This window comes from Mesorhizobium sp. WSM1386, assembly GCF_055901595.1.
This window is the reverse complement of sequence record NZ_CM148373.1, coordinates 3,159,273-3,216,587: the sequence shown is the minus strand read 5'-3', so window position 1 is coordinate 3,216,587 and position 57,315 is coordinate 3,159,273. Positions and strand designations below refer to the sequence as shown.

Below are 57,315 nucleotides of genomic sequence, written 5' to 3'. Positions count from 1 at the left end.
CCGCATCGGCGCTTCCGTGACCATGGCGGCGATCGCCCGCCACCCTGAACTAGGCCCGCTCGCCAAGGCCGCGCGCGCCGTCGGTGGTCCGGCGGTCCGCAACATGGCAACCGTCGGCGGCAATCTGTTCGCGCCCTCACCCTATGGCGATTTCGCGGTTGCCTTGCTGGCGCTCGATGCCACGGTCGGCACCGATGATGGCGAATTGCCCATCGAAAGCTTCCTGGCCGGGCGGGACAACAGCCGCATCATCGTCACCTCGGTCAGCTTTGCGCTTCCAGTTGCCGACAGCTTCCGCTTCCTGAAAGTGTCGCGGATCAAGCCCAAGGGCGTCTCCGTGCTCAGCATCGCCGGCGTTGTGGAGCTGACTCGCGACGGCACCGTCTCCTCGGCACGGATCGCGCTCGGTTGCATGGCCGATCGCCCGATGCGCGCCAGGGCGGCGGAAAAGGCGCTGCTCGGCCGAAGCCTGACCAAGGACGGCATCGCCCCGGCGCTGGCTGCCGCAAGCGAAGGCATCTCGCCGATCACCGATCCGATCGCCAGTGCCTGGTATCGCGCTGAAGTCCTGCCGGTCCATCTCGGCCGGCTATTGCTTGGTTAAACATCCGTCGGGGGGCGCGCGTCTGTCCGATTGCTCGGGCAGGCGCGCAAGGAGGAAACATGGCGAAAGTCCCGGTTCAATTCACGCTCAACGGCTCCGAAAAAGCCGAATTCATCGAAGGCGGCACAACGCTGCTCAACGCCCTGCGCGACAAGATCGGCGATACCTCGCCGAAGGGCGGCTGCCATCAGGGCACTTGCGGCGCCTGCACCGTCATCATCGACGGCGAGCTCCGGCTCTCCTGCCTGACTCTGGCCGAGACCTGCGATGGCGCCGCCATCACCACCACGTCCGGCCTCGCCGAGGGTGGCGTGCTGCATCCGCTGCAGCGCGCGTTCCTCGACACATTCGCCACGCAATGCGGCTTCTGCACGCCAGGCATGATCATGGCCGCCAAGGTGCTGCTCGATCACACGCCCAACCCCAGCCGCGATGAGGTGATCGAGGCGCTGTCGGGCAACATCTGCCGCTGCACCGGCTACGAGCCGATCATCCAGGCGGTGCTGACCGCCGCGCGCGCCAATTCGCAGAACGCCGCCTAGAGCCGGATGATTTCAGGTCGAATCGACCTGAAATCTGAATCCAGCTCTAAATCAAAGAGATAGAGCATGATGTCGTCCGAAAACCGCTTCACACTTTTCGGCATCATGCTCTGAGGGGACCAAAAGCATGGAACTGCGCAAGAGCTACTTCGCCGATGTCCGCAAGGACGACCTGCACGAGATCGGCCAGCCCAGGCCACGCTCGGATTCGCCCGGCCACGTCACCGGCAAGACCGCCTACTTCGCCGACCGTAATTTTCCCGGCATGCTGCACCTGAAGATGGTGCGCAGCCCGCACCACCACGCCCGCATCCGCTCGATCGACATTTCGGAGGCCGAAAAGCATCCGGGCGTGGTCAAGGTGCTGACCGCCAAGGACGTGCCCCACAACGTCTACACCATCCTGATACTGATCCAGATCGGGCCCGAGGACGAGACGGTGCTGGCCGACGGCAAGGTGCGCTGGAAGGGCGAGGCCGTGGTGGCGGTGCTGGCCGAGACCGAGCGCGCCGCGCAAGAGGCCGCCGCCACGGTCAAGGTCGACTACGAGGTGCTGCCGGCCGTCTTCGACATGGAGGAAGCGCTGAAGCCCGGCGCGCCCATCGTCAACGAATATCACGGCCAGAACTATTATCTCTACGACAGCGGCGAGTGCCGCAAGGTGCGTTTCGGCGATGTCGAGGCCGGCTTTGCCGGCGCCGACCACATACTGGAGCAGAGCTACCAGTCTTCGCCGATTGAGCATGCGCCGACCGAGACCACCGGCTGCGTGGTGATACCCGAGGGCAATGACCGCTTCACCTGCTACACCAACACACAGGCGATGTTCTTCACCCTCGACAACACCTCGATCATCCTGCAGATGCCAGGCAGCAAGCTGCACTTCGTCGGCGGCACCGTCGGCGGCGGCTTTGGCGGCAAGGTCGACGTCATCGTCGAGCCGATCGCCATCCTCGGCGCAAAATTAACCGGTCGACCAGTCTGTTTTATCTACAGCCGCGAGGAGGAGATGCAGATCTCCTCGCCCCGCGCCGCCGAAAAGGTCGTCATCAAGGACGGCGTCATGAAGGACGGCCGCATCGTCGCGCGCAAGGTGACCGGCTACACCGATGCAGGTGCCTATTCGCGTCACTCGCCCTATGGTGCCCAGAAGGGCGCGGGGCACTATCCCGGCCCCTACACGGTCCCCAATGTCTGGATCGACACTTACTGCGTCTACACCAACCGCACGCCGTCGTCGGCCATGCGCGGCTTCGGCGTCACCATCGGCGACTTCGCGCTGGAAGTGCAGATGGACAAGCTGGCGCGGCTGATCGGCATGGACCCACTCGAATTCCGCTTCATCAACGCCTATCGCGACGGCGACATGAAGGCGCATCGACAGCCGACCGAGGGGGCGGCCCTGATCGAATGCATGCAGGAGGCCTCGCGCGCCGCCAACTGGCCCGTGGCGGAGAAATACATGGCGATGTCCTCCTACGCGAAGGGAGCTTGAGATGGCGATCAGGCGCGGACGCGGCGTTGCCGCCATCAATTATCCCACCGGCATGAACCTTGGCGGCGACCCGACCCAGGCGCTGGTCCATTCGACACCAACCGGCAATTTCATGGTGACTTTGTCATCAGTCGATCTCGGCCAGGGCATGAAGCAGATCATGGCGCAGATCTGCGCCGAGACCATCGGCGTGCCGACGGACCGTGTCGTCGTCGACACCGCCGACACCGACACCGGCCCGCATTGCATGGGCACCTTCGCCTCACGCGGCACCCACCGCGCCGGCAATGCCGTCATCCAGGCCGCCAAGGAAGCCCGCCAGGTGATGCTGGAAGTGGCGGCGGAAGAGCTGGAAGTCAATGCGTCGGACCTCGAGACCGACGGCCAGGGCAACATACTGGTCAAGGGCGCGCCGCAGAAATCGATCTCGATCTTCGACGTCGCCCTGTCGGCGCATTTCAAGCGCGGCCGCTCGATCTCGGGCCGCGGCATGTTCCTGATCCCGCGCTCCTATCCGGAGAAAGAGACCGGCGCGATGAAGCCATCGACCTGCTATGCGCACGCCTGCACGGTGGCAGAGGTCGAGGTCGACGACGAAACCGGCGAAGTGACCGTGCTGACGGTGAAGAACGTGTTCGAGATCGGCCGCGCGCTTAACCCCAAAATGGTCGAGCAGCAGCTCGTCGGCGGTTCATGGATGGGCATCAGCCACGCGCTCTACGAGACGACCGAGCCCTATTATCCCAACCGCGACCATGGCGGTACCGACTTCAACCAGTATCTGATGCCAGGCCCCGGCGACCTTGCCGAGACCGAGATCATCGTGCTGGAACGGCCCTCGGCCGACGGGCCTTACGGTGCCAAGGGGCCTGGCGAAATGTGCGCCAACCCGCAGATACCGGCGGTCGCCAATGCCGTTTTCGACGCCGTCGGCGTACGCATCGACACGCTGCCGATCACGCCGGAGCGCATCTTGCGCGCGCTCAAGGCGCAAGCGGCGAACTGAGGCCCGAAATGTCCGGGACAAACGCCGAAACGGTCGCGACCTCGCCGGAGGCGGTGGCCGAGCATCTCGCCGCCTCGCGCTATCTGGCCGACGACAGCCTTGCGACCGCGATCTTCCTGGCGATCCGGCTGGGCAAACCGCTGCTGCTCGAAGGCGCGCCGGGCGTCGGCAAGACGGAAGCGGCGAAAGCCATCGCCGAACTGCTCGGCCGTGATCTGGTGCGGCTGCAATGCTATGAAGGCATCGACGCCGCGCACGCGCTCTACGAGTGGAACTACCAGCGCCAGCTGCTCGCCATCCGCCATGCCGGGGAGCATGAGATCGACATCTACGACGATCGCTTCCTGATCGCGCGGCCGCTGCTGCAGGTGCTGAAGGCACCGGACCAGCGCGTGCTGCTGGTCGACGAGATCGACCGTTCCGATCATGAGTTCGAAGCGCTGCTGCTGGAATTCCTCTCCGACTTCCAGATCAGCATTCCCGAGCGCGGCACCATCCGCGCCACCGCTCAGCCGATCGTCATCCTGACCTCGAACCGCACCCGCGAATTGGCGGAAGCGCTGCGCCGGCGCTGCGTCTACCATTGGATCGGCTATCCCGACGCCGAGCGCGAAGCCGCCATTATCATGCTGCGTGCCGGCAATGTCGCTGAAGGCACGGCGCGCGCCGTGGCGACCGCCGTGCAGACCATCCGTGCCCGGCCGCTGGCCAAGCCGCCGGGCATAGCCGAAGCGGTCGAATGGGCCAATGCCGCCACCATCCTCGAAAAAGGTGGCAGCCCATGGCCGGAAGCCTTCCGCCGCGCCATCGGCGTGCTGATCAAGGACGAGGAGGATTTGTCCTATATCGCACCGGAGCTCGGCCGCATCGTCGAGGAGGCGCTGGCGTGAGCCGAGACCTCATTCCGCAACGCTGGCGGGACAGTGCCCCCCTCTGTCCTGCCGGACATCTCCCCCTCCAGGGGGGAGATCAGCCGCCATCGCGGCTTTCGCCAATCTCCAGCATCGCAAAGCTGAGCGAAGCATCAAAGCTGCCAATCTCCCCCCTTGAGGGGGAGATGTCCGGCAGGACAGAGGGGGGCGACACAGAATGATGCGGGCAACAAGCCTGCCCCGCGCCGCCGTGCCCCTCTTCGGCTTCGCCCGCCTGCTGCGCCGCCACGGCTTCGCCATCGCACCCGAGCAAGTCTCCGGCTTCATGCAGGCGGTGACGCTGCTCGGCCCACGCTCGATGGCCGACATACGCGAGGCCGCCCTTGCCACGCTGGCGCCACCGCCGGACCGCCGTGACCAATTCGAGGCGCATTTCCAGAGCCATTTCTATGGCAATGCATCCGCGGTGGTCGAAGCCGATGCCGACGAGAAAACCCGCATCAAGGATGATGGCGGCGCCGACGACGAGCGGATCGAAGCAGAGCAGCAAGAAGAGGGCGGCGAGCTGTCCTCGGTGCTCGAGCAATTGAGCACGCGCGATTTCCAACGCGACGACGACAGGCTGGCCGCCTTTCGCCGAAGACTGTCGGCCGCCCTGCCCGCCCGCCGCTCCTTCCGCACCGTGCGCACCCATTCGCGCGGCAAGCTCGATTTGCGCCGCTCGCTCAGGGAAATCGTCAGTGCCGATGGCGATGTCCCCTCGCCGCTGCTGCGCCGGCGGCAGACCGTACCACGCAAGCTGCTGCTGCTGATCGATGTCTCCGGCTCGATGAAGCTTCACACAGCGGACTATCTCAAGCTGGCACACGCCGCCGTGCAGGGCGCTGACCGCACCGAAATCTTCACCTTCGGCACACGGCTGACCCCCATCACCGCGGCATTGCGCATCCGCGATCGGGATCAGGCGCTGGCCCGTGCGGCAGCCCAGGTCGACGACTGGGACGGTGGCACCCGCATGGGGCCGACGCTGCTCGCCTTCCTCTCCGTGCCGCGCTTCTCATCCTTCGCGCGCGGTGCCGCGATCGTCATCCTCTCCGACGCGCTGGAGCGCGGCGACCATGCCGAACTGGAAACAGCCATGCGCCGGCTGAGCGCCCGCGCCTTCCGGCTGTCGCTCGCCACACCTTTGGCCGGTGACCCGCGCTTCCAGCCGGAGACGGCGGCGCTCCGCGCCATCCTGCCGGTCCTCGACGATCTGGTCGACGGCTCCTCGCTCGCCGGCCTCACCGATTTCATCCTGTCGCTCGCCCGCCCCGCCCCGGCGGCCGAGGCCATCTGGAAAAGGGTATCGTGATGCAGAAAGCCATCGACGCGCATTTCCACATCTGGCGCCAGCAGGATCAGCCCTGGCTGGTCGGTCCAATGGTGCCACGCATCTTCGGACCCTACGAGCCGATCCGCCGGGATTACCCGATCGAGGAATTCCTGGCCGACCAAAAGGGTTCCGGCGTCGAGAAGGCCGTTTATGTCCAGACCAACTGGGCCAAGGAAGACTTCGAGAAAGAGGTCGCCTTCCTGCAGAAGACAGCTGACGAGACCGACTGGCCGCACGCCATTGTCGGCTATGCCGACATGACCGTCGATGATGTCAGGCCGCAGATCGATCGGCTGATGAAATACAAATTGCTGCGCGGCGTGCGCATGCAACTGCACTGGCACGAGACGCCGGCCTTCCGCTTCGCCACCTCAGCCGACCAGGTCATCGACCCCAAGGTACGCACCAATGTCGCCAGGCTTAAAGACTACGGCCTGTCCTTCGACCTGCAGCTTTTTCCCGCCCAGATGAAGGACGGGCTGACGCTGGTCGGCGAAAATCCGCAAACCAATTTCATCCTCACCCATGCCGGCATGCTGACCGGCATGGACCCGGAGACGACAGAGGCCTGGAAAGCCGGCCTGCGCACGCTGTCGGCTGCCCCCAATTTCTATGCCAAGCTGTCCGGCCTCGGCACTTTCATCCACCGCAACGACCCGGCCCTGATCGCCTACATCGTCGACAACGCAATCGAGATTTTGGGTGCCGACCACCTGATGTTCGGCTCGAATTTCCCGATCGAGAAGCTCTGGACCAGCCACGCCGAGCTGATCAAGGCGCACCGCGCTGCAGTGGCAAAACACGGCGCGGCCGCCGAGGCCGATATCTTCTGGAACACGGCGGAAAAGGTGTACCGGCCGGTGTAGCGCGGGTGTTTCCCCTCACTTCACCTCGAACTGCGGATCGACCGGAATCTGCATCGCCGTCACCAGATGGTTGGTCTGGCCGGCGAGCCCGATGATCGACACCAGTTCGCCATGCTGAGCGTCGGTCATGCCCTTGGCCCGTGCCGCCGCGGTGTGCGAGTGGACGCAGTAGGAACAGCCATTGGCGGTCGAGACGGCGATGTAGATCATCTCCTTGGTCAGCGGATCGATGGCGCTGTCCGCCACCATCACCACTTTCAGCTGCTCCCAGATCCGCTTCAGCGCTGGGGGATCATTGGCCAGCCCGCGCCAGAAATTGTTGACGAAATCCGATTTCCGTATCGCGCGGATGTCGTCGAACACGGCCTTCACATCAGGGATTTTTTCGACCTCGGCATCGCTCAGGAGTTTAGTGGTGGCCATGGCATTTTCCTTTCGTGTGATTTGAATCAGGTCATGAGCAAAGATGGCTAGTCGGCTCTTCTGATTCAGTTTTCGTGCGTATCGAAACACGATCTTGACGATTGGCCGAAGCTTTCACCTTCGTCATCCTTGGGCGAAGCAGGAGCGAAGCTCCGTCGCGGAGACCCGAGGATCCATTCCGTGACGTCTATCGAAGTGTGCAGCGGAGCAGAATTCCGCACCGTGGCAGCGCTTCCGAGTCCCGGCATGGATCCTCGGGTCTGCGCTGCGTCGCCACGCTCCTTGCTCCGCCGGTGGATGACGAAATGACGGATGCCTCGGCTAATTTCCGGTGTTCGATCCAACGGTGCGATCATCCGCCTGGCCCGCCACCTAATGCACCGCCGCATACATGATCTTCTCCTCCGTCGCCTCCGCCGGCGAAAACTCCTCGACGATGCGGCCTTGCCGGCACACGAGAATCCGATCCGACAGGTTCATGATCTCCGGCAGGTAGGACGAGATGACGACCACGGCGAGGCCCTCGTCGGCCAGCCGGTTGATGATCTGGTGGATCTCGGCGATGGCGCCGACGTCAACGCCGCGCGTCGGCTCATCGAAGATGACGATGCGCGGCTGCTGCACCAGTCCCTTGCCGATCACCACCTTCTGCTGGTTGCCGCCGGAGAGCTCGACCACCCGCGCATTGTCGTTGATCGTCTTGATGTTCAGCGTCTTCGTCCATCCGGCCGAAAGCTGCCGCATCTCCTGCTGGTTGATCACCCAGGCCTTTTCGCGGCCTGCCGCCAGCAGGCCGCCAAACAGGTTCTCGGCGATGCCCATGGTCTCGAAAATGCCTTCGCTCTTGCGGTCCTCGGTGACGTAGACGATGCCGTCGGCCACGGCTTCGCTCGGCACGAGATAGCGCACCGGCCTGTCGTCCAGTTCGATCGTGCCGCCGCGCAGGAAATCGCGCTTGTAGATGCCGGAGACGATCTTGAACGTCTCCGTGCGGCCGGAGCCGATCAGCCCGAATACGCCGGTTATCTGGCCCTCGAAGATCGAGAAGGAATTGTTGCGCACGACATTGCTCATCGAGATGTCCTGCACCGAGAGCACCTTCTTGCCGGCTTTGCGCAGCTTGGTCTCGTCGCGCTGACGATAGATCTGTCCCGACAAGGTGCGGCCGACCATGGCGGCGACAATTCTGTCGCGGTCGAAGGCGGATGTGTCGTCGGTGATGACCAGTTCGCCGTCGCGCAGGATGGTGATGCGGTCGGCAATGGCAAGCGCCTCCTCCAGCGCATGGCTGATGAAGACGATCGACACGCCACTCGCCTTCAGCCGCCGGATCAGGGCGAAGAAGTGCCGCTTCTCCTCCGGCGTCAGCGTCGCTGTCGGCTCGTCGAAGATGATGATCTCCGCATTGTGGTGCACCGCGCGCGCGATCTCGACCATCTGCCGCTTGGCCGCCCCAAGCGTTGCCACCATGGCATTCGGGTCGACCGGAAAATTCAGCGACTGCAGGAATTGCTGTGCTGAAATATACGTGCCGCGCAGCCGGTTGAGGAATTTTTCAGTACCGAGATAGAGGTTCTGCGCCACTGTCATCGACGGCACCAGGCTGGTCTCCTGGAACACCATGGCAATGCCGGCTTCAAGTGCGGCATGCGGCGAAGCGTAGGCGATCTCCCGACCCTTGTGGAACATCTTGCCCGAAGTGGCATCGACGACGCCGGCGATGATCTTGGTCAGTGTCGATTTGCCGGCGCCGTTCTCGCCCAGCAGCGCGTGGATCTCGCCCTTGCGCAGTTCGAAGCTGACTTGTCTGACCGCCGGCACGCCGCGATAATTCTTGGTGACGTTCTCCAGGCGAACGATCGGTTCCATCAGAAACCTCCCGCGTCGACAGCCAGCACACAATCACCGCCCCTGGAGGCTATGAACAACCGGCCATCTTTTTCCGCCACGCTGCAGATGCCGTGGCGTGTGCCATTGGCGCGGCTGTGCAGACTGAACTGCGGCTGCATCCTCTGGTCGAGCCTGACCACCAGTCCGTAGGAGCGGCTCGGCGACCACGGCTTGTGGATGCCCATGGTACGGATGCCGCCGCACTGCAGCGGCTCAAGGAAGCTGCGGCTGGAGGCCAGCGCCGGCGCGATCCAGTATGCCGGCGGCACCTGGTCGATCATGTCCTGCCGGTAGTGCGTTTCCTGCAGCACGAACTCGATCAGCCGGTTGCGTGGCGCAAACAGTGTCAGCCATGCCCCGCCATCCGCGGATGGCGACAGGCGAGCAGGATAACCAGGCAGATGCGTCAGTACCGTCGCGCGGCTGCCGGTCGCGCCGTCAAGGCGGACGAGCTGATGGCGCCAGCTTTCGCTGACCAGAACGTCCCCGCCGACGGGATGGAGACCGTAGGGGAAAGCGAGATCGCCGGCCACTTTGCGGAAGTCCCCGCCGGCCGGGTCTCGCTTCCAAAGCGAACCGGACGCGCCCTTCTTCATCAGATCGGCGGCCCATTGCGATGGCGTATGGTCGAGCGAGCCGTTGGCCATCCACAGCGTGCCGTCCTCTGCATAGGCAAGCGCGGTGATGCAGCGGACACCGGCCGGCAGCGAAATCTCCTGACCGCCAATCAGCAGCTTGCCGCTTTCCAGCCCGACGGTCAGTTCACCCGATGACGATAGAGCCAACGCCGTGATGCGGGACGCAAAGGTCTCGACCACCTTGGGCTCGGTTTCGGCGGCAAGCGAATAGACGGCGTTGCCACTGGAGGCGAGAAGCCGGTCACCGGAGACCAGAAGATTATCCGGCTCGGTCAGTTCGGCAAAGGCCGGCGCATCGTCCAGCCGCGTGTTAGGCCGGAAGGCACCATCCAGCGGCGGGATGGTCACCGCCTTGCCGCGAAACATATCCAGGATCGGATCGAGGATCATGATGCTGCTCCCCAATAGGAAGCCGGGCTGGTCCAGTTCGGGTCGGCGCCTGAAATCTTGTAGCGGCCGATGCGGTTGTTGAGGATACCGCCGACGAACAGAGAGCCCTTGTGCTCGCGCATCGAAGTGACCATCGGATGCGCGCCGCCGGTGAGGTCGCCCATCGCCTCGACGATGCTGCCCTTCTCCGTGAATTTCACCACGCCGCCGGTGTTGATGTTGGGAAACAGCCATTCATCCTGCGGCAGCCGGCGGGTCATGCGCTTGCGCATGTCGGGATGGCGCAGCGACAGGTCGAAGCTCGGCGTGCGCATGCCGAGCCACGCCATCCAGTAATTGCCGTCCGAGGCGCGGTTGATGTTGTCGGGATATCCAGGCATGTCGCGAATGAGGCATTCGGCGGTGCCGGCCTTCGGCCCCTCCAGCCAGTAGCGATGCACGCGACAGGCCCAGCTTTCGGCGAAGAACAACGACTTGCCGTCATGCGCAATGCACACACCGTTGGTATAGCGATAGCCGTCGAGCAGCGTCTTGGTCGACCCGTCCTTCGGGTCGTAGACCAGCAATCGCCCCGTAGCGCGGTTCTCGATCGAGTCCAGCGCCCAGTCATGGGCGTCGTATCGCTTCGTCGAATCCGTAAAATAGATGCGGCCGTCAGGTGCGATATCGCAGTCGTTGGGATCACGCAGCCGCGCGTCGTCGACGATCGAGGTCCACGAACGCGATGTCTCGGCCGACAGGCGTTTCACCTCGCGGTCCGGCGAGACGGAATAGAGCCCCATTGCGCCGACGCAACTGATCAAATTGCCCGATTTGTCGAAGGCGAGGCCGAGCGGAAAGCCGCCGATATGGGCAAACACTTCCGACTTGACGTAATCGGGCGCGAAAAAGCGGACGATCTCACCATGACGCGTGCCGCAGTAGAGATTGTCGTCGCGGTCGAGGATGACGTCCTCCGGCCCTTCCAACTCGTCAAGCCCGATATGGTCGGCCGCCGACAGCCGGTTGTCGAGTTCATAAGGCGTGCCGGAGCCTGGTGCTGCGGACTGCGTCTCGCCCATCTTGAGATAGACCGGCGCGACATAGACTTCGTTCAGCACCTTGTGCCGGTTCTTCAGCCAGCGGATGTCGATGGTCACCGCCACCGCCAGCATGATGCCGAGCACCATCTGGTTGGTGCCGGTGCCGTAGCCCAGCCGGATCAGACCGTTGGTCATCGTCAAGACGATGATCGCGCCCATCAGGCCCTTGATCACCGAACCACGCCCGCCGCCGAGGCTGACGCCGCCGACCACCGCAGCCGTCAGCGCCATGATCTCGAGATTGAGGCCGGTGCCCGGCCCTGCCCCGCTCAACCGGCAGGCGATGAGGAAACCGCCGATCGAGGCACAGAAACCGGAGAAGACATAGGTCATGAACACGGTGCGGCGCACGCGGATGCCGGCATTGTGCGCCGAGCGCCTGCTGCCGCCGACCGCCAGCACGTGCCAGCCCGGCCGCGAGCGCGTCAGCGCGATATGGGTGACGATGGCCAGGATGATGGCCAGCCACACCGACACGGAGAGCCCCCAGAAGGTGCTGTCGCCGATGAAATCCAGCACATCCGAGGTCGCCGTCGAAAGCTGGACGTCGGCGGCGTAAGTGGTGACCAGGATGTCGAACAGCGCCCGTCCGAAAATGAAGGTGACCAGCGTGGTGAGGAAGGCCCGCAGGCGCAGGTAGCCGACGAGATAGCCGTTGATGGCGCCGAAGACGAGGCCAGTGGCGAGCGATGCGGCCAGCGCCAGCCAGATCGACTGTTCGAGGATGAAGAAGACATAGACGGCAGAGAAGCACGACAGCGCGAAGATCGAGCCGACCGACAGATCGATGCCGCCGCCCAGCATCACCACGGTCATGCCGGTCACCACCATCGAGAACTCGCCGAGCTGGCGGGTCGATTCCTGCAGCGAGGTCAGCTTGAAGAAGCCCGGAATGATCGAGCCGAAGGCCGCCAATGTCACCGCCAGCGCCAGGAACGGAATGGCGTTGTCGGTCCAGCGTTTGGTCAGGATCTCGCCGATCAGATGGTCGGGCACGAGATTGTAGCGCCAGGACTGGAGGCGTTCGCGAAAGGACATCGGCTCACTGCGGCAAGAGAAAGAGGTGGCCGGGCAATCCGGCCACCTCACTGACTGGTGTTTGTAAGGATCGGCTTACTTCGCCGCCGCTTCGGCCTGCAGCGCCTTCAGGTCCCAGCAGCTGTCGGGCTTCAGGTCCGCCTTGGTCGTCGCCTTCTCCAGCGTGTAGATGTAGGTGTGCGAGGTGCCGGCCGGCTGGCCGCTCTGCAGCAGGAACTTGATGATGGCGTTCATGTCACCTGATTGGCGGGCAAGGTCGGTCATCACCACGGCACCATAGGTGCCGTCGGCCAGCTTGTCGCAATCGGCCGCCTTCTCGCCGCCGCCGGTGGTGACCAAAAACACCTTGCCGTCGAGCTTGGCGTCGCGGATCGCGGCGGAAGCGCCGGTGGCGTCACCATCCCAGAAATCGATGATCGAGCAGATGTCCGGATTCTGCTGCAGCATCGTCGTCGTCACGTTGCGCGAGGTCGTCGCGTCCCAATTGGAGTCGGGCTTGGCCACCACCTTGAAGTCGGGATGCTTGTCCAGCACCTTCATGATCCCGGCATATTGATAGAGGCTCGACGAGTTCGCCTGGTCGCCTTGCACCAGTCCGATCTTCTTGGAAGAATTTTCGCCGCAACCCTTGATCGCCGCTTCGGCCTCGAGCTGGCCAAGCCGGTCCCAGTCGCTGCCGACAAAGGCGTCAGCCGGGAAGTTGGCGGGATTGTCGACCAGAATTACATAGGTGCCGGCGGCCTGCGCCTTCTTCATCAGCTTGGAGTAGGAGTTGAGGTCGGGGGCATGGATGATCAGCACGTCGGGCCTGGTGTCCGACGAAATGGCGTCGGTGATCGCCTGCGCGCCGGCGTCGACGACCCAGTTCGGATCGCGCGTTTCGAACACGCCGCCCCAGGCCTCGACTTCGGTTTTCAAATAGTGCGACCAGCCTTGCGCCAGATCGAAGCCCATCGCCAGCGGCACCAGCATGACGCGCTTGCCCTTGAGCGCCCGCGAATAGGCAGCCGGACCCGGATCCTCGGCGGCAAAGGTCGGCGCCACGAAGGCGGTAACGGCAAGCGCCGTGGCGGCGGCCATCAGTGTTCTGATCAGTTTCATGTCGTCACATCCTCTGTTCGGTTTTCATTGCCGGCCGATCGTCGCGATCGCGCCGGGTACCCCTAAATGTCGCCCTGCTGGGCGGTCTGCTCGTCACGTGGATTGATGATGCCGTCGACGATGATGGCGCCGAGCAGGATCGCCGCCTTGATCAGGTTCTGGTAGAGCAGCGGAATGTCGATGATGGTCATGGCGTTCAAGAGGATCCCGATCAGCGCCGCACCGACCAACACATTGCGCACCCCGCCCCGTCCGCCGGACAGGCCGATGCCGCCGATCACCGCCACCAGCACGATGTCGTAGAGCAATGTGGAATTGACGATTCGGGTGTTGATCGAATGCAGGCTGGCCGCCGTCAGCAGGCCGGCGATCAACGCCACGAATGCGGACAGCACGTAGCGCAGCACCAGCATCGGCCGCACTGGAATGCCGATGTTGCGCGCGGCCACCGGATTGTCGCCGGCGAAATAGATGTAGCGGCCCCATTTGGTGTAGCGCAGGAACAGGAAGAACAGGAAGGCCAGCCCCGCGAAGACGAACACCTCGATCGGAATGTCGAGGAAGCGCAGGCCGCCCAGCAATTCGACCCAATGGCCCTGCGGCACCGGCACGGCATCCTGCGTGATCAGCTGCGAGCGCACATAACCAAAGACGAAGGAGCCTGTCGCCAGCGTGACGAAGATCGCCGGCACATCGGCATAGGCGACGAGAAAACCATTGAGCAGTCCGATCGCCAGCACGCCGGCCAGCACATAGGCGAAGGCCAGCCCGTCCGAGGTCCCGGTGTTGAGCAGTTGCAGGTACCAGGCGACCGACATCGCCATGATCGCCACCGCGGAGAGGTCGATACCGCGACCGATGATAACGACCGCCATGCCGAGCGCGAGGATCCCCAGCACCGATACAGAGCGGACGATGGCGACGAGATTGTTGGGATCGATGAAGCCCGGCAGGCCGATCGCCGCGACAACGAACAGCACCACCGCTATGGCAAAGACAATGCCTTCCTGATTCAGGCTCCTGAAGTTCGGCCAGCCGGTCGTGTTCATGTCTGCATTCGCCCCGATGGCAGCGCTGCCATCCCGAAAACAAAAGCTAATCGGCTCAGCGCTGGTTCGTCAAATGAATCCGCGTCCGGAACGAGGCCCCATGTCGATATTCGCCGAGTGGACGCATCGATTGCCTAAGCTGGCGCAATGCATGGAAAAGCCTGCATTTTTGGCAATTGATTGCGCCGTGTCAGCTGTTCGCGAAAGTGCTGGATCAAGGCGAAAGGACAAGACGGAATTTATCTCCGCGCCGGGCGGAAAAATTCGATTTTCAGTTCGTCGGCGTGTGGCCGGAAACCTCGGCGCCGGCGCCGGGCGGCAGCACCAGAAATCGCAGCGCGGCCACCAGCCCGATGACGCCGATCGCCAGGAAGGCGATTCGGAAATCGACGAGGTCGAGCGCCGGCTGTGCCCTGGCGATCTGCGACAGATTGAGGATCGCGGCCGCAATCGCGACGCCGAACAGCATCGCCACCTGCTGCAGCATGGACGACAGCGTCGCCGCCGAACTGCGCTGCGCCGCTTCGATATCGGCGAAGGCCAGCGTGTTGAGCGCCGTGAACTGCATCGAACGCGACAGGCCGGCGACCAGCATCAGCGCCACCACCAGTGCCTGTGGTGTCTGCGGCGAAATCGCCCCGCAGGCCATGATCGAGGCCGATGCGATCAGGCCGTTGACGACCATCACCGATCGGAAGCCGAAACGCCGCAAAGTCGGCGTCGTCACTGTCTTCATGCCGAGATTGCCGAGGAAATAGGCCAGGATCATCATGCCGGCATCGACGGGGCTGAGGCCGAAGCCGACCTGGAACAAAAGCGGCAGCAGGAATGGCGTGGCGTTGATTGCCACCCGGAAAATGGTGCCAGCGGCGAGCGTCGAGATAGCGAAAGTCAGTACCTTGAACGAGGAGAGATCGAGTAGCGGATGCGGCGCGCGCCGGAGATGCCGCGCCGCCAGCCAGCTGATGACGATGCCCGCTGCGATCAAAAGCGCCGTCGGCAGCACGCCGTCCTCGGGATGCGCGATGCGCTCGAGGCCGTAGAGCAGCAGCGCGAGCCCGAACGAGGTCAGGAAAAACCCCGGCCAGTCCAAAGGCTTCGGGTCGGCCTCGCGGTCGCCGGGAATGAAGCGCGCGACCAGCGCCAGCCCGATCGCGCCCAGCGGTATGTTGATGAAGAAATTCCAGTGCCAGGACAGATAGGTGGTGATGAAACCGCCGAGCACCGGCCCGACCACCGGCGCGAACAGCGCCGGCCAGGTGATCAGCGCCGTGGCATTGAGCAGCTCGGATTTCGACGCATTGCGCAGGACGAGAATGCGCCCGACCGGCGTCATCAGCGCGCTGCCCAGCCCCTGCACCGCGCGGGCGGCGACAAACTCGGTCAGGTTTTGCGAGAAGCCGCAGGCGAGCGATGCCAAAGTGAACAGCGCGATCGCCACCAGGAAGATGTTGCGCGCGCCGAAGCGGTCGGCGAGCCAGCCCGACAATGGCACGAACACCGCCATGGTCAGCATGTAGATGGTGATGCCGATGCTCATCGCCACTGCCGGCACACCGAAGGAGGCCCCCATCTGCGGCAGCGACGTCGAGATGATCGTCGAATCCAGCAGTTGCATGAAGAACGCGATGGCAACGATCAGCGCCACGCGCCGCGCATTCGTGGCCGTTTCGGACAAGGCTTCAGTGTCGGGAATGGCAGTCATGACGGATCGGTTTGAACAGCATTTGGCAAGCTGCGTCCATAGATAGCGCAACAAACTTTCGTGTCGCGCCGTGGCCTGCTATGGGATGAGCGGGGCAATCGAGGAAAGTGCACGCATCGACATGAAGGCGATCTATATCGACTACCTCAATGCCCTCGACATCGATGCGCTTGCCATGACCGATGGCGAAATCATTGCCGCCGTCGAGGCCGGCCTTGTCGCCCAGGGCAAGGGCCAGACGGTGATCGAACCGCGTGTCCATCTCGAACCGGATCCATCCTTCCACGGCCATTTCAATGTCTTGCGCGGCTACGTCGCGCCACTCGATACAGCGGGTGTGAAAATCGTCGGCGACTACGTCGACAACTACCTGCACGGCCTGCCCTCGGAATTCGGCATCCTCAATTTGTTCGATCCGCGCACCGGTATGCCGCGCGCCATTCTCGACGCCACCGTCATCACCGACATGCGCACCGGCGCCGTCACCGCCATCGGCGCCAAACATCTGGCGCGCAAGAATTCCAAGGTGCTGGCCCATATCGGCGCACGCGGCACCGCCTACTGGAACGTACGCCTGCTCGATCATCTCTTCGACTTTGACGAAATCCGCGTCCATTCGCGCCGCCCGGAGAGCCGCGACGGCTTTGCCGCCAAGCTCTCAGCCGATCTCGGCAAGAAGGTCATTGCCATGGCCGACTGGAAGAGTTGTATCGAAGGCGCCGACATCGTCGTCGAGGCTTCGCGCCTGCCTGAGCCGCAACCGCTGCTCAAGACCGAATGGATCAAGCCCGGCGCTCTGGTCGTGCCCTACGGCACGATGAGCGCGGTCGAGCTGTCGCTGACCGATATCATGCAGAAGATGGTCGTCGACGATTGGGGCCAGTGCAAGGGCGGCAAGTTCGGCTCGCTGCGCGCCCATGTCGAAACCGGCCGGCTGAGCGAGACGACGCTGCATGCCGAGCTCGGCCAGATCGCCGCCGGCCTCAAGCCCGGGCGCCAGAGCGACGACGAAACCATCCTGTTCTGGCATCGCGGCCTCTCGCTTTCAGACATCGCGCTGGGCAAGGCGATGCTGGCCAAGGCAGGGGAAAAAGGCATCGGCCAGAGGCTGCGCTTCGCATGAGCGCGTTCGTCCTTACCGGAACTGGTGTCAGCGTCGGCGATGTCGCCACCGTCGCTCGCGAGACGCGCAAGGTAGAGATCGGACCCGATGTCATCGGCAGGCTGGAGAAAGCGCGAAAGGTGCTCGACCAGGCGGCCGCCTCCGGCCAGCAGATCTATGGCCTGAACACCGGGCTCGGCGCCAATCTCGGCACGACAGTCCAGGGTGATGCCAGTGCCTTCCAGCGCCAGTTGCTGGAAGGGCGCAGCGCCGCGGTCGGCGAAGCGCTGCCGGTCGAAGCCGTGCGGGCAACCATGGTCGCCCGCGTGGCGATGCTGTCCACCGGCGGCTCCGGCCTTTCGCCCGCCGTGTTTGTCGCCCTGGTCGACGCACTCAATGCCGGTGTCCATCCGATGATGCCGTCGCTCGGCTCGATCGGTGCCGGCGACCTTGTGCTGATGACGGCACTCGCCCGTCTCCTGATCGGCGAAGGCGAGGCCGACTATCAGGGCCGTCGCATGCCGGCCGCCAAGGCGCTGATGATGGCGCGTCTCGGGCCGATCAGCCTGGCGCCCAAGGACGGACTGTCGCTGATCAACGCCTCGGCGGTTTCGGCCGGCAGCGGCGCGCTTGCAGTGACCGATGCGCTGTCGGCGCTGGCCCAGCAGCAGCACGCCGGCGCGCTGACCATGGAAGGGTTTGGCGCCAACCGCACCATCCTCGATCCGCGCCTGCACATGGCCCGCCCCGCAGCCGGACAGCAGGAAGCCGCCAAGGCGCTGCACGATCTGCTCGCCCGTGACGAGGCACCAGCCCCGACCACCATACAGGACCCGCTGTCGATCCGCTGCATGCCGTCGATCCATGGCGCGCTGATCGAGGCGATCGGTCAGGCAAAGCGTGCCGTCGAGATCGAACTCAACGCCGCCGCCGACAACCCGCTGGTGCTCGGTGACGACGAACTGGTGTTGTCGACCGGCAATTTCCACACCGCCGCGCTTTCGCTCGCCTTCGAGACGCTTGGCCTGGCGATCGCGCAAAGTGCGGCCGCCTGCGCGGCCCGCTTCATCCAGCTCACCGGCCCGGGCCGCAACGGCTTGCCGAAATATCTGTCGCCGGTCGGCGGCGCCTCGGCCGGCTTCGTGCCGCTGCAGAAGACGGCGACATCGATCCTGGCCAGCATCCGCCACAAGGCCAATCCGGTGATGCTCGATTTCCTGCCCGTGTCGGAAGGCGTCGAGGACCATGCCACGCAGACGCCGCTGGCGGTTTCGAAATGCGCCGCCATGATCGCGCTGTGGCGGCGGCTGATCGCCTTCGAGCTGATGGCCGCCGCCCAGGCCGTCGACCTGCGCGAAGGGTTGACGCTGGCGCCGCGCACGGACGCGATCCATGCGGCGGTGCGCTCGCTGGTCCCTGCCCTCAGGGAAGACCGGCCGCTCGGCGTCGAGGCCGAAGCGCTCCATGCGGCGCTTGCCGGCGGGAATTGGACCTTAACCCCGGCCGACCTTGTCCAGGAACAGGCGTAGCTCGGCCGGGTCCATGTGCACAATGTGCCTGTCCTCGGGATAGGCGCCGCTGTTGACGTCGGCGACGTATTCGGAAAATGCCGCCACCCGCTCCGCCTGCAGCCGGTCATATTCGGCGGCGAAATTGCGATAGACCTTGGAGTGGCGGGGCATGTGGCCCCGGTTCTGGCCAAGAATGTCGTCGGCGAACAGATATTGCGCGTCACAACCGGTGCCCGCCCCCATCGACAGCATGATCAGCGAGGTGCGTTCCGAGATCGCCTTGGCCACCTCGACCGGCACCACTTCGATCTCGGCTCCGATGGCGCCGGCCGCCTCCAACCGCTTCACCGCCTCGAACACCTGGATGGCGGTCTCGGCGGTCTTGCCGACCGCCTTGAAGCCGCCGGTCCAGGTCGCGCGGGAAGGAATGAGGCCGACATGGCCGATGACAGGGATAGCGTCATCAGCCATCCGCTTGATGGTGGCATAGCCGGCGCTGCAATAGACCGCGTCGGCACTTGCCTTGTAGAGCCTGAAGGCCCAGCGGACGAAGTCATCCGCCGTGCCGATCTCGAAGAAATTCTCGCCCGGCATGGTGAACAGGCTGGGTGCTGCATCGCGGTATTGAGGGTTGAGCACCAGTTCGGGTGGCACCGAGACGATGTCGACCCCTGCCCGCTCGGCGGCCTCCGCCTCGTCCAGGTTGAGCACGCGCAGCATGGTCAGCTGGCGCTTGCCCTTCATGGCGCGCAGGTCGGCGACGGTCGGTCTCTTTCGGCTCATTTAGATGTCCCCTCTGTGATGCTGGATCGGTTGCCACACGTCAAATCTGGATCATCACCTTACCGGCCTCGATCTTCACCGGATAGGTCGCGAGATTGACGCAGACCGGCGCGCCCTTGGCCTGGCCGGTCTTGTAGTTGAACCGGCCATTGTGCTTGGGGCATTCGATGATGTCGTCCATCACCAGTCCGTCCGCCAGATGCGCCTTCTCATGCGTACAATAGCCGTCGGTGGCGAAGAACTCGTCATCCGGCGAGCGGTAGACCGCAAAGGTGCGGCCACCATGATCGAAGCGGATGACGTCCTCTTCCTCGACATCATCAACCGCGCACGCTTCAACCCAATCGGCCATCTCGGTCTCCTCAGCTATTCGGCCGCCGCCGACATATCGACCTCGTGGAATTCGCCGCGATAGGGCCTCGCCGTCGGCGGCAATTCGCGCTTGAGGTAATAATCCTCATATTTCAGCTGCCTGAGCAGGACCGGCCAGACCTCGCGATAGGCATGCCACATCGAAGGGTTCGGTTCGGGCAGGTCGTGCTTGATCAGCTCATGCAGCCTGGGCAGCGCGTGATAGGGCACCATCGGGAACATGTGATGCTCCACGTGGTAATTCATGTTCCAGTAGATGAACCGGCTGATCGGGTTCATGTAGACCGTGCGGGTGTTGAGCCGGTGGTCGACGACATTGTCGGCAAGCCCGATATGCTGCAGCAGGCCGGTCGTCACCATGTGCCAGGTGCCATAGAGGCGCGGCAGGCCGATCAGCACCAGCGGCAGCCATGATCCCAGCGCGATCGCCAAAGCGATCGTCGCAACGTATACGGCCACATGCCAGCGGGCGACGACCACGGCCTTGTGCTGCTCCATCTCGGGGATGTAGCTCTTCTCGTCGTCAGACAGCGTGCCGAATGCCTGGCGCACCAGGGTCGGCAGCGAATAACGGAAATCAAGGATGCCGGTGAACGCCAGCGCCGCCTTCAGCAGGTCCGGCGGGCGCATGACGGCGATCTCGGCGTCACGGCCGACAATGATGGTGTCGGTGTGGTGGCGGGCATGGCTCCAGCGCCATTGCACCGGATTGCGCATCAGCATGAAGGAAGCGATGTGGTAGACGACATCGTTCATCCAGCGCGTGCGGAAAGCCGTGCCGTGGCCGCATTCATGCCAGCGCGAGTCGCTCGACGAGCCGTAGAGCACGCCGTAGACGAACAGGAACGGCACCACCCACCACGAGCCCCAGAACCAGACAATGCCGGCGGCGGAGCCCAGTATGACGGCGAGCCAGATCACCGTGTCGCGGATCGCCGGACCGTCGGAGCGCTGCATCAGCTCCTTCATCGCCTTGCGCGGCACGTCGGTGTGGTACCACTCGGCCGAGGCCAGGCCGGTCTCGATCGCAAGCCGCGTGCTTTCGCCGACCAGGCTGTAGTCGCGTTTTTTGCCCATCACACCGGCCTCCGGTTTCTGGCCCGCCAGCCGGAGCATTCATGTCGCATCATGCCCTCAATCTCGCAAAATTTCCCGACGGTTGCGGATAATCCTGCCGGGGCTGCCTGGCGATAGAGGTAATCCTGCTTTCTGCCGCGGCAATCTCGCCGGCGCCATCGAGGACGCGAAACACCGCATCGTAGGCCCGGCTTTCGCCATGCTCCAGCCAGATCATCTCGCCGCGTTCGCGCGCGGCGAGATCGCCGAGCACATGATGGGTCGAGGGCTCTATGCCCAGCGCATACTGCCCGGCCTGGAAATTCTGCCATTGATAGGCGCAAGGCAATTGGTCCTTGCGCGTCACCACTTCGAAGCCGAGACCGAGCCGGTCGTTGACCACCGCCACCGGCACCTCGCCATTGGCATCGGCTGTCATCTCGTGTTGCCAGACCTGTTCGCTGAAACCGAGCTGCGGTCCCGGCACCGTGCGGTAGCCGACCTTCTGCGCCTCGTAGTGTTCGCCGGCATGGCCGGCCCAGACAATTTCGCGGATCGGCGCCAGATAGCGCGACCCTTCGTCGAGCAAGGGATGGCTGACATTGACGTGGTAGAAATACATATGCGGCGTGCGGTTGAAGCCGTGATTGACGACACGGTCGGACAGCCGGATCTCGCTGCCGCCGACATCGGCCTCGATGCGACGGATCAGATGCAAATCCTCGCCGAACACCGCCGATTGCTGGACGACACCTTCGGCCCACAGCACGCAGCGGTCACCCTCCCAGCGCTCGCCATAACCGGTCAGCCGCGCCGGGATCGTGCCGACACGACCATGCAGCGAATGGACCGCGGTCTTCTTGCCGGGGTAGTTGTAGGTGTCAACAGGTACTTCTTCGCGGCCCAATATGTGGTCGAGCCCGCAGGTGACGAGCAGGCCTGAAAAGGAGCGCGCCCAGGCGAGCCCCCCTTCCCCCTCATAATCGTGCAGGCCCGGATGGCGAAAACCGCTCGGCGAATGCCAGCCGATCGCCTGGCCCCTATATTCGCAGTCGGCGATGTCGAGCGCGCGATCGACCAGCGCTGTGAAGCGCAGGCCGGAGCCGGTGCGGAACTCCAGCATGCGGATGCCGCGTTCCACCCCGTCGCCAAGCGTCATCAGCCGCACGCCGGCGAATTGCGACAGCATGCCCGACCGCTCGGCGACTTGCCTTCGCGACAGCGTCTTGCCGTAAAGCTCTACCATGCGACGTCCTTCACTTTGCCCTCGCCTCCTTGAGCAAGGCCGACATGTCGGCGCCGGTGATTATGCTTTCCACGGTCAAGAGGTCGGTGTCGGCGACCGTCTGTTCGGCGACGATCTCGCCACGCCGCATGACGATGATGCGATCGGCGACCTGGAACACGTGGTGGATGTTGTGGGTGATGAGCAGCACCGAATGGCCGGCGTCGCGCACCTCCTTGACGAAGCGCAGCACGCCATGGGTTTCCTCGACGCCGAGATTGTTGGTCGGCTCGTCGAGGATGATCACCTTGGCGGCGAACTGCATGGCGCGCGAAATGGCGATCGACTGCCGTTCGCCGCCCGACAGTGTCGAGACCAGCGCATCGGCGTCCAGCTTCTTCGAGATGCCGACGCGCTTGAGCAGTTCGGAAGCGGCCTTGCGCAGCTTGGCCAGATCGAGCGGCGCAAAGACGCCGAGCCAGCCGAATTTGACCGGCTCGCGCCCAAGGAAAAGGTTGCGCGCGATACTGAGATCCGGCGCCAGCGACGTGTCCTGGTGGATGGTTTCGATGCCCAAGTCCATCGCATCGCGGGTCGAGCGGATCGAGACCTTCTCACCGCGCACGAAGATGTCGCCACGGTCGACGGGAAACACGCCCGAGATCGCCTTGATCAGCGTCGATTTGCCGGCGCCATTGTCGCCGAGCAGCGCCACCACCTCGCCCTCCCGTAATGACAGCGAGGCATTCTTCAGCGCGCGCACGCTGCCGAAGGATTTTTGCAGGTTCTGCAGCCGAAGCACTTCCATCGTCAGCCCCTTGCGGCGTTCTTCTGCAGCAGAGCGTGCAGGATGAGCATGGCGAGGATGATGAGGCCGACGAAAATATTGTAGGCAAGCCCCGGCACCCCGATCAGCACGATGCCGTTGCGGATGGCACGCAGCATCAGCGCGCCGACGATGGTGCCGAGGATGGTGCCGCGCCCGCCGGTCAGCGCCGTGCCGCCGACCACCACCATGGCGATCACTTCCAGCTCGTAGCCGGTGCCGGCCACCGGCGAGGCGGCCGAGATGCGAAAGGCGCTGATCATGCCGGCAAGACCGGCCAGCACCGAGGTCGCGATGAACAGCCAGATCTTGACGGCATCGGCCGGCACGCCGCGCGCCACCGCCGCGTTGCGGTTCGAACCGATGGCACTGATCCAGTTGCCGAGCTTGGCGTAGCGCAGGATGTAGATCGCCAGCAGCGACAGGCCGATGAACCACCACAGCGACGTGTAGAAGCGGAACGAGCCGATGTTGAAGCTGCCGGCGAGCAGCGTCACGAAGAAGCCGGGCTGGTCCCAGGATTTCAGCGGAAAGCCTTGCGTGATGTAGAGCGCCGCCCCGCGCACGACGAGCAGCATCGACAGCGTCACCAGGAAGGACGAGATGCCGATCTTGGTGACGATCAGTCCGTTGATCGCGCCGATCGCGATGCACAGGAGAAGCCCGGCCAGTAGGGCGACGCCGATATCCACCCCGCCATTCTGCACCAGAAGCATGACCACCACCGGCGCCAGCCCGAACACGGCGCCGACCGACAGGTCGAACTCGCCCGCCGTCAGGAGCAGCGTCATGCCGAGCGCGATGATGCCGAGTTCGGGTAGGAACGCCATCATGTTGGAGATGTTGAGCGGCGACAAGAAATTGGCGTCCGCGATGGCGAACGCCACCAGCAGGACGACGAGGATGACGAAGGAGGAGAATTGCGGCGAGCGCAGCAGGCTCGATCTGCCCTTCGCTCCCGGCGCGTCATCTTCTGCGGCGATTGTCATGACTGCTTGGACCATGCTTTGGAAGACGCCCGCCGCTTTTCCGGCGGGCGCCGGTTTCTCACTTCTTGTCGTAGAGCTTCAGGATCGGGTCGACGCTGGAGGCGTCGTAGAGACCGAAGGTGTGGATGTCGTAGCCGATCGGTTCGCCCGAGGCGGCGAGCCCGAGCAGCGCCACCGGCATGAAGCCTTGCGCCGACGGGTACTGCCAGGCGGCGGCGTTGACGAAGCCGTCCTTGACCGCCTGCGCCGTCTCCTTGGAATTGCCCCAGCCGACGACCGGGATCTTGCCGGCCGGAACGCCCGCGCCGTCGAACACACGCTTGACGCTGGCCGCTACGGAATCGCCGAGCGCGATGATCGCCGGCGGATTGTTGGCCACCATGTAGTCGGTCATCTTGGCGATGATGCCGGCAGGATCGGTGCCGCAATCGACCACATCGTATTTGATCCCCAGCGGATCGAACACGCTGGCAATGCCTTCGGTTTCAAGCTGCTGGTAGCTGGCTCCGGGCACTTCCACTGGCAGGAACACCTTGTCGCCCTGCTTCACCATCTTGTGGTCGACGAGATATTTGGCCCAGATCGCGCCTGCTTCCTTGAGGTCGGCCCCGACATAGGCCTGGCGCCCCGTCGCCGGATCGTCGGTGTTGAAGAACACGATCGGGATGCCGGCCGCCTTGGCCGCCTTGACCTCCTCGGTCCACAGGCCCGGCTGCGCCGAGGTCGTGGCGATGCCGTCTGGCTTGGCCGCCAATGCCGAATTGAAAGCCTCCTTCTGCGCCGCCATGTCGCCGCCGCTGAAGGAGATCTTGCAGGTCACCTTGAGCTGGTTGCAGGCCTTGGTCGCGCCGGCATTCCAGTCGATCCAGAACGCGTCCGACGGGCCGCCATGCGACAGGAGATAAAACGTCTTCTGCCCGTCCTGCGCCTGCGCCGTCGATCCGAACGCGACGCCGGCAAGCACTGTCGCGGCGGCCGCCAATTTCAAAGCGAATTTCAACATTCTTTCCTCCCTTGTTGGAGCCGCGCCGCCATGCACCGGCGGCGCGGCTGGCCATCACAGGCCGTTGGCGCGGAACTTCCCGTCCAGGAATGTCTTGGCGCGCGGCACGTCGTCTTCCGACAGATGCTCGATGATCACCGGGATGTTCGGGTGCTTTTCCGCCAGCCGCTTGAGATAGAGGTCGTAGTTCAGCGAGCCGAGCCCGGGCGCCGGCAGCTCGATCTCGCCGACGCCGCGGAACGTATGGCTTTCCATCGCATCGGCGTCGCCGATATCGGCGTGCTTCTCCGACTTGTCGTCGCCCGAACGCTTGACGTCCTTGGCGTGCGCGATCCTGATCTTGTCGGTCAGCGTATCGAATACCTGGTTCAGGATCTGGTCCATCCGGTCGATGTTGTGCGTCTCGAAATAGTTGGTCGGATCCATCAGCAGGCCAAGGCCGGGATGGTCGACCTGCGCGAACATCCTGACCGTCTCCTCGACCGAGCCGACGACGTTGTTGACGTAGGTTTCGAGCAGGAAGACCGCGCCATGGTCATAGGCTGTCTGGGCGAGGTCCGCGATCACCTTGCGGCATTCCTCGAAACCCTCCTCGGTCTTGTTCTTGGGGTGATGCACCCAGTCGGATTCGGTGTTGTAGGTACCGGTTTCCGAGATCACGTAAGGCGAGCCGAAATGGCGGGCGTTGCGGATGATCTCCTTGAGGTAGCCGACGCGCTTGTCACGCTCGGCCTTGTCCGGATGGATGATGTTGGTGTAGCCCGACACGCAGCAGACAGGCAGATTGTGGTCGCGGAAGACGTCGCGCACCTTCTTCGCCTTGTCCTTGGTGATCTGGCCTGCCGACAGGTCGACATCCCTGAAATGCAGGTCGAGCTGCACCGTGTTGAAACCGAGCCCGCGGATCTTCTTCGCCGTCTCTTCGAGGCCGTACGGGAAATAACCCGTGAAAATACCTGCCTGCATCATGATCTTGAATTCCTCCCTGTAAGCGATTCAGTTGTCTGGTGTTTCAGTTGCGGTGATCAGATAGCGATCTCGGAAAGCTTGACCGTTCGGCCCTCGTCGATCGAACGGTAGCCCGCTTCGACCAGCGCCATGGTCTTGACGTTGTCGGCGACCGACAGCGCCGGTGGCGTGCCTGTCTTCACCGCGTGCTGCAGCTGTTCCATCACCCCGATGAAGGCATGGGGGAACCACATCGTGTCCCAGCTTGGGCTCACCCATTCGCCACCGGTGGCCTCGGTCGAGGCATAGGTCAGGGTCGAGGCAGCGCCCGTCGGCCAGCCGATCGTGCCCTTGGCCACGCCCTTGGTGCCGTCGACGCGCCAGTTGATATGCTGGTCGTCCTTGTAGCCTTCCTGGCGCGGGCCGGACCAGACATCCTCCAGCGACACGGCGAGCACCCCGGACGGGAAGCGCAGTGTCGACACGGTGATGCCGTCGGAGTGATCGAACTTCGTGCGCGGATCCTTGCGCGTCAGCGTGGTGATCTCATCGGGATCGCCGAACAGGAAACGCAGCACATCGAGATGATGCACGCTCATATTGGCGAGCGTCAGCCGGTCGTAATCCTCGAGGAATGTCTGCCAGTGCGGGATGGCGTGCATGTCGATCTGGGCGAACACGATGTCGCCGAGCGCGCCGCTGTCCATGATCTGCTTCAGCACGCGCATCGACTGGTCGTAGCGCATGTTCTGGTTGACCGAGAGGATCTTGCCGGCCTTCGCCGCCTCGTCGCGCAGCTTTACCGCCTCCTCGACAGACAGCGCCAACGGCTTCTGCGCCAGGATTGCCTTGATGTGCTTCTGCTTCAGCGCATGGCGGATCAGTGCCGGCTGCTGGTCCGGCGGAAAGGCAAGGTCGATGATCTCGACGTTTGCGTCCTCGATCAACCGCTCCGGCGTATCGTGGACGGTCGGGATGTCCCAGCGTTTCGCCACCTTCTCGGCACTTGCCTTGGTGCGTGAAGCGATCGCCACCACCGGAAACCCGGCCTCCTTGTAGGCAGCCAGATGGCACTCGGCCATGATCATGCCGGCGCCGACGCAGCCGATCTTGTATTCTTTCGTGCGGACCCTCACGTCCGGCTCGAAATCCTTGCCTGCCATATTTTCCTCCCGAAATTCTCTCTTCGCAGCGGCAATCATCTCGCCAACGCGCCTCCGCTCTGTCCGAAATAATGCACGCGGGCCGGCTCGCAGGATATCGCTACCATCGCATCGGGCCTGATGTTGGGCTGGCCGCGCAAGAGTGCCTTCAGCCGCGCCTGCCCGGCAGCGAGCGTCACCACGGTATAGCCGCCCAGCGGCTCGACCTCGAACACTCGTGCCGGGCGGCCTGGGCCCCCATCCGCCCACGGTCGAACCTTAATATCTTCCGGCCTGAGCCCAATCTCGACAACATCAATCGGAACAGCCTTGTCGACAATCTCGATCGTGCCTTCAGCCGCCTCGATGCCGCCCTCGCCGCGCGCCGCTTTCAGGATGTTCATGACAGGCGAGCCGAGCAGCCGCGCCACATAGGTGCTGGCCGGGCGATCATAGATCTCGGCCGGTGCCCCGATCTGCCTGATCCTGCCATTCTCCAGTATGGCGATGCGGTCGGCGATCGACATCGCCTCTTCCTGGTCGTGGGTGACATAGATCAGCGTCTTGCCTAGCTCGCGCTGGATGCGCTTCAGCTCGACGCGCGTCTCCTCGCGCAGCCTGGCATCGAGCGCCGAGATCGGGTCGTCCATCAGATAGGCGTTGGGGTCGCGCACCAGCGCGCGCGCGATCGCCACGCGCTGCCGCTCGCCGCCCGACAGCTGCGCCGGCGGCTTGTGCAGGATGTGGCCGATATGCAGCTTGGCGGCGACATCGGCGACGCGTTTTTCGATCTGGGTCTCGGCGACCCGGCGCTCGACCAGCGGGAAGCGCACATTGTCCAGCGCGCTCATATGCGGGAACAGCGCCAGGTTCTGGAACACCATCGCGACATTGCGCTCGGCCGGCGATACTGCGTTGACCGGTCTGCCGCCGATCAGGATTTCGCCGGCATCGGGCGTCTCAAGCCCGAGCACCAGGCGCAGGATCGTCGACTTGCCCGACAGCGGCGGCCCGAAGAAGCAGAAGAACTCGTTGTCGTTGACGGTGAATGAGGCGTCGTCGACGGCGATCGTACCACCATAGCGCTTCGTGACATTGCGAAAGATGATGTCGGCCATGGCTCAGCCCGCCCCCATCGCAAGGCCGCTGGCGGCGTCGAAGACACGTACCGACGAAGCCGCGGGCGCGACGACAGCCGTCTGCCCGATCGACAGCCCGACATCATTGTCGAACACCGCCTTCACGGCGCCCTCACCTTCGCCGAGATGGACGATGGTGCGCGCGCCGATCCGCTCGACGAAGGTGACAGGCATGGCGAGCCCGCGCCCGTCCTGCGCCAACGCCACCTCCTCCGGCCGAAAACCGTAGAGCACGTCGCCGCGCGCGCCGCGCAAGGTGGCTGCCAGATCGTCCGGCAGCGGCGGCGTGACGCCCAGCAATCCGAGATCGACGACAAGGCCCCTGTCGCTTTCCGCCGGCTTGCCTTTGAGCAGGTTCATGCCCGGTGCGCCGATGAAACGAGCGACGAAGACATTGGCCGGATTGTTGTAGACCTCGAGCGGCGTGCCGACCTGCTGCAGCACGCCATGGTCCATCACGGCAATGCGGTCGGCCATGGTCATGGCCTCGAGCTGGTCATGGGTGACGTAGACCATGGTCTGCCTGAACTGGCGCTGCAGTTGCTTGAGCTCGGTGCGCATTACCGCCCGGAAGGCGGCATCGACATTGGACAGTGGCTCGTCGAGCAGGAAGATGGCCGGCTCCATGATCGCCGAGCGGCCGATAGCGACGCGCTGCAAGATGTTGACCGACAGCCGGTCGGCCTTGCGGTCGAGCAGCGGCGCCAGTTGCAGCAGCTCGGCAATGGCGCCGACGCGGCGGTCGATCTCGGCTTTGTCCGCGCCGCGCATCCTCGGGCCATAGGCAAGGTTCTGGCGAACCGTCATATGGGTGAAGATGGCGTAGTTCTGGAACACGAAGCCGACGCCGCGCCGGCCCATCGGCACGCCGGCCATGTCGCGCTCGCCAAACAGGATCTTGCCGCTGGTCGGTTCTTCCATGCCGGCGATCATGTTCATCGTCGTCGACTTGCCGCAGCCCGAGGGTCCGAGCAGCGCCATGAACTCGCCATCTGATATTTCGAGATCCATGGTCTTCAGCGCGATGAAATCGCCGAATGTCTTGGTGAGGTTGCGCAGCTGGATCGCGCTCATGCCGGCACCTGCCTTGCTCGCGCCATCCGCTTCATGGCGAACACGGCAACGATGGAAAGCACGATCAGGATGGCGAGCGCGATCGCCGCCACATAACCCCAGATCAGATCCTGCGTGGTGACCTTGTAGATGTAGACGGAGATCGTTTCCGTGGCGACGCCGGGGCCGCCGCCGGTCATGATGTAGAGCGTGTCGAAGATCTTGAAGTTCTCGATCACTCGGATTGCCAGCGCAATGATGATGATCGTTTTCATTTTCGGCAGCACGATGGTGACGAAACGTTGCCACGGATTGGCGCCGAGCAGTGTCGCCGCCTTGATCTGGTCCTCCGGCACGCCGACCAGGCCGGCAAGCAGGATGAGGAACATCAGTGGCGTCCACTGCCAGATATCGGCGATCATCACCGCGATCAGCGCCAGCGTCGGGTCCGACAGCCAGGCGATGGTGACGCGTGTACCCGTGATGGTGGACAGGATATCGTTCACCGGGCCGCCCGACTGGAACAGCATGAAGAACATGTAGCCGGCCACCGCCGGCACCACCATCATCGGCATCAGCAGGATCGAATAGAAGATGCGCTTGCCCGGAAAGTCGTCGGCGAACAGCGTCGCCAATGCGAGACCCAACAGGAACTCGGCCGGCACGCAGACGACCATGACGATCGCCGTGCGCCTCAGCGCGCTCCAGAAGCGCGCGTCGGCGGCAAGGTCGGTGTAGTTGGCAAAACTGTTCCACATCTCCCAGGCATTCCACCAGCCGATGCCCGAGAGCGGCGACCAGTCGGTGACGCTGATGTAGAGCTGCATCAAGAGCGGAAAGACGGAGATGAACAGCACCAGGATCTGCGCCGGCAAGGTCAGCCGGAATCCCAGCCGCGCGCCCTCGTCCCGCAGGGCCGGCTTCGCACGCGCGGCGCCCATTTCGTCCTCCGAAACAGTCACTGTCACCGCGCTCATTGCTTGAGCGCCCCAAAAGTCAGCCCACGCACCAGATGGCGCTGGATGGCGATGCCCATGATGACGGGCGGCACGGCGGCGATGAGGCCAAGCGCTGCCTTGGCGCCATAGAGCTGGCCGGTCATCGAGGACGACAGCGAGGCCATGTAGACGGGGATCGTCACCCATTCGCGCGTCGTCAAAAGCAGCGCGATCAGATAGTCCGACCAGTTGAGGATGAAGACGAACAATGCCGCACTTGCAAGTGGCGCGCGCATCATCGGCAGCGTGATGCGGGTGAAGACGCGCAGCCGCGAACAGCCCTCGACCAGGGCGGCCTCCTCGATCTCGCGCGGCATGTCGTCGAAGAAGGTCTTCATCAGCCAGAAGGCGAACGGCAAGGTGACGATGCCGTAGATCAGCGCCAGGCCCCACCAGCTGTCGGTGAAATTCAGGAACGCCCACATGATCATCACCGGGATCATCACCGCCATCGGCGGAAACAGCCTGAGCTGGATCAGCGCCAGCGGCAGGTTCTGTCCCGAGCCGAAGCGCGACAGCCCATAGGCCGCCGCCGTGCCCGCCGACATGGCGATCGCGGTGCCGAACACGGCCGACAGAAGCGACGACAGGATCGGCTTCAGCGCGGTGCGGTCGAGCGCCACGATGAGGCTGTTGGTGGACTCGCCGAACACGAACTGGAAATTGCTGAGCGTCGGGTTCTTCGGCCACCATGTCAGGTCGGCACCTGTCGCCGACCATTCGGCGATCGGCTTGAAGGCCATCGACACCATCCACAGGATCGGCACCAGCGTCACCGCCATCGCCGCCAGGATCGCGGCGTAGCGGAATATCTCGAAAGGAACGGAACGCTTCATCTGGCTGCTTTTGCTGGTGGCGTTGATTGCGGAGGGGATGAGCTTTCGCCCTTCCCCTCCGGTCTGATCCAGGGAGACGGATCAGCTGATCGGATCGAGAACGGTAGGCCAGGCCTCCTTGTTGGTTCTGATGGCTTCGAGAAGTTTGTCCTCGCCGATGCGCCGGGCGATCTTCTTCCACTCGGCTTCGGTATCGGCCATCGCCTGCTCTGCGGTCTTGGCCTTGGTCAGCGAGGCCATGAGGTTTTCGTCCAGTGCGTTGTGGAAGGCGGTGGCGCCGGGATAGTTGATGGTCGGCACCGTGCGGGCGACCGTCTCGCGCACCACATCCATGTGGTAGGCGTGATAGGTCTGGCGCACCAGCGGATCGGAGAAATCCGAAAGCCGGAATGGATCGAGATAGCCGCCGGGGTTGGCGCTCATCCAGGCGTAGATGCGGGCCGAGCCCAGCCATTGCAGCAGGAGATAGGCGACTTCCTGGTTCTTCGACTGCGACGAGACCATGCCGGTCAGCGAGAACCACAGCACGGAGCGGCTGATCAGCTTGCCGTCGATCTCGCGGCCGGGCGGCAGCATCGAGCCGATCTTGCCGGTGACGGCCGAATCCTTGTTGCCGGCATTGTCGAGGAATTTCGGCAGGTTGGAGAAGGCGCAGGTCATCGCCGCGCCGCCCTTGGCGAAATTGCCATACTGCTCCGGCCAGCCCCACGAGATCGCATCCGGCGAGTGATGGGCGAGCGATTCGACATATTCGTTGGTGGCGGCGATGCCATGCTCGGAATTGATCAGCGGCTTGCCGTCGTCGCCGAACAGGAACTGGTTGGGCGAGGCCATCGAGACATAGCGCTGGTACCAGTTGGTGTAGCCCCAGCCCTGGTTGCGCAGGTCGGTCGAGCCGAACAGGCCCTTGTCCGGACGCTGGAAGAAGGCGGCGATATCGCCGTGCTGCTTCCAGGTTTTCGGCGGCGCCAGATCGTAGCCGTATTTGTCCTTGAACGCCTTCTGCTCTGCGGCGTCGCCGAACAGGTCGGTGCGATAGACCCAGGTCTGGAAGTCGCCGTCCAGCGACACGCCATAGTTCGAGCCACGGTATTTGTTGAGCAGCGACACACCCTTGGCGCCATCGACATAGCCGGTCTTGGGGTCGTCCCATTCGGGCTTGTACTGGGCGACGAAGTCGTCGAGCTTGGCGATGCCGCCGGTCTCGGCGAGATCGCCGAGGCGGTTCCATTCGGTGGAATAGATGTCATAGGCCCCACCCTTGGTGGAGATGTCCTGCATCGTCTTGGTGAATTCCTGGCCGTTCGGCAGGCCGACGATCTCGATCGGAATGCCGGTTTCCTTTTCCCACAGCTCCTTGATCGACGGCGCGCCGGCCGGGAAAGGCTGCGTAAGCTGGCCGATGGAGCCGTCCGACAGGCCGAGCACGATCTTGGCCGGCGCCTTGCCGGCGCCCTTCAGCGCCTTGGCCGCCTCGATGGCACGGCCTTCCGGCGTGTCGGCGCCATACTGGTAGCGCTCGGCGCCCTCGAAACCGGTCGGGCCGCCGATCATGCCCGGTGCCAGCGCGTCCGCCGCATAGGCACGGCCGGGGCGGATGAATTGGGGTGCGATACCTGCCGCGGCTACGAACACCGCCGCCTTTCCTCCGGACGCCAGCAATCGGCGTCGCGACATGCGGATCAGATCAGACATTGGAATTCCTCCCTCGGGCCCAATGTTTCCTCCACGAGCCCATGAGGGATATTGACGGCAGGATCGGAAGGCTGTCAACATCATAAATAATCAAAATACCTCACAACATCGCAATGGGGCGAGGAAATGCGTCACACGAAGGTCCTTACAACGCTCTCCATGCCTCGATTTGATGGGAAATATATCTTCCCGCCCCGGTATGGCCGTGCCGGGCGACTTGATTTAGCGCGACGACTTGCGCATCGGCCAAGGCCGGATACATCATTTCCCATCAGAATCGCGGATAGCGAGGAGCCGTTGCCATCAGGCCGGCCGCGGACAATGCGTGATCCTGATGCGTCGAGGAGATGAAAGACGGTGCGTTCCACCCTGACTGACATAGCCCGGGAAGCCGGCGTCTCCGCGGCCACCGTCGACCGCGTGCTCAACAATCGGCCCGGCGTGCGGGCGCGCACCCGCGAAATCGTGCTCGAAATGGCGCAACGCCTAGGCTACATCGCCGAAGGCCCAAACGGGGCAGCGCCACGCCCCTCGCCGGGCGAGATCATCCGGCTCGACTTCGCGCTGCCGGCCGGCACCAATTCCTTCATCAAGATGCTGCACCGCCACATCGAGGCGCAGGCCCTGGCGCGACCCGATCTCGACGTCCACATCGCCACCATAGAGGGCTTCAATCCCGATCGGCTCGCCCGTCTGCTGCAGGATCTGCGCGGACAGACGCAAGGCGTCGGCGTCATCGCGCTCGACCATCCGACGGTGCGCGAGGCGATCCGCTCGCTGTCGGCCAACGACGTCAAGGTGGTGACCATCGCCTCCGACATCCTGCATGTGCCAAGGGTCGCCTATATCGGCATCGACAACCGAGCCGCCGGCCGGCTGGCCGGCTATCTGCTCAACCGCTTCATGGGGTCGGAACGTCCCGGCAAGGTGGCACTGTTCGCCGGCTCGCTCTCCTATCGCGGCCATGAGGAACGCGAGATGGGATTCCGGCACATATTGACCGAGGAGTCTCCCAATCTCGAGATCGTCGAAATGCGTGAAATGCTGGACGATCGCGAAAAGGCCTATTCGGAAGCATCAGCGCTTCTGGAACGGCACCCCGACCTTGCCGCGATCTACAATGTCGGCGCCGGCAACACCGGCATCGCGCGCGCGCTCAAGGAGCGCGGCCGCGCGCAATCCATGGTCTTCCTTGGCCATGAGGTGACGGACGGCACCAAGGAGCTGCTGCTCGACGGCACGCTCGACGCGGTCATCGACCAAAACCCGCGCGTCGAGGCCCGCGAGGCGCTCAACACCTTGACCCATGCGGTCCGGGGACTGGCCTACGAATTGCACCAGCCGAGGCTGCAGGTGATCTTCAAGGAAAACATCCCGGAGATTTGAGCTAGCTTTCCGTCTTAATCCCTATGATCGCCCGGCCGTCCGCGCCAGCGCCGATCACTATCCTGTCGCCGGCGACGATGCCGTCAATGTCACACACCACCAACGGCATGTGTATCCCATAGAGAAACTCGGCGACGATGGCGCCCACCGCCAGGATCGGGTCCGGCCGCTCCAGAAGAATGCCGGCCGGCGCCGTGCCCTTGCGGATCGCCTCGGCCAGCACCGAGGACGAGGACGACGAGCCGCGCCCGCTCGGCATGACCAGGATCTTGCCGGCGACATTCTGGCCGAGCCCCGGATGCGAATGGTCTGTTATGTCGCCGGTCTCCGCATCGATCCCGCCCCAGAAACTGAGCGGCTGCGAAAACACCAGCGCCCGACCTTCGGCCCCACCGGCCAGCTGAAAGATGCCTGCTCTTTCAAACGCTTCCACCGGTTGTGTCATGTGCTGCTCCGCACGACATGGCCGACCGCGGCGGAACGGATGCAATCCTTCATGTCGGCGAAGGCGACGGTCACGCCGATATTGCCCGGCGCGTAATGCGCCCATTTGCCGGAATTGGTCATCACCACGCCGTCGAGCCGTTCCATGATCGAGGTGACATAGGTGCAGGTGTCGGCAACCGGAACCAGGCCGAACGCCTCCATCCCAGCCAAGGCTCCCTCTTCCTGCAATCGTGTCAGTGTCGCGCGGCCTGTGTTGACATAGATCGGGATGCCCCGGCTAGGCGCTGCCTCACGCAGCAGCGGCAACAGGCGCATCCATTCCTCATGCGAGAAATGCGGCGTACCCAACGAGACGGCGGCGAGCCGCGAGCCATCCGGCACCGTCGATAGCCTGGCCAGCGTCTGATCGATGTCGGAACGGGTAATGCGGATCGTCTCCTCCGGCGCCTCGCCATGAAACGCCTCGTCGAGCGTTCCGGCTTCCGGCGTGATGCCGACCGCATGGAACAGCGCCACAGCACCCGTCGTTGCCGCCGCAGCACCGAGTGCCTTCAACTGGTCCTCGTCGCGCGGCTGCGGCAGGCCGGCAATCACCGGAATTCGATCGCCGCTGGCTTGTCCGATGATCAGCCCGACGCCGACGAACAGGCTGTCGCTTGGCTCGGGATCAGGAACGTCCAATTCGAACAGGATGCGGCCGCGACGGTTCTCGCTCAGATGCAGGCCCCAGGCCGGCGCGCGCCCGGTCATGGCGCAGCACAGGTCGATGAAATCGCCATAGCGGTTGGTGCGCGCCCCGATCACCGAATTGGCGAAGACGATGGCATTGGATTCGCCCCAGGCGATCTGCTGGCCGAATTCAGGCCGGAACCGGGTCTGGTAGGGCGCGCAGGTGAACGTCGCCTGGCAGCCAAGTTCCATATGCGCCTGCATCAGCCGCCGCGCCGGCACCTCGTCCGCTGCCGGCATCTTCACCATGCCCGGATGGATGAGGTCGAACGAGCCGACATTGAGCGTCGTCGGCACCTTGACGCGACCACCGCCTTCGGCGAGCCGTTCGACGAAATCGAGGCCGGCCTTGCCATGATAGAGGCAGCCATCGATATGGGCGCCTGATATGTCGAGCAGGCTGTGCGCGCCGATGGCTCGGGAGAAGGCGACGAGGATTTTCATCGCGGCGGCCGCAGATGGGCCTTGCCCGCCGTCGAGCATGGATTGGTCGCGCGCGGTTAGTTTCAAAGTCATCGGTACTCCAGCCGCTTGCTCGATCGTATGGCGGGACAGCGCCCCCCTCTGCCCTACCGGGCATCTCCCCCACGAGGGGGGAGATTGGCAGCTTCAGCCTTGGCGCCCTTTTTGCATTGTCTGAGATTTGCGAAACCGGCGATGACAGTCAATCTCCCCCCTCGTGGGGGAGATGTCCGGCAGGACAGAGGGGGGCGCCAGGGAACGCGGCATTTCGCAGCTATCGAGCGACCCCACCTACCCCGCCGCGATCAACACCGTACTCTCCGGCGACCAGCGCAGCACCACATCTTGCCCTTCCGCCAACCTGTCCGCGCCGGTGTTCTGCACGATAACTTTCAACGTCTGGCCGGCGCGCTCGACGAAGTAGGTGCAGTTGTTGCCGGCGAAAATACGCTTGGAGACCCGGCCCTTCAGGCTATTGGCATCGCCGTCCGAAATGCCTGCATCCGTGGCAATCCGAATGCGCTCGGGCCGAACGGCGCAGCTGGCCTTGGCGCCGGCTGCAAGCGTCGCGCCCACGCCGGCGGCGATCGCCGTGCCATCCGGCAGCCGGATGCCGTTGCCGGTCGAATCGCCGCGGAAAATGTTGGCGTCGCCGAGGAAGGTGGCGGCGAATTCGCTTTTCGGCCGGTCGTATATCTCCTCTGGCGGCCCTTCCTGCACCAGCCTGCCGTCGCGCAAGATGCCGATCCGGTCGCTCATCGTCAGCGCTTCTTCCTGGTCGTGGGTGACGAAGATGGTGGTGATGCCGATCTCGCGCTGGATGCGCTTCAGTTCGATCTGCATGTCGACGCGCAGCGCCTTGTCGAGCGCGCCGAGCGGCTCGTCGAGCAAAAGCACGCGCGGCTTGGTGACGATGGCGCGCGCAAGCGCCACGCGCTGGCGCTGGCCGCCGGAGAGCTGATGCGGCCGGCGGCCGCCAAGCTTGCCCAATTGCACGAGATCGAGCGCGCGCTGCACTTCGGTGGCAATCACAGCCTTGGCCTCGCCGCGCACCGACAGGCCGAAGGCGACGTTGTCGGCGACGCTCATATTGGGAAACAGCGCGTAGTTCTGGAACACCATGCCGATGCGCCGCTTTTCGACCGGCACACGCTCGACGCTCTCGCCACCAATGGTGATGCGGCCGGAGTCGGGAAAATCGAAGCCGGCGATCTGGCGCAGCAGCGTGGTCTTGCCGCTGCCCGACGGCCCGAGCAACGCATAGAAACCGCCATCGGCGAAATCGATGGAGACATCGTCCAGCGCCTTGTGCGCGCCAAAGCTGCGCGAGATGTTCGATACCTGCACGCCGGCCATTATTTCTCTCCGCCGAATTTGAAGAAGCGCGCCGTCAGCAACATCAGCGCCATCGACACGACGATGATGATCGTCGAGACCGCGTTGATCTCGGGGGTAAAACCCTTGCGGATTGCGGCGTAGATTTCGACCGGCAGCGTCGTCTGGCCAGGCGTCGCCAGAAAATAGGAGACGACGAACTGGTCGAACGACACCGCGAAGGCAAACAGCCCGCCGGCGATGACGCCAGGCATGATCCAGGGCAGCGTGACGCGGTTGGTCACCTGCCACTGGTTGGCGCCGAGCGAACGCGCCGCCTCTTCCAGTTCGGGCGCGAAGGTCTGCAGCCGCGCCGATACGACGACGATGACATAGGGCAGCGCCAGCGCGACATGGCCAAGCAGGATGGCGAACAGGCCGCGCCCGATGCCGACGCCGAAGAAGAAGATCAGCATCGCCGTGCCGGTGATCAGCCACGGGATGGCGATCGGCGGAAACAGCAGCGCCTGCAGGAACTTCTTGCCCCGGAATTCATAGCGGTAGTGCGCCAGCGACGCCGCCGATCCCAGCACCACGCTGATGATGGTGGTGATGACGGCGATCTCGAGGCTGTTCCAGGTGGCCGCGATCAATTGGTCGTTCTGCCACAGCGAGGCATACCACTCGGTCGTCCATTCGAAGGGCAACTGGTAGAAGGGCGAGACGTTGAACGACATCAGCGCCATGATGATGATCGGCAAATAGAGGAAGGCGAGCAGCAGCCCGATGTAGAGGCGGCCAAGTCCTTCGAGGATACGGGTGGTCATCATCACGCGGCCCTCCGCAACACCGGAGAGGCAACCGCCAGGATGACCAGCACGACGGCCAGCAGGATGAAGGAGAGTGCCGCGCCCAGCGGCCAGTTGAACACGGCGACGAACTGGTCCTCGATCACCGTGCCGTAAAAGGTTCCAGTACGGCCGCCCAGAATGCGCGGCTCCATGAACGAGCCGACGACCGGCACGAAGATGAGCGCCGCGCCCGCCACCAGTCCCGGCATCGACAGCGGGATGATCACCCGCTTCAGCACCTGCAGCCGTGAGGCGCCGAGCGAGCGCCCAGCCTCGATCAGTGAATCGTCGATCGCCTGCAGGGTGAGATAGCAAGTCAACACCATGTAGGGCACGTAGGAGTGCACCAGCCCGATGATGACGGCTGGATAGGAATACATGAGATCGATGTTGATCTTGAACGGCAGCAGCGCGTTGAGCGCCGTATCGAGAATGCCGCCCTCGCGCAGCACCATCGCCCAGGAGAAGATGCGCACCAGCCCATTCGACCAGAACGGCAGGATGACGAGCAGGAAGATCGCCTCGCGGCTGCGGCCCTTCAGCACCTTGGCCAGCACATAGGCCGCGGGATAGCCGATCACGATGCACCACAGCGTCACCTCGAGGCCGAGGCGCAGCGACGCCAGCAGCAGCGTCAAATAGAGGCTTTGCGAGAAAAAGGCGGCATAGTTGCCAAGGGTGAAGGCCCACGGCTTTCCCGACAGCGGCAGCTCGGTCATGAAGGAGAAGAAGACCATGGCCGAGAGCGGCAGGAAGATCGCCACCGTCAGCCAGAGATAGGCTGGCGCCAGCAGCGGCAACGCCGATTTCAGCCCACTGCGCGACGCAGTCTGCGCTGCCATGAGAACCCTCCTCCCCCAGGATTGAAGGACCAGCCGGCGCGAGCCGCCGGCTGATCCGGGCGTGAGCTTTACTTCACGTCGACCTTGAGCTGCTGCCACAGCGCCAGATAGGCTTCGCGCTGTTTGTCGGTGATCGGCGCCTGGAACTGGATGCGCTTGGCGACCTCGGGATCACCCATCACCTTGCGGTTGAAGGCATCCTCGGGCAGCGCGTCCACCGCCTTGGTGTTGGCCGACACGGGCGCACCGACCTTGGTGACCCATTCGACGTAGAATTTCGGGTCGATCATGTAGTTGATGAAGGCCTCCGCACCCTCGACGTTCTTGGAGCCGACCGGAATGGAGAAGGCATCGAGCCAGGCGACGGCGCCTTCCTGCGGAATGACCAGCGAAACCGGCAGCTTGAAGTGGGTCTTGGCGCGATCGGCCGAGCCGCTCCAATAGGTGCCGATGTCGATCTGGTTGGAGGCGACCATCTGGTTCCAGTCGTTTTCCGAGCTCCAGAAAGTCTTGATCTGCGGCATCAGCGAGGTGAGCTTCGTCTTCACCGCGTCCATGTCCTTGATGTCGTTGATGTTCTGGCCGGTGGCGATGGCGCCGAACTGCACCGCCTCGACGGCGTCGTCGCGGATGACGACGCGGCCCTTGTGCGCGGGATCCCACATTTCGGCGATCGACGTCGGCGGTTTGTCGAAGGACTTCTCGTTGATGGCGAGCGCCGTCAGCCCCCACACCCACGGCACGCCGTAGACCTTGCCGTCATGGTCGAGCATCGGCGAACCCGCCTTGTCCTTGCTGATGTCGGCATAGTTCGGCAGCTTCGAGATATCGATCGGCTGGATCAGCTTTTCCGCCATCGCCTGGTCGTTGAAGGCGGCGTTGATCATGACCACGTCATAGAGGCCCGGATTGGTCCGGATCTTGGTCAGCATTTCCTGTTCGGAATTGAAGAAATCGTTGACGACCTTGTTGCCGGTCGCCTTTTCGAAGGCCTCGACGGCCCACGGCTCGTCAGCGCCATAGCCCTTCCAGTTGAGCACATGCACTTCGGCGGCACTGGCGGCCAGCCCTGAGGTGATGACGGCGGTCGCCGCCAGGAAAGCAGTCAGTCTGGGCATGCGCATGTTCGTTCCTCTCATTATTTACCCGCTTGGCGGGTTTTGTTTAGGCCTCTTGCTTCCGGCCAGGCGCGGTCACCGAATAACCGTCACGGCTTAGGAATTCCTGGATCTCGTAATCGTTTGGCGCCGACGAGCCGCCATGGCGGGTAACCGAAATGGCGGCCGCCGCATTAGCGTAGCGCGCTGCCTCAAAGGGGTGCGCGCCGCGCGACAGCGCACTGACGAAAGCACCGATATGGGTGTCGCCGGCGCCGTTGGTGTCGATGGCATCCACTTTGAAGCCGGCAACGGTCCGTGTCGTGCCGTCGGCCAGCCTGATATGGCAGCCCTTGGCCGCGGAACGAATGACGACGCCGCCGGCATGCCGGCAATGGTCGGCAAGAAGCCGCGCCGCGACGGCTTCGACATCGCCCTGGCCGGCGATCTCTACGGCTTCCGTCACGTTGCAGCTCAGCCACGTGGCCCGGGCAAGCACCCGTGCCAGGATGGGCCTCGGAATGTCTGAAATGATCGGCGTCGGGTCAAAGACAAACGAGGTTTGCGCCGGCAACGCCTCGATCCAGTCGGCAAGCGCATCGCGGCTGCCCTTGTAGCTCAGCGTATAGCCTGACGTGAACACCCAGTCCTCAGGCACGACGGCCACGGGCGCCATCATGTCGAGGCTGAGCACGCTCTCGGCACCTGGCCATGACACGAACGTGCGTTCGGCGTCGCTCGAAATCATGGCGACGCAATTGCCGCTGTCCATGACCGGCGATGGCGGTGTCAGCGTCTCGATGCCCTCAGTGGCGAAGGCCGCGCGTAAAAAGTCGCCATTCGGTCCGCTGCCGAGCTGCCCGCCGAACACCACCTTCATGCCTGTGCGGCTGGCCGCGACCATCATGTTGAAACCGCCGCCGGCGACCTGCGCATAGCTCGACGCCGTCTTCTCGGTGCCTGGTGCCGGCAAGGCATCGATACGGTAGACATGATCGACCACCGCGCTGCCGATATGGACCAGACGCCCGCTCATGCCGCGGCGTCCTTGCCGGAGCCAGTCTTCTGCGCACCGCTCCTGGCCACCCTCGCCGCGACGAGATCGGCTGCCAGTGCGCGAACGTCCGCCATGTCGAAGCCCTTGAGATCAGCGACACGCTGCCGTGGCAATCGCGAGAAGCCGGCACAGGCACCCGCCATGCCTGCCGCGATGGCGCCGATCGTGTCGGTATCGCCGCCGAGATTGGCACTGATGACCGCCGCCTGCCAGGGATCACCGCCCGCGACTTCCAGAACAGCGAAGGCTGCCGGAACCGATTCCTGGCTGGCGACGCCGGTGCCGACCAGATCGATGATCAGCCGGATCGCATCTCTTTTCGCCTTGCCGCGCACGATATCCTGCGCCCAGACGATGCGAGCGGCGATGTCGCCACCGGTCACCCAATGGCCGAGCGTCGCCCCTCGCCTCGCCGCCGCGACGGCGCTGTCTGATGCGGCGCGCCAGTCGCCACCGGCGATGCCACGGCTGACGGCCGCCGCAACGGCAGCGGCCGAGGCAATGGCGATCGACGTGTTATGCGTTGCGCGGCAGGTTTCGGCCACCTTGGCGACGAACGCGTCCAGCGGCTCCAGCGGCATCATGATGCCGACCGGGGCGATGCGCATGGCCGCGCCATTGGTGTCGCCGCTGCGCCCGGCCTCCTCCGCCGGCACGCCATTGTTGATGGCGTCGATGGCGCGCTTGGTCGACGGGCCCAAGAGATCGTAGCTGCCGCGCGCCTTGACGTCGCGCTCCCAGTCGAGCAGCGCGTTGACCCAACGCGCGTGGTCGAAGCGCTCGCCCGATTCGACGAGGATGCGGCCGAGCAGCAGCGCCTGTTCGGTATCGTCGGTGATGGTTCCGGCCAGAAGTCCCTTCGACACCGGATGGTCGGCGAAAGGCGCGATGAAATCCTCGACGTGGCCGTGGAGTTCGGCAATCCGGGCCGGCGACAGAAGCTGCGTCGGCATGCCGAGCGCGTCGCCCAGCGCTCCGCCGACAAGCGCGCCCATCGCCCGATCGAGTGTCGTGCTATCCTGCATCGCTCAGAACCTCATATGCAGCGCGAAATGCGCCGGGTTGAGCAGGCTGGTGACATATTCGATCGGCCGGTCATCGGCCGCGCGGGTCAATCGGCGGCCGCGCAGGAAGGGCGTGCCTTGCGGGCAGCCGAGGATGGCGGCGTCGTCGGCATTGAGCATCTCGATGCCCACCCATTCCTCACCATGGTCGGGAATGAGGCCGGCGGCGCGCAGCGTCTGGTGCAGTGAGCCTTCGCGCAGGCCGCGAAGCGGCACGTCTTCCAGCTCGGGCGATAACGGCAGGCGACTGCGCTCGATTGAGATTGCATGGCCGTCGCTGGCATTGGTGCGCACCCGGTCCACGGCAATGAAGAACGGGCTTTCGATCTCCAGCATGGCAGCCAGATCGGCGTCCTCGATAACCTCCAGCCGCAGCGTCCGCGTCTCGGCATTGGCGCCGGCATTGGCCAGCGCCCGCGACCAGCCGATGGCATCGTCGACCGGCTTGCCATCGAAAGTGACGAAGGAGCCGACGCCGACCTTTGTGGTGATCAGCCCGCGGCTGGACAGCTCCTCGAGCCCCTTGCGGACCGTGTTGCGGCTGACGGAGAAGCGCTGGACGAGCTCGTTCTCGCTTTGCAGCCGGTCGCCGAAGCCGAGCACGCCGGAGCGGATTTCATGTTCGAGAACGGTGGCGATCTGCTCGGGCTTGCCCGTGCCGGGAGACAATTGAACCGCGCGCCGCTTCATATGCGTACCTGTCCAGTAAACCTGTGTAGTCCTGTTCAATAACTTGACACGCCAGTTCTGTCAACGATCGACAGGTGAGCGATGGATGGATGGCCCTCATCTCAACCGGACAACCTTGAATCAATTGGCACGATAAAAGAAAGCCCGCTCCGGGATACCGGGGCGGGCCTTGGAGGAGGATGTGGGGTGGGACCCTTTCCTCTTGTTTCCACGGGGGGTGTGGACCGCAATCAAGCTACAAGAATCCGGCGAACCGCGGGATCACAAGCTGGCCTGCTTCCATCACATTCCGGTGCACGCCAGCACGGGCTTGCTCACGAGATTGCGAACCCTGCGGCCGAGAACCGGCTAAATGCGCCCGAGCACGACAAGGATGATCACGATGAGCAACACAAGTCCGAGACCACCACCACCGTAATAACCGGTTCCGTAGAATGGGCCACCGCCCAGACCGCTGAAGCCGCCGAGCAACGCGAGAATTAGAATAATGATAAGTATCGTTCCGAGACCCATGGCCTTCCCTGCTCCTGATTGCGCTTTCTGCGTCGGTTCAACATCGCGCCATTCGGATGCTGCAAGGTATGAACGTTTTAGCGGCTCTGGCGTTCCGCCGGAGCCTTCGCGGCCGCGGCGCACTCAGCCCATTAGACAGAAAGCCCGTCTCAGAGGCGGGCTTTCCCGACCGGCCGAGCAAGGAGGGTGCGGTCGGCTGGCTCCGCATTTCCGATCCCGGCGCTCTTGGTCTTAGCGGCGCGCGATCAGCAGGCAGAGTTGACGCAGGTCACGATCGTAAGTGCCTTCGCTGCCGAGCACGTCGACGCACCGCTTCTTCATTCGCATTACCTGGGTGTCGGGCATCTGGGCCACGACGCCCGGCAGGCTCGTACGACTGAGGTTCGAAGGGTTGCTTGGGTTGGACGGATTTGACGGATTGGTGCCGACGCCGATACCCGCCCCCACGTTGGCGCCGATGCCGCTTGTGCCGTCAACATTGGCGCCAAGCCCGGCGGCGACGCCGTTGCTGCCGCCGATGGACGCGCCGAGCCCGGCGCTGACGCCGCTCGATCCGCCGACGGATGCACCAAGTCCGGCGTTGACGCCGCTGGAGCCACCGACAGAAGCACCGACGCCGGCGTTGACACCGCCGTTACCCCCGACCGACGCGCCAACGCCGAGCCCTGCCGCATTTGCCGGCAGGGAAAGAACCAAGACCATTGCACTACCCGCCAACACACTGGCGACTGTCTTGATGGTGGAAGCCATAACATTCTCCTGTTGTCGTTGCGCTAAGGCAGTCGGCTCACGGCCGATTGCAAAATCAACTACGTCGGGAGTGATTTTTCAGTTTCAAAATCGCTATATAAATATATACGGTGGTTTTTATAGAAGAAACGAAATATATTTAATAGTATTAAAATTATAACATAAGTTTATAAAAGAGCAGATAACATTGCGTTATATGTACCGATATTTTCCGGTCATACAGCATTAAGTCGATTTTATGAAGCTGAGATTATACTGAGGTCTACCGATACACGGCACGGGACATCGCTTCAACAGTCGCTCTGGCCGACATCGTCGTTCGAGAACCGAAACATGGTGAGCGCTATGTCCTTAGCGTGGAAAACGCGTTCCCATGGCGGGCAGGGTAAAAGATTCCAAGCGATCTCAACCAGTCCGAACCAGTTGGCCTTCCGCTTGGGGCGGGAACTGTCAGGCGATGCCGTAGAACAGCCTGTAGCGCACGCGGCTCATGTAGTCGCGGTATTCCGGCAACGCCGCCAGCAGGGCCTCTTCACGCAGGATTCGATAAAGCTGAAGGTAGGTTATCACGGCGTAGACGGCGAGATTGTAGAAGGAAAAGGCCGACAGCAGGAACAGGATATGGCCGGCAAGGTAGCCGGCATAGATTGGATGCCGCACCAGGCGGTAGGCACCGCCGGTCATCACGCCGCGATTGCCGGGCAGCAAGGCAAACGAACGCCCCAGCGATGCTTTCCCCCAGATGACAAACGACACCGCCAGTATCTGCAGCGGGGCTGCGACATACACCGGAATGATGGCCGCTCCCGGTTCCAGCGTGATGAAGCCGGCGCCAAAACTGGCAATCATGGTGACAATCACGGTGAGAGGGTTCCAGTCGCGTGTCACCGGGCGCCGCGACAGCATCAGCCATGTGAAGGTGAGCACCTCGGAGATTGCCAGCAACGCAATGTTGAGTCGGGTCGGATCCTCGATGAGATGGGATACGCCGCGGTAGACGAATATGCCAGCAAAGGCCAACGCACACACACGAAAGAAGCCTTCGCGCAGGTCGATCAGGTTTTCGCTCTTTCGTGCCGCGGACAGAATCCCCCTCTCATTGGCGCTCGAAAGGGTTTCACTTTTAGACATGAGCAAGCCAAGCACCCCAATGATCCCTCCGGGTGACCTTTGCACGCAACCATTGCCGGGCCGTTAACCGAGAAGCTCAGATCGGCACTAAATAGGGCTTCCGAAAGGCATGCGAGCCCCAGGAAGTGCCGATCGTCTCAGCCGTATGCAATTTATGCTTGCATTTTTGGAACAAATAAAGAACAATGGGTCGATTGTCATTGAAACGATCAAAGGTTTTCGGGGGGAGGACCGGTGAAATGGTGAGCTGGAAGGCTGCGGGGCTGGTCGCCGCCGCGATCGGATCGCGCTTGCTGGCGAGAGCTTTGCGCCGAGGGTGGCCGGCAGGCCTTGCCGCTTTTCTCGCGCTGAACACGGCCGCGCTCGCCGCCGGCAAGGACTACGCCGTCTGCTTCAGCGACGGCAAGGTCGATGCCGACCAGCTCATTGCCGCCTGCACGCCGATTGCCGAGGACAAGACGGAGCCGTCGCGGAATCGCGTTATCGCCTATTTCAACCGCGGGACTGCCTGGTACAACAAGGGGGAAAACGACCGCGCCATTGCTGACTTCAACGTCACCATCAGTCTCGAGCCGGACTCCAGCGATGCCTACTACAGCCGTGGCCTGGCCTTCTTCCGCAAAGGCAAAACCGACGCGGCCATTATCGATTTCGAACAGGCGATCGCGGCCGATCCGAACTATGGCAAAGCGCATAACAATCTTGGCGTGGTCTGGCAGCAAAAGGGCGACCATGACCGGGCGATCACCGAATATGGCGAGGCGATCCGGAGCGATCCGCGGGATGTCCAGGCGTATGTCAACCGCGGCATAGCCCGCGCTTCCAGGGGCGACTACGACCTTGCCATCGCCGATTTCGACGCGGCCACGGGCTTCGATCCCGAGAGCGTGGACGCCTATACCAATCGCAGTGCCGCCTGGATCGCCAAGGGCGACTGGGCTCGCGCCTTCGCAGACGCCGATCGGGCGGTTGGGCTCGATTCCACCAGCATCGACGGCCACTACAACAGAGCCGTCGCGTTGACCAACAGCGGCGACGACGACCGCGCCATCGCTGATTTCGACAAGGTGATCGCCCTCAAACCGACGGACGCCGACGCCTATTTCGGCCGTTCGCTCACGCGGGCACGTAGCGGCGATACGGTCGGTGCAGTCGCCGATTGCCGAAAGGCCATCGAACTCGATCCGAAGAAGGCAGGTCTTTGTGACACAGGACCGGTCGGCACGAAGGCGCCGGCTGTGTCACAATCGCCCGACCCTGGCGCATTCCCCCTGTACGAACCGCTACAACTGTATCCCAAAGAGGATCACTCCGAACTCGTTGCCTGGAACCTCAAACGGGGGCTGGAGCAGCAGGTGCAAGGCGACGTCGCGGGCGCGATAGACTCATTCAGCTTCGCGATCCAGCTGGATCCTTACAACGCCGAAGCTTTTTACGACCGGGCGTTCGCCGAGGCATCGCAAGGAAACCACGCCATTGCCGCCAGCGACTGTCGGCGCGCCATCGAACTCGACCCGACGCGCGCAGGCTCTTGCAGCCAACGCGCTCCTGGCGAAACAGCTCCGCTGCCTGTCACGGAGACAAGAAACCCGGCAGCCGCAAAAGCCTTGCTTGAACGCGCCGAAACGCGGCTTGCAAAGTATAGTGTCGAAGGCGCACTTCTCGATTTCGACAAGGCGATCAGCCTCGATCCGGAGAACGCTGAAACCTATTTCAGCCGGGCCGCCGCCAGGACACTGAAGGGCGATACGGCCGGTGCGGCGGAGGATTGCCGTCGCGCCGCCGAACTCGATCCAAAATGGGCGGCAGGCTGCAGTGAACGGGTTGCGGGCAACGAGAGCAAGTCGGCTCCGCCGCCGGACACACAACAGCCGAAGCCGCGAGCCGTCCTTCCGAATATTACGGCCACACAAGACACGCTGGCCGCGAGGGCCATGGAGGCGACCGATCCGCAAACCCTGGAAGCGCTCCTTGGCGGCGATGCCTTCCTGGACATGGGCAAGTACGATCAGGCGATCGGCGCCTACAACCAGGTGATCTCGCTCGATCCGAACGACCGGTTTGCCTATTTCGGTCGCGGCAAGGCCTGGGCTGCCAAACGCGCCTACAAGCAGGCGATCGCAGACTACGACAAGGTCATCGAACTCGCCCCCAATTTTGCCGCGGCGCATCTTCGCCGGGGTCTCGCCAAGGTTACGTCAGGCGATGCCGAGGGCGCGCTTGCCGATTGCAGCCGGGCTGCAACACTCGATGCAAAGGCGCGCGACGCATACTTCTGCAAGGGCATGGCATGGCAAGCGAAGGGCGACGCTGCCGGCGCGGTCGCCGCTTATTCGGCGGCGCTCGAGATCGATCCGAAGGATGACGCGAGCTATTACGGGCGCGGCATGGCGAGGGCCGGCAGGAAAGACTATGACGGCGCCATTGCCGATTTCGACAAGGCGATCGAGCTTGATCCAGGCAATCCGGACTATCTCGCCAGCCGCAGGGCAGCGGTGGCGACGAAAGCCGAGCCGCAACCCGGCGCCGAACCTGCGGTCCCGCAGGACGTCGACAATGATAGCCAGCCCGAGGCCAAGCTTTCGACCGCTGAGATGGCGAAGCTCATTCAGGCGACCGACCCGCGCGTTCTGGCCGCGGTACGGCACGGCGACAGCCTGTCGGATGCCGGCAAGTATGACCAGGCAATCAGCGCGTATGGCAAGGCGATCGCGCTCGACCCTGACAGCCCCCTCGCCTATTTCGGCCGCGGCAACGCCTGGAACGACAAGCGCGCCTATGATCGGGCGATTGACGACTATGACCGCGTGATCGAGCTCCTGCCAAATATGGTCTCTGCTTATGTTCGCCGAGGCATGGCCAAGGCCACCACCGAGGATGCCGAAGGTGCCCTCGCCGATTGCGGTCGGGCCGCCGCGTTCGATCCGAAGCTGGTGGATGCCTATTTCTGCATGGGCATGGCATGGCACGTGAAGGGCGATGCCCAGCGAGCGATCACAGCCTATTCGGCGGCGATCGAGATCGATGCCAAGGATGCCCCCAGCTACTACGGGCGCGGCATAGAACGGGCCGATAGCAAGGATTACAGCGGCGCGATTGCCGACTTCGACCAGGCGATAAGACTCTATCCGGGCAATCCGGACTACGCGGTCGTCCGCAAGGCGGCCGTGGCCGCCTTGAAGAAAGGCGGCGCCGCGCCGCTCGCCGTCGGTTCGGATCCCAGGAACCTCCAAGCCTTCATGGATCGTGGCGATGCGTTCTACGATAAGGGCAAATTCGATCGCGCCATCGCCGAATATAGCAAGGCGATTGCGCTCGACCCAAGGAAAGCCTCGGCCTATGTCGGCCGCGGTACGTCGCTTGTCGCGAAAGGCAAATATGACGCAGCCATCACGGACTACGGCAAGGTTATTGAACTCTATCCCGCTTATGTCGACGCTTACATCGGTCGCGCCGTCGCCTGGAGCAAAAAGAACGAACTGGATCGTGCCGTCGCGGACTACAGCCGCGTGATCGAACTCGACCCGCAATATGCTCCGGTTTATTTCGGGCGCGGCAGCATCTGGTTCACCAAAGGCGAGTACGACCAGGCCATTGCCGACTACGACCAGGCGCTGAAGCTCGATCCAAAGCTGGCCCTCGCCCGCAAGGGCCGCCAGATCGCCATGGCGGCGAAAGCGAACGCCTCAAAAATGCCAGGCAAAGCCGTTGGCGAGGCGCCGACCAAGCCAAGCAGCGCTTCGCCAGCCGCGCAGGCGTTCAGCAAGGGCTGGACGCTGCATGAGAAGAACGACTATGACGGCGCCATAGCCCTGTACGGCAAGGCGATTGCATTCTTTCCGGCGTTCCACGACGCCTATCTGGCCCGAGCAATGGCCTGGGAGGCCAAGCGGGACTACGCTCATGCCGTCGCTGACTACAGCCAGGCGATCGCGCTCAATCCGAATCGTGCCGAGACCTACTACGACCGCGGCCAGAATCTCGGTTTCCAGGGAGATTACGACGGTGCGCTTGCGGACTACGACAAGGCCATCAGTCTCAATACCAGGGACGCAAAGGTCTATGCCGATCGGGGCCTCATATGGATGGGCAGACATGAGGACGCCGCAGCGCTGCGCGATTTCGAAAAGGCGCTCGGCCTCGACCGCAAGAACCCCTTCGCCTATTTGGGCCGGGGCGTGATCCGGATCAGCAAGGCGGATTATGACCGGGCCATCGCCGATTTGAGCCAGACGATAAAGCTCAAACCAGATTTCGCCACCGCCTACAAAGTGCGCAGCAAGGCGTGGGACGCCAAGGGCAACCACAAGCGTGCCGAGGCCGACCGCAATAAAGCGTTGAGCCTCGGCGCGAAATAGACAGTTTAGGGAGGGTCGGCGATGGCGCGTTGGAGAGGCTTGGGCGTGACGGCGGTCGCCGCTTTGTCTTTCGTTGCGGTAAAGATATTGCCTTGGGCGCTCGGCTTTGCCGGCGGCAAATATCTCTACCAGACAGTGGCGGGCTCGCCCGATTCGCAGACCCTGACCACAGCTCAGGTGAGCGAACAGATTCAGAGCCAGGGAAGCCAGATATTCATGGCAATCCAGCAGGAGTTTCCAGACGACTATGACGCCGTCGTGGAAAAGATCACTGCCGTGGCCAGACTTGGAAACGTGGAGCAAGTGCGAAACACGAGCAGGATGGCGGTCGCCAGCCTCAGGCAAAAATATGCATCCCTGCTGTCTTCGTCCCCAGACGGCAATGCCGCCGAGGCGCTTCGTGCACAATTGGCCATGCTCAACCATGTCATGGCGCGGGAAACCGCAATCACTTGCAACAACTACCTTCGCAACGGGCCGGACGCGCTCAGCATGCCGGATCAGGACTTCCTGGCCGACATGGACAAGATCGGAGCCACCCTGTTCCACGCCTTCGGCGCGGCGAAGAAGAGCGGTCTGGCTGCCGCTTCAGCCAGCGAGGAGGACTGGTCACTGCTGGCCGACGCTTTCATCAACGCTGGCGGCACTCCCACCGAGATGAATGCCATTGCCAATGTCAGCCCGGAATTCGAAGGTCTCTGCCCGGCAGTCGAGAAACTATATACATCCGCTCTTTCGCTGCAGGGCGAGCCCGGGCGGCACGTCAAAACAACTTTGCTCTATGAGATCGCCCGGAATTAGCCAAGTTCTGCGCATCCGCGCGATTGATGAGGACCCATCAGTTCCGAGAGCTGGATTGGCCTCCCCTAGCCCAAAGTTGAATTGCTGAAATACTTCGTGAAATCAGGGCGTTGCGTCAGAACCTTGCCATCGGCGTCGCGCAGAATGCCCGCAGTGAAAAGATAGTCGCCGATCGCATCCATCTTGACCGGATCCATCGTGCCGGTGGCGCCGTTTTCCGCGCGCAGATAGTGCCCGTCGATCAGCACCTTCAGCGAGGCCTTGATCAGCGCCGGATTGGTCAGCGCATCCTTGTTGGCGGCGATGAGCAGCGCGGCCGCTTCATCGGGATGCTCGACGGCGAACCGGTAGCCACGCTGCGTCGCCTCGATGAAGGCCTCCGCAAGCTTAGGGTTCGCCGACAGATACGCCTCGCTCGACGAGATCAGCGTCGTGTGCTCGTCGGGCACGCCATAGTCGGCATAGACGAAGCTGCGCTGATGGACGCCTTTGAGTTCGGCCTCGACGCCCTCCCAGGTCAAAACCTCCAGCGTGAAGTCGACGGCGCCGTTGGCAAGGGCTTCGTAGGCGGAGGTGCCGAGCGTCACCGTTTCGAAATTGCCCTTGCCGCCATCGTGGCGGATGATGGTCGAGATCAGCGCGTTTTCCCAGGCGCTGCCGAAACCGCCATAGGTCAGGCCGTCAAGGTCCTTCGGGCTCTTGATGTCGCTGCGCGCGGCATTGAACACCAGCCGGCCGGTTTCGGATTGCACCACGGCGTAGACAGCTTTCAAGTCCGCTCCGGCGGTTTTCTGGGTGAACAGGCTGAGGGTGCCATTGACGCCGAAATCGGCGACACGGTTGGCGACCAGCGTGCCGGCGCCGGTATCGCTGTAGGGCAGAATGTCGACCTCGAGGCCAGCGCCCGAATAAAACCCTTTGTCGCGGGCGACGAACAGCCCGATGTGGTTGGTGTTGACCGTCCAGTCCAAAGCGACGGTGATTTTCTGCATCGCCGCGAAAGAGCGGCCCGGTCCGGCGATCAGCGGAAGGCCGCTGGCGAGGGTAAGCAGCAAGGCCTGCCGGCGCGTCAGATCAGTCATGTTGATGTCCTTTGGAGGGTTGAGGGTTAAGCAAAATGTCGAGGATCTCGGCCTCGAGTGCGATGGCCTGGCGCGCGGCGGCACCGGTCGGGTCGCGCGGACGCGGCAACGGCACCTTGGTCTCGCGCAGCACACGGGCCGGGCGCGCCGACAGCACATAGATGCGGTCGGACAGGTATACGGCTTCGCGCACATCGTGGGTGATGAGCAGTGCCGTCCAGCGATGGTGCCGCCACATCTGCTCGAGCCAGCGCTGCATGGCGGCGCGGGTCAGTGCGTCGAGCGCGCCGAAAGGCTCGTCGAGCAAAAGCATGTCGCGCTCCTGCACAACGGTGCGCAACAGCGCCGCGCGCTGGCGCATGCCGCCCGAAAGCTGCGCCGGAAAATGCCGCTCGAAGCCGGCAAGTCCGAATTCGGCGAACAGCGGCGCGACCCGCGCCCGTGCTGCCTTGCGCTTGATGCCTTGCACTTCGAGCCCGAGTGTCGCGTTGTCGAGGATGCGCCGCCACGGCATCAACGCATCGCGCTGTGGCATGAAGGCAAAATGCCGGCCATGATCGTCGAGCGGCGCGCCGTCGAACAACATCTCGCCTTCGCCATGTTCGGCGCCGGTCAGAAGCTGGAACAGCGTCGACTTGCCGGCGCCCGAAGGCCCGAGGATCGAGACGAATTCGCCGGCACCGACGTTGAGCGAAATGTCGGCAAGCACGTCGAGCCCGCCAAACGCCTTGCGCACATGTCGCAATTCAAGCCGGCTCATCTTCGCGCCGCCTTTGCCGCGGCTTGCTTGCCCGCGGCCCGTTCCCAGGGCATGGCAAAGCGCTGCAGCAGCACCGTCAATCCGAACAGGATGAGAGTAAGCGCGGCGCTGACGCCGACGGCGGCCAGCACCAGGTCGGGGCGAAAATTGTTCTTGGCGTTGAGCATGTAGATGCCCAGCCCTTTGGCGGCACCCGCATATTCGGCGAAGATGGCGCCGACGACGGCATAGGTGATGGAGATCCGCAGGCCAGCGAAGAAATATGGCAGCGCCGAAGGCAGCCGCGCCAGCACGAAGACGCGCCAGCGCCCTGCCCCCATGGCACGAAGCATCTGGCCGATCTCGGGCTCGGTTGCCTCGTAGCCTTCGACCAGCGCCACCAGCATCGGGAAGAAGGTGACCAGCGCCACCAGCATGATCTTGGGCGCCAGCCCGAAGCCGAACCACAGCACCACCAGCGGCGCGATCGCAACCAGCGGCAAGGTCTGGCTGACGATGAAGACGGGAAAAAGCGCGCGCCGCAGCGGCTGGAAGAAGTCGACCAGCATCGACAGCGCGAAAGCGGCGCTGAGTGAAAAGACGAAACCGATGAGCGTGGCGCGGATAGTGGGAACTGCGTTGTCGACCAGCGCGTCACGATTGAGCATCGCCTGCTCAAAGACACGTGAGGGCGCCGGCAGCGTCGTCGGCTTGATGCCGGAATAGGTAGCGTAGAGTTCCCAGGCCACGAGCAGGAACCCGACCGACATTATGGCCGGCACTGCCTTGGCGAGAATGCCCGCGAGGTGATGCGGGCGGCTGAATGACGATGAGACCACGAGAGGACAACCTTGACGGTCGCGCATTGGCGCGAGCGGTTCAGACAGCGGTGGGGCTGTTGGCGGAAACCGTGACGTCGAGGGTTACGTGGCCGGCACCCGGCCCGAAGCGGCAGAAAGCTTCGTTGAGCGCCGAAAAGATCGCGCCCGTATCGCCGCGCAGCTTGGTGCAGAAATTCTTGGAGCGATCGTAGACGCCGGACTGTTTCAAGAAATCGATGCAACCATAGATCTCGTCCATGTGGTCGCCGGTACCCATCACATAAAGCGAGAATTGCGCCGCCGCCGGCTGGCCGGTGGCGACCGCCCCATGCACGGCTGCGATGGCGGCTTCCTTGCGCGGGCCGAGCGGCCCGACAGGCCCGCCGAAGGCCTCGGAGCGGCAGATCGGATCGTCCGGCTCGCCTGGGCAGCCACGCGAAATAGCGGCTGACAAAACGCAATGCTTGCCGCTGCGCGCGGCCGCCACGAACAGGTCGCGCAGAGCCGGGAACAGCACTTCGGGCGGCCCGACCAGCAAGGTCGAGATGTCGTCGGTCTCGATCCTGAGCCGGTCACGATAGGGATCGAGCGCACCGAGTGCGCCCAAAATGACGCCGACGAAATCGTCGGCCATGGGATATAGGGAAATCTGTGCGCCTGAAAACATAGCCCGCCTCGCTCCGCTGGTATTACCCAGATCAGCTTCTAGGGTCTGTGGGCTTGCCGCCCCCGTCTCAGCCCCGACCGTACGGAGCACCCCTGTGGATGGGCGCGTTAAAGCACCATTCGACCGATTGGGGAAGCCGTTTTTTTCAGCGAACTGCGCCAAAAGCATTGCGCCAGAGCGGGAGCGGTTGGCTCTGCCGGCGCGAGAATTTATCGGGAACCTTCACCAGACCGAGCGGTTGTCCTACCAGTCGCTACGCGACGAGTTCACAGAAAATGGAGACAAACCATGTTCATGAGAATCCTCGCAGCTTCGACGCTCACCATCGGCCTGGCGACATCGGCCATGGCGCAGAGCAATGGCACAAGCGGCACCGACGGAGCCGGTAGCGGCAGATCGGTCACGGTCGATCCTAATACGCCAGCTTCGCCGAACACGGTCGACCCGTCGGTGACCAACAGCACGACTGGCACGCTGGATGATATGAATTCCAACGCGGATCGGAATTGCCCTGCCCATCCACAGGGCGCGCAGCCCGATGCCAATGGCACGTCGCCGGGCACCACAGCGCCGACGGTTAACGACAACCATTGCGGCAAGTAGGATTTGCAATGAGAAGAAGCCGCGGAGCGCTCGCTCCGCGGCTTCTCAAATCCTGTCGTATGGCTGAATCTATGGCACCGCTTTTTCTCGAACCGGCAGCTTCCAGCCTGGCCTGACGAAATGGCAGGTGTAGCCGTTGGGATATTTCTCCAGATAATCCTGATGCTCCGGCTCGGCCTCCCAGAAGGCACCAGCCGGCGCGACTTCGGTGACGACCTTGCCGGGCCACAGCCCAGAGGCATCCACGTCGGCGATGGTGTCCTGTGCGACGTTCTTTTGCTCGTCGCTGGTATAGTAGATCGCCGAACGGTAACTCATCCCGACATCGTTGCCCTGTCGGTTGCGTGTCGTCGGATCGTGGATCTGGAAAAAACGCTCCAGCAGCGTCCGATAGCTGATCACGGCCGGATCGAAATTGATCTCGATCGCCTCGGCGTGCGTGCCATGATTGCGATAGGTGGCGTTTGGCACATCGCCGCCCGAGTAGCCGACACGAGTCGAGATGACGCCGGGATAGCGCCGTATCAGATCCTGCGTGCCCCAGAAACAGCCGCCGGCAAGCACTGCGCGTTCGGTCGAAGTCGCCATGTCACCTCTCCTCAAAAAGCAATTCACGGAAAAACGGACCGCGGTTCCGTCTTGAATTGCACGACAACAAATTGGATTTCCCATAAATGGGCATTGTCGGGGACTTCGTCCAGTCGCCCGAACGCGGCGCTGGCAGTGCGTGCGGCCATGCACCGAAGAAATAGCACGACGCGGAACGGGATCGTGGACTTCAGCTGTGCGGTTGTCCAGTCGGGCCGTCGACAGCAACCGGCAGGCGCGCGCCGGGCGGGATGGCGGCAAAACTGATCGCCACCGGCGGCGCCTCTTGCGACCAGTTGAAAAGGACGGTCTTGACCTGAATGTTGTCCAGCCATGCGTGCAGCTGCGGTGGCACGCGACTGCCCGGCCAAACCATCAGCATGCCGTGGTCGTGCAACCGCTTCGGTGTGATCCAGGGTGCGAACCGCATATCGAGGTCGGTGAAAATCGACGGCTTGTCATAGGCATTGAGACCCGCCAGCATCGCCAGATTGGTGTCGCCGCCGACGATGTCGAGTCGGCCGGGCACAGCCGCGTGCCAGACCGCCTCGGCCTCGTCTGAGATCGGTCGTGCCGGCCAGCAAACGGCGTCCATGCGCCCGCGCACATTGCAGTCCGTCCAGCGGATGGCCGCATAGGCGCCTGACATGCCGATGATGCAGATGAATGCGCAGATCGTCAGTTTTCGCATCTCTGTGGCGCCAAGCCGATGGCCCAAGAACGCGAGCGCGACGACGCCGACAAGATTGTACATCGGCGCGCCCCAGGCTTCGCCGGTGCCGGTAAACAGCGAGGCGACCATGACCAGCGCCGCGGGCCCAAGGCCCATCCACATGAGATAAACACGCGAGCCGCGCTCGACGGGCTCTTGCGGAGCCGGCGAGTGCCGCAGCAGCCCTGATATCGCCAGCACCAGCAAAAAGCCGGAGAGCCCGGCCATCTGGACACCGGCATAATAAAGGCGCGCTCGGTGTTCGGTCACCCATTCGTCACGACCGGCGAAATAGGTCAGCGGCAGGAAATCGATGCGGTAGAGTTCGACGGCCAACGGCATGGCGACGGCGAGAAAGACGGCAAGGCCAAGCCACGGCCAAGGTGTCTCCAGCCGGCTGCGCGCGCGCGCATCGGACAACAGCCACAGAGCGCCGAAGGCAAGCAGCAGGCCGGTGGAGAATTTGGCATAAAGCCCGACGCCCGAGACCAGCCCGAGCGCGAGCCACCAGCCCGGCCCGCCACCACGGCCCGCGCGCCAAAGCAGCCAGCAGATCGCCGCCCAGAACGGCATCTGCGCATAGTCATGATTGAATTGCGGGGTCGGCCAGCCAAAGAAATAGACCGACGGCATCAAAAGTACGGCAGCCAGCGCCCGGCTTTGGCCCAGCATGTCGCGGGCCAGCAGATAGACCAGGATGAAGGTCGCGGAGATGGTCAGCTGGGCGAGCAGATATTGCGGCCAGCGGAACGATCCGGTCAGAAGATGGCTGGTCTCGAGCAGCCAACCAGGGAGCTGCGGGTGCTTGTAGGTCAAAAGCACCCATTCGCGGCCCCACATGAAGCCCTCCACGACATCGCCGGGCGGCGCGGGATCGACGAGCGCTGGCACCACCGTCCAGCACAAGATCTGCGCCAGACACAAAAGCGCCAGCAAATACCAGGGTTGGCGAAGCAGGCCGGACCAGACAGATAACGAACTCAAACCCGGGGCAGGCAGCCCCGCCGGCACCCAGCGATCCAAGGAGTCATCGATCCCCACCATGCGGCGCTTAAACCACATCGTCCGGTTTGCCGAACAGCCCAAACACCAAAGCTTACAAAAATGTATACTTGCGTGCCATTGCAACACCAAGATTGAACTGGAATTTCAACGCTCTGCAGCCCCCCGCCTTCTCAAGGCACATGGCCTGAAGGCCCTGCCTGAACATCCGGATTCCAGATGCGCCATCAACATGCCGTCATTCACTACCGTGCGCTCGACTTCTGGCTGGCGCGCGCAGCCGTTCTCGTCATCATCTGCCTGCAGCTTCTGGTCATCAACAATCTCTCATTCGGTCCGCGCTGGCTGGCGCCGGGACTGGAAGCGGCCCTGCTCGTGCCGTTGTCGGTGGCGACGGCATGGACACAGGTCGTCACCAGAAAAGCGGTCGAGGACCACGAATGGCATGCGATCGGCCAGTTTCGCGCCATGATCCGCCGAACCGCCCTGGCCATGACCGCTGTCATCAGCGTCATGAATTGCGGCTCGCTGGTCTTGCTGGTGCGTGCCTTGCTGGAGGGACATGCCGGCAGCAGCGGCACGACACTGCTGATCGACGCTCTCAACATCTGGGTGACAAACGTCATCGTCTTCGCCTTGTGGTTCTGGAGCACCGACCGTGGCGGCCCCCCGACCTGCGGCCTCGTCAAGCTTGCGCAGGCCGATTTCCTGTTTGCGCAGATGACGCTGAACGACCGTGAGTTTAGCCAATGGCTGCCGGGCTTCGTCGACTATTTCTTCCTAGCCTTCACCAATGCGACGGCGTTTTCGCCGACCGACACCTTGCCGCTCTCCCAGCGCGCCAAGCTGCTGATG

General features: G+C 63.4%; 53 protein-coding genes and 1 riboswitch (2 of these 54 running past the window's edge). Of the genes, 14 read left to right on the top strand and 39 right to left on the bottom strand.

The window, feature by feature from the left end; translation table 11 throughout:
- The 7 genes from AC0NIH_RS15860 to AC0NIH_RS15830 all read left to right on the top strand — a co-directional run.
- A protein-coding gene (locus AC0NIH_RS15860; RefSeq protein ID WP_473465252.1) for an FAD binding domain-containing protein crosses the window boundary here: on the top strand, positions 1-604 show its 3' portion. Its footprint begins 191 nt before the window's first position; 604 of the gene's 795 nt are visible here — the last part of the coding sequence; the start codon falls outside the window, past its left edge; its stop codon occupies positions 602-604.
- Between the two features lie 59 nt (positions 605-663).
- A complete protein-coding gene (locus AC0NIH_RS15855; protein ID WP_473465255.1) occupies positions 664-1,146 on the top strand; it encodes a (2Fe-2S)-binding protein in 483 nt (160 codons plus the stop codon).
- Between the two features lie 127 nt (positions 1,147-1,273).
- Positions 1,274-2,641 carry a xanthine dehydrogenase family protein molybdopterin-binding subunit gene (locus tag AC0NIH_RS15850; protein WP_473465257.1) on the top strand — a complete coding sequence of 456 codons (1,368 nt, stop codon included), beginning with the start codon at positions 1,274-1,276 and terminating at the stop codon, positions 2,639-2,641.
- Position 2,642: 1 nt separating this feature from the next.
- Positions 2,643-3,647: a xanthine dehydrogenase family protein molybdopterin-binding subunit gene (locus AC0NIH_RS15845; protein WP_023779827.1), complete on the top strand. Its 1,005-nt coding sequence runs from the start codon at positions 2,643-2,645 to the stop codon at positions 3,645-3,647.
- Positions 3,648-3,655: 8 nt separating this feature from the next.
- Positions 3,656-4,537, top strand: a complete 882-nt coding sequence (locus AC0NIH_RS15840; RefSeq protein ID WP_473465261.1) for an AAA family ATPase — start codon at positions 3,656-3,658, stop codon at positions 4,535-4,537.
- A 199-nt stretch (positions 4,538-4,736) separates the two neighbouring features.
- Entirely contained in the window at positions 4,737-5,873 is a 1,137-nt protein-coding gene (locus AC0NIH_RS15835) for a vWA domain-containing protein (RefSeq protein ID WP_473465264.1), read from the top strand.
- Positions 5,873-6,760: an amidohydrolase family protein gene (locus tag AC0NIH_RS15830; RefSeq protein ID WP_473465669.1), complete on the top strand. Its 888-nt coding sequence runs from the start codon at positions 5,873-5,875 to the stop codon at positions 6,758-6,760. The genes AC0NIH_RS15835 and AC0NIH_RS15830 overlap by 1 nt, the downstream gene beginning before the upstream one ends.
- 15 nt (positions 6,761-6,775) lie before the next feature.
- On the opposite strand, the gene AC0NIH_RS15825 is transcribed toward AC0NIH_RS15830, so the two are convergent.
- The 7 genes from AC0NIH_RS15825 to AC0NIH_RS15795 form a co-directional block, all read right to left on the bottom strand.
- The gene (locus AC0NIH_RS15825) at positions 6,776-7,183 is read right to left on the bottom strand and encodes a carboxymuconolactone decarboxylase family protein (RefSeq protein WP_023779823.1); all 408 of its coding nucleotides are present in this window, start codon (positions 7,181-7,183) and stop codon (positions 6,776-6,778) included.
- Between the two features lie 372 nt (positions 7,184-7,555).
- A complete protein-coding gene (locus AC0NIH_RS15820) occupies positions 7,556-9,052 on the bottom strand; it encodes a sugar ABC transporter ATP-binding protein (RefSeq protein WP_473465267.1) in 1,497 nt (498 codons plus the stop codon).
- Complete coding sequence (locus AC0NIH_RS15815; RefSeq protein ID WP_473465270.1) at positions 9,052-10,101, bottom strand: NHL repeat-containing protein; 1,050 nt, start codon at positions 10,099-10,101, stop codon at positions 9,052-9,054. The genes AC0NIH_RS15820 and AC0NIH_RS15815 overlap by 1 nt, the downstream gene beginning before the upstream one ends.
- The gene (locus AC0NIH_RS15810; protein ID WP_473465273.1) at positions 10,098-12,221 is read right to left on the bottom strand and encodes an ABC transporter permease; all 2,124 of its coding nucleotides are present in this window, start codon (positions 12,219-12,221) and stop codon (positions 10,098-10,100) included. Before AC0NIH_RS15810 ends, AC0NIH_RS15815 begins: the two co-directional genes overlap by 4 nt.
- 75 nt (positions 12,222-12,296) lie before the next feature.
- A complete protein-coding gene (locus AC0NIH_RS15805) occupies positions 12,297-13,322 on the bottom strand; it encodes a sugar ABC transporter substrate-binding protein (protein WP_473465275.1) in 1,026 nt (341 codons plus the stop codon).
- Positions 13,323-13,384: 62 nt separating this feature from the next.
- Positions 13,385-14,371, bottom strand: coding sequence for an ABC transporter permease (locus tag AC0NIH_RS15800; RefSeq protein WP_224685253.1), 987 nt, complete (start codon positions 14,369-14,371; stop codon positions 13,385-13,387).
- 271 nt (positions 14,372-14,642) lie between these two features.
- Positions 14,643-16,076, bottom strand: a complete 1,434-nt coding sequence (locus tag AC0NIH_RS15795) for a DHA2 family efflux MFS transporter permease subunit (RefSeq protein WP_473465278.1) — start codon at positions 16,074-16,076, stop codon at positions 14,643-14,645.
- Between the two features lie 121 nt (positions 16,077-16,197).
- Here AC0NIH_RS15795 and AC0NIH_RS15790 point away from each other — a divergent pair, with 121 nt between their 5' ends.
- Both AC0NIH_RS15790 and AC0NIH_RS15785 read left to right on the top strand, forming a co-directional pair.
- Positions 16,198-17,199, top strand: coding sequence for an ornithine cyclodeaminase family protein (locus AC0NIH_RS15790; RefSeq protein ID WP_473465671.1), 1,002 nt, complete (start codon positions 16,198-16,200; stop codon positions 17,197-17,199).
- Positions 17,196-18,707 (top strand): HAL/PAL/TAL family ammonia-lyase, encoded by a 1,512-nt coding sequence (locus tag AC0NIH_RS15785; protein ID WP_473465282.1) that lies wholly within the window; start codon positions 17,196-17,198, stop codon positions 18,705-18,707. The genes AC0NIH_RS15790 and AC0NIH_RS15785 overlap by 4 nt, the downstream gene beginning before the upstream one ends.
- On the opposite strand, the gene AC0NIH_RS15780 is transcribed toward AC0NIH_RS15785, so the two are convergent.
- From AC0NIH_RS15780 to AC0NIH_RS15715, 14 genes are all read right to left on the bottom strand, one after another.
- Entirely contained in the window at positions 18,672-19,472 is an 801-nt protein-coding gene (locus tag AC0NIH_RS15780; RefSeq protein WP_473465285.1) for a 3-methyl-2-oxobutanoate hydroxymethyltransferase, read from the bottom strand. The two genes, AC0NIH_RS15785 and AC0NIH_RS15780, sit on opposite strands and share 36 nt — an antisense overlap.
- 40 nt (positions 19,473-19,512) lie before the next feature.
- Positions 19,513-19,824, bottom strand: coding sequence for a MocE family 2Fe-2S type ferredoxin (locus AC0NIH_RS15775; protein WP_473465288.1), 312 nt, complete (start codon positions 19,822-19,824; stop codon positions 19,513-19,515).
- A gap of 14 nt (positions 19,825-19,838) precedes the next feature.
- Positions 19,839-20,921: a fatty acid desaturase family protein gene (locus AC0NIH_RS15770; RefSeq protein WP_473465290.1), complete on the bottom strand. Its 1,083-nt coding sequence runs from the start codon at positions 20,919-20,921 to the stop codon at positions 19,839-19,841.
- Between the two features lie 49 nt (positions 20,922-20,970).
- Entirely contained in the window at positions 20,971-22,146 is a 1,176-nt protein-coding gene (locus AC0NIH_RS15765; protein WP_473465292.1) for an aldose 1-epimerase family protein, read from the bottom strand.
- A 10-nt stretch (positions 22,147-22,156) separates the two neighbouring features.
- The gene (locus tag AC0NIH_RS15760) at positions 22,157-22,939 is read right to left on the bottom strand and encodes an ATP-binding cassette domain-containing protein (protein WP_198028498.1); all 783 of its coding nucleotides are present in this window, start codon (positions 22,937-22,939) and stop codon (positions 22,157-22,159) included.
- Positions 22,936-23,940, bottom strand: coding sequence for an ABC transporter permease (locus AC0NIH_RS15755; RefSeq protein WP_352709570.1), 1,005 nt, complete (start codon positions 23,938-23,940; stop codon positions 22,936-22,938). The genes AC0NIH_RS15760 and AC0NIH_RS15755 overlap by 4 nt, the downstream gene beginning before the upstream one ends.
- Positions 23,941-23,998: 58 nt before the next feature.
- Positions 23,999-24,943, bottom strand: a complete 945-nt coding sequence (locus tag AC0NIH_RS15750; protein ID WP_473465295.1) for a sugar ABC transporter substrate-binding protein — start codon at positions 24,941-24,943, stop codon at positions 23,999-24,001.
- 54 nt (positions 24,944-24,997) lie between these two features.
- The gene (locus AC0NIH_RS15745) at positions 24,998-25,912 is read right to left on the bottom strand and encodes a sugar phosphate isomerase/epimerase family protein (protein ID WP_027057807.1); all 915 of its coding nucleotides are present in this window, start codon (positions 25,910-25,912) and stop codon (positions 24,998-25,000) included.
- A 56-nt stretch (positions 25,913-25,968) separates the two neighbouring features.
- Complete coding sequence (locus AC0NIH_RS15740; RefSeq protein WP_473465299.1) at positions 25,969-27,054, bottom strand: Gfo/Idh/MocA family protein; 1,086 nt, start codon at positions 27,052-27,054, stop codon at positions 25,969-25,971.
- Between the two features lie 35 nt (positions 27,055-27,089).
- Complete coding sequence (locus AC0NIH_RS15735; RefSeq protein WP_473465302.1) at positions 27,090-28,151, bottom strand: ABC transporter ATP-binding protein; 1,062 nt, start codon at positions 28,149-28,151, stop codon at positions 27,090-27,092.
- Between the two features lie 3 nt (positions 28,152-28,154).
- A complete protein-coding gene (locus AC0NIH_RS15730; protein WP_473465305.1) occupies positions 28,155-29,246 on the bottom strand; it encodes an ABC transporter ATP-binding protein in 1,092 nt (363 codons plus the stop codon).
- Complete coding sequence (locus AC0NIH_RS15725; RefSeq protein ID WP_041164168.1) at positions 29,243-30,202, bottom strand: carbohydrate ABC transporter permease; 960 nt, start codon at positions 30,200-30,202, stop codon at positions 29,243-29,245. Before AC0NIH_RS15725 ends, AC0NIH_RS15730 begins: the two co-directional genes overlap by 4 nt.
- Positions 30,199-31,059: a carbohydrate ABC transporter permease gene (locus AC0NIH_RS15720; RefSeq protein ID WP_023779805.1), complete on the bottom strand. Its 861-nt coding sequence runs from the start codon at positions 31,057-31,059 to the stop codon at positions 30,199-30,201. Before AC0NIH_RS15720 ends, AC0NIH_RS15725 begins: the two co-directional genes overlap by 4 nt.
- Before the next feature lie 81 nt (positions 31,060-31,140).
- On the bottom strand, positions 31,141-32,754 hold the full coding sequence (locus tag AC0NIH_RS15715) for an extracellular solute-binding protein (protein WP_473465309.1): 1,614 nt from the start codon (positions 32,752-32,754) through the stop codon (positions 31,141-31,143).
- Between the two features lie 357 nt (positions 32,755-33,111).
- Here AC0NIH_RS15715 and AC0NIH_RS15710 point away from each other — a divergent pair, with 357 nt between their 5' ends.
- The gene (locus tag AC0NIH_RS15710; RefSeq protein ID WP_023779803.1) at positions 33,112-34,140 is read left to right on the top strand and encodes a LacI family DNA-binding transcriptional regulator; all 1,029 of its coding nucleotides are present in this window, start codon (positions 33,112-33,114) and stop codon (positions 34,138-34,140) included.
- Between the two features lies 1 nt (position 34,141).
- Here AC0NIH_RS15710 and AC0NIH_RS15705 read toward each other — a convergent pair whose 3' ends face one another.
- The 12 genes from AC0NIH_RS15705 to AC0NIH_RS15650 form a co-directional block, all read right to left on the bottom strand.
- Entirely contained in the window at positions 34,142-34,585 is a 444-nt protein-coding gene (locus AC0NIH_RS15705; RefSeq protein ID WP_473465312.1) for an aconitase X swivel domain-containing protein, read from the bottom strand.
- Entirely contained in the window at positions 34,582-35,832 is a 1,251-nt protein-coding gene (locus tag AC0NIH_RS15700; RefSeq protein ID WP_473465314.1) for an aconitase X, read from the bottom strand. Before AC0NIH_RS15700 ends, AC0NIH_RS15705 begins: the two co-directional genes overlap by 4 nt.
- Positions 35,833-36,069: 237 nt before the next feature.
- Complete coding sequence (locus tag AC0NIH_RS15695; RefSeq protein ID WP_473465317.1) at positions 36,070-37,134, bottom strand: ABC transporter ATP-binding protein; 1,065 nt, start codon at positions 37,132-37,134, stop codon at positions 36,070-36,072.
- Complete coding sequence (locus AC0NIH_RS15690) at positions 37,134-37,922, bottom strand: ABC transporter permease (protein ID WP_023768311.1); 789 nt, start codon at positions 37,920-37,922, stop codon at positions 37,134-37,136. Before AC0NIH_RS15690 ends, AC0NIH_RS15695 begins: the two co-directional genes overlap by 1 nt.
- Positions 37,922-38,785 (bottom strand): ABC transporter permease, encoded by an 864-nt coding sequence (locus AC0NIH_RS15685; protein WP_473465319.1) that lies wholly within the window; start codon positions 38,783-38,785, stop codon positions 37,922-37,924. The genes AC0NIH_RS15690 and AC0NIH_RS15685 overlap by 1 nt, the downstream gene beginning before the upstream one ends.
- Positions 38,786-38,853: 68 nt before the next feature.
- Positions 38,854-39,909, bottom strand: coding sequence for an ABC transporter substrate-binding protein (locus AC0NIH_RS15680; protein ID WP_473465322.1), 1,056 nt, complete (start codon positions 39,907-39,909; stop codon positions 38,854-38,856).
- A 40-nt stretch (positions 39,910-39,949) separates the two neighbouring features.
- Positions 39,950-40,918 (bottom strand): PfkB family carbohydrate kinase, encoded by a 969-nt coding sequence (locus tag AC0NIH_RS15675; protein WP_473465325.1) that lies wholly within the window; start codon positions 40,916-40,918, stop codon positions 39,950-39,952.
- Complete coding sequence (locus AC0NIH_RS15670; RefSeq protein WP_287277630.1) at positions 40,915-41,964, bottom strand: ADP-ribosylglycohydrolase family protein; 1,050 nt, start codon at positions 41,962-41,964, stop codon at positions 40,915-40,917. Before AC0NIH_RS15670 ends, AC0NIH_RS15675 begins: the two co-directional genes overlap by 4 nt.
- Positions 41,965-41,967: 3 nt before the next feature.
- Positions 41,968-42,693, bottom strand: a complete 726-nt coding sequence (locus AC0NIH_RS15665) for a GntR family transcriptional regulator (RefSeq protein ID WP_023768316.1) — start codon at positions 42,691-42,693, stop codon at positions 41,968-41,970.
- A gap of 348 nt (positions 42,694-43,041) precedes the next feature.
- A complete protein-coding gene (locus AC0NIH_RS15660; protein WP_023768317.1) occupies positions 43,042-43,206 on the bottom strand; it encodes a DUF3309 family protein in 165 nt (54 codons plus the stop codon).
- Between the two features lie 231 nt (positions 43,207-43,437).
- Positions 43,438-43,956 carry a hypothetical protein gene (locus tag AC0NIH_RS15655; RefSeq protein ID WP_031258464.1) on the bottom strand — a complete coding sequence of 173 codons (519 nt, stop codon included), beginning with the start codon at positions 43,954-43,956 and terminating at the stop codon, positions 43,438-43,440.
- Between the two features lie 450 nt (positions 43,957-44,406).
- Positions 44,407-45,132 (bottom strand): methyltransferase family protein, encoded by a 726-nt coding sequence (locus tag AC0NIH_RS15650; RefSeq protein WP_473465328.1) that lies wholly within the window; start codon positions 45,130-45,132, stop codon positions 44,407-44,409.
- A gap of 194 nt (positions 45,133-45,326) precedes the next feature.
- Between AC0NIH_RS15650 and AC0NIH_RS15645 the strand changes: the two genes are divergently transcribed.
- Both AC0NIH_RS15645 and AC0NIH_RS15640 read left to right on the top strand, forming a co-directional pair.
- On the top strand, positions 45,327-49,445 hold the full coding sequence (locus AC0NIH_RS15645; RefSeq protein ID WP_473465331.1) for a tetratricopeptide repeat protein: 4,119 nt from the start codon (positions 45,327-45,329) through the stop codon (positions 49,443-49,445).
- Between the two features lie 45 nt (positions 49,446-49,490).
- A complete protein-coding gene (locus AC0NIH_RS15640) occupies positions 49,491-50,246 on the top strand; it encodes a hypothetical protein (RefSeq protein WP_473465333.1) in 756 nt (251 codons plus the stop codon).
- Between the two features lie 65 nt (positions 50,247-50,311).
- Here AC0NIH_RS15640 and AC0NIH_RS15635 read toward each other — a convergent pair whose 3' ends face one another.
- From AC0NIH_RS15635 to AC0NIH_RS15620, 4 genes are all read right to left on the bottom strand, one after another.
- On the bottom strand, positions 50,312-51,328 hold the full coding sequence (locus AC0NIH_RS15635; RefSeq protein WP_473465336.1) for an ABC transporter substrate-binding protein: 1,017 nt from the start codon (positions 51,326-51,328) through the stop codon (positions 50,312-50,314).
- Positions 51,321-52,088: an ABC transporter ATP-binding protein gene (locus tag AC0NIH_RS15630; protein ID WP_473465339.1), complete on the bottom strand. Its 768-nt coding sequence runs from the start codon at positions 52,086-52,088 to the stop codon at positions 51,321-51,323. Before AC0NIH_RS15630 ends, AC0NIH_RS15635 begins: the two co-directional genes overlap by 8 nt.
- Entirely contained in the window at positions 52,085-52,933 is an 849-nt protein-coding gene (locus AC0NIH_RS15625) for an ABC transporter permease (RefSeq protein ID WP_473562703.1), read from the bottom strand. The genes AC0NIH_RS15630 and AC0NIH_RS15625 overlap by 4 nt, the downstream gene beginning before the upstream one ends.
- A 13-nt stretch (positions 52,934-52,946) precedes the next feature.
- On the bottom strand, positions 52,947-53,555 hold the full coding sequence (locus AC0NIH_RS15620; RefSeq protein ID WP_140576230.1) for a YkoF family thiamine/hydroxymethylpyrimidine-binding protein: 609 nt from the start codon (positions 53,553-53,555) through the stop codon (positions 52,947-52,949).
- A riboswitch (TPP riboswitch) is annotated at positions 53,546-53,659 on the bottom strand. It overlaps the preceding gene by 10 nt.
- Positions 53,660-53,843: 184 nt before the next feature.
- Here AC0NIH_RS15620 and AC0NIH_RS15615 point away from each other — a divergent pair.
- The gene (locus AC0NIH_RS15615) at positions 53,844-54,158 is read left to right on the top strand and encodes a hypothetical protein (RefSeq protein WP_023779785.1); all 315 of its coding nucleotides are present in this window, start codon (positions 53,844-53,846) and stop codon (positions 54,156-54,158) included.
- Between the two features lie 69 nt (positions 54,159-54,227).
- Here the strand turns inward: AC0NIH_RS15615 and msrA are convergent, their stop codons facing one another.
- Positions 54,228-54,746, bottom strand: a complete 519-nt coding sequence (msrA, locus tag AC0NIH_RS15610) for a peptide-methionine (S)-S-oxide reductase MsrA (RefSeq protein ID WP_473465345.1) — start codon at positions 54,744-54,746, stop codon at positions 54,228-54,230.
- A gap of 190 nt (positions 54,747-54,936) precedes the next feature.
- Positions 54,937-56,589, bottom strand: coding sequence for a glycosyltransferase family 39 protein (locus AC0NIH_RS15605; RefSeq protein WP_474025267.1), 1,653 nt, complete (start codon positions 56,587-56,589; stop codon positions 54,937-54,939).
- A gap of 90 nt (positions 56,590-56,679) precedes the next feature.
- On the opposite strand from AC0NIH_RS15605, the gene AC0NIH_RS15600 reads away from it, so the two are divergent.
- A protein-coding gene (locus tag AC0NIH_RS15600; protein WP_473465350.1) for a hypothetical protein crosses the window boundary here: on the top strand, positions 56,680-57,315 show its 5' portion. Its footprint extends 72 nt past the window's final position; 636 of the gene's 708 nt are visible here — the first part of the coding sequence; the start codon lies at positions 56,680-56,682; its stop codon lies beyond the right edge, outside the window.

Coding starts and splice junctions, on each gene's coding strand:
- AC0NIH_RS15855 (WP_473465255.1), top strand. CDS start 664: ATGGCGAAAGTCCCGGTTCAATTCACGCTCAACGGCTCCGAAAAAGCC.
- AC0NIH_RS15850 (WP_473465257.1), top strand. CDS start 1,274: ATGGAACTGCGCAAGAGCTACTTCGCCGATGTCCGCAAGGACGACCTG.
- AC0NIH_RS15845 (WP_023779827.1), top strand. CDS start 2,643: ATGGCGATCAGGCGCGGACGCGGCGTTGCCGCCATCAATTATCCCACC.
- AC0NIH_RS15840 (WP_473465261.1), top strand. CDS start 3,656: ATGTCCGGGACAAACGCCGAAACGGTCGCGACCTCGCCGGAGGCGGTG.
- AC0NIH_RS15835 (WP_473465264.1), top strand. CDS start 4,737: ATGATGCGGGCAACAAGCCTGCCCCGCGCCGCCGTGCCCCTCTTCGGC.
- AC0NIH_RS15830 (WP_473465669.1), top strand. CDS start 5,873: ATGCAGAAAGCCATCGACGCGCATTTCCACATCTGGCGCCAGCAGGAT.
- AC0NIH_RS15825 (WP_023779823.1), bottom strand. CDS start 7,183: ATGGCCACCACTAAACTCCTGAGCGATGCCGAGGTCGAAAAAATCCCT.
- AC0NIH_RS15820 (WP_473465267.1), bottom strand. CDS start 9,052: ATGGAACCGATCGTTCGCCTGGAGAACGTCACCAAGAATTATCGCGGC.
- AC0NIH_RS15815 (WP_473465270.1), bottom strand. CDS start 10,101: ATGATCCTCGATCCGATCCTGGATATGTTTCGCGGCAAGGCGGTGACC.
- AC0NIH_RS15810 (WP_473465273.1), bottom strand. CDS start 12,221: ATGTCCTTTCGCGAACGCCTCCAGTCCTGGCGCTACAATCTCGTGCCC.
- AC0NIH_RS15805 (WP_473465275.1), bottom strand. CDS start 13,322: ATGAAACTGATCAGAACACTGATGGCCGCCGCCACGGCGCTTGCCGTT.
- AC0NIH_RS15800 (WP_224685253.1), bottom strand. CDS start 14,371: ATGAACACGACCGGCTGGCCGAACTTCAGGAGCCTGAATCAGGAAGGC.
- AC0NIH_RS15795 (WP_473465278.1), bottom strand. CDS start 16,076: ATGACTGCCATTCCCGACACTGAAGCCTTGTCCGAAACGGCCACGAAT.
- AC0NIH_RS15790 (WP_473465671.1), top strand. CDS start 16,198: ATGAAGGCGATCTATATCGACTACCTCAATGCCCTCGACATCGATGCG.
- AC0NIH_RS15785 (WP_473465282.1), top strand. CDS start 17,196: ATGAGCGCGTTCGTCCTTACCGGAACTGGTGTCAGCGTCGGCGATGTC.
- AC0NIH_RS15780 (WP_473465285.1), bottom strand. CDS start 19,472: ATGAGCCGAAAGAGACCGACCGTCGCCGACCTGCGCGCCATGAAGGGC.
- AC0NIH_RS15775 (WP_473465288.1), bottom strand. CDS start 19,824: ATGGCCGATTGGGTTGAAGCGTGCGCGGTTGATGATGTCGAGGAAGAG.
- AC0NIH_RS15770 (WP_473465290.1), bottom strand. CDS start 20,921: ATGGGCAAAAAACGCGACTACAGCCTGGTCGGCGAAAGCACGCGGCTT.
- AC0NIH_RS15765 (WP_473465292.1), bottom strand. CDS start 22,146: ATGGTAGAGCTTTACGGCAAGACGCTGTCGCGAAGGCAAGTCGCCGAG.
- AC0NIH_RS15755 (WP_352709570.1), bottom strand. CDS start 23,940: ATGACAATCGCCGCAGAAGATGACGCGCCGGGAGCGAAGGGCAGATCG.
- AC0NIH_RS15750 (WP_473465295.1), bottom strand. CDS start 24,943: ATGTTGAAATTCGCTTTGAAATTGGCGGCCGCCGCGACAGTGCTTGCC.
- AC0NIH_RS15745 (WP_027057807.1), bottom strand. CDS start 25,912: ATGATGCAGGCAGGTATTTTCACGGGTTATTTCCCGTACGGCCTCGAA.
- AC0NIH_RS15740 (WP_473465299.1), bottom strand. CDS start 27,054: ATGGCAGGCAAGGATTTCGAGCCGGACGTGAGGGTCCGCACGAAAGAA.
- AC0NIH_RS15735 (WP_473465302.1), bottom strand. CDS start 28,151: ATGGCCGACATCATCTTTCGCAATGTCACGAAGCGCTATGGTGGTACG.
- AC0NIH_RS15730 (WP_473465305.1), bottom strand. CDS start 29,246: ATGAGCGCGATCCAGCTGCGCAACCTCACCAAGACATTCGGCGATTTC.
- AC0NIH_RS15725 (WP_041164168.1), bottom strand. CDS start 30,202: ATGAGCGCGGTGACAGTGACTGTTTCGGAGGACGAAATGGGCGCCGCG.
- AC0NIH_RS15720 (WP_023779805.1), bottom strand. CDS start 31,059: ATGAAGCGTTCCGTTCCTTTCGAGATATTCCGCTACGCCGCGATCCTG.
- AC0NIH_RS15715 (WP_473465309.1), bottom strand. CDS start 32,754: ATGTCTGATCTGATCCGCATGTCGCGACGCCGATTGCTGGCGTCCGGA.
- AC0NIH_RS15705 (WP_473465312.1), bottom strand. CDS start 34,585: ATGACACAACCGGTGGAAGCGTTTGAAAGAGCAGGCATCTTTCAGCTG.
- AC0NIH_RS15700 (WP_473465314.1), bottom strand. CDS start 35,832: ATGACTTTGAAACTAACCGCGCGCGACCAATCCATGCTCGACGGCGGG.
- AC0NIH_RS15695 (WP_473465317.1), bottom strand. CDS start 37,134: ATGGCCGGCGTGCAGGTATCGAACATCTCGCGCAGCTTTGGCGCGCAC.
- AC0NIH_RS15690 (WP_023768311.1), bottom strand. CDS start 37,922: ATGATGACCACCCGTATCCTCGAAGGACTTGGCCGCCTCTACATCGGG.
- AC0NIH_RS15685 (WP_473465319.1), bottom strand. CDS start 38,785: ATGGCAGCGCAGACTGCGTCGCGCAGTGGGCTGAAATCGGCGTTGCCG.
- AC0NIH_RS15680 (WP_473465322.1), bottom strand. CDS start 39,909: ATGCGCATGCCCAGACTGACTGCTTTCCTGGCGGCGACCGCCGTCATC.
- AC0NIH_RS15675 (WP_473465325.1), bottom strand. CDS start 40,918: ATGAGCGGGCGTCTGGTCCATATCGGCAGCGCGGTGGTCGATCATGTC.
- AC0NIH_RS15670 (WP_287277630.1), bottom strand. CDS start 41,964: ATGCAGGATAGCACGACACTCGATCGGGCGATGGGCGCGCTTGTCGGC.
- AC0NIH_RS15665 (WP_023768316.1), bottom strand. CDS start 42,693: ATGAAGCGGCGCGCGGTTCAATTGTCTCCCGGCACGGGCAAGCCCGAG.
- AC0NIH_RS15660 (WP_023768317.1), bottom strand. CDS start 43,206: ATGGGTCTCGGAACGATACTTATCATTATTCTAATTCTCGCGTTGCTC.
- AC0NIH_RS15655 (WP_031258464.1), bottom strand. CDS start 43,956: ATGGCTTCCACCATCAAGACAGTCGCCAGTGTGTTGGCGGGTAGTGCA.
- AC0NIH_RS15645 (WP_473465331.1), top strand. CDS start 45,327: ATGGTGAGCTGGAAGGCTGCGGGGCTGGTCGCCGCCGCGATCGGATCG.
- AC0NIH_RS15635 (WP_473465336.1), bottom strand. CDS start 51,328: ATGACTGATCTGACGCGCCGGCAGGCCTTGCTGCTTACCCTCGCCAGC.
- AC0NIH_RS15630 (WP_473465339.1), bottom strand. CDS start 52,088: ATGAGCCGGCTTGAATTGCGACATGTGCGCAAGGCGTTTGGCGGGCTC.
- AC0NIH_RS15625 (WP_473562703.1), bottom strand. CDS start 52,933: ATGCGCGACCGTCAAGGTTGTCCTCTCGTGGTCTCATCGTCATTCAGC.
- AC0NIH_RS15620 (WP_140576230.1), bottom strand. CDS start 53,555: ATGTTTTCAGGCGCACAGATTTCCCTATATCCCATGGCCGACGATTTC.
- AC0NIH_RS15615 (WP_023779785.1), top strand. CDS start 53,844: ATGTTCATGAGAATCCTCGCAGCTTCGACGCTCACCATCGGCCTGGCG.
- msrA (WP_473465345.1), bottom strand. CDS start 54,746: ATGGCGACTTCGACCGAACGCGCAGTGCTTGCCGGCGGCTGTTTCTGG.